Genomic DNA, 54,219 nt, shown 5'->3' on the forward strand with positions numbered 1-54,219 from the left:
CGTCGCCTCCCCAAAGGACAACGTGAATCACGAACCAGCCCAGCCGTCACCACTGAAGCGACTCCGAGTTCAAAAAACCTGCTCTAGGTTCGCGGGAGAACCCTTCTCCATCGCCGGACGATCCACGTCTCTCGGCAAACACGGCGATGGTCGTCGCGTCCTCCGCGATCTCGCTCGAGGCCGCGCGCGACCTCGCGATCCGCCAGGGATTTCCAGCTTTCATCCTCTCCGATTGCATCGAGGGCGAAGCGCGCGACGTCGGGAACGTACTCGCGGCGATCGCCCGCGAGATCCGCAGTCGGAATCGTCCTTTCAAGGCGCCAGTCATCCTCCTTTCGGGCGGCGAGACGACGGTGACCGTCCGAGGCTCGGGCAAGGGTGGGCGCAGCACCGAGTTCTTGCTTGCATTTGCCCTAGCGATCGACGGACTGAAGGGGATCTACGCCCTGGCGGCCGATACGGACGGGATAGACGGGTCCGAGGACAACGCGGGCGCTTATGCAGATGGTACGTCGGCCGCCCGGATGCGCGCTCGCGGGTTGGATCCGCTGCGGCTGCTGGCCGAAAATGACGCTTGGAGCGCGTTCTCGACGATTGGCGACCTTATCGTCACCGGACCGACTGGAACCAACGTCAACGACTTCAGGGCGATTCTAATCGAGGCCTGACGCAACGAAGCGAGCGGGCCGCTGGAAACGACACCTGCCCGCATCTCCTGCGAGTTCCGTAAAGACCCTTTTTGGAGGTATCGAGTATAGGTGAGGGATCTGTTCCGTGAGGTTTCCAGCTTCGGATACCACTATGGCTATTCCAGCTGCGGGCCGATAGCTAACCGTCCGCTTCAGGCGAAAGAAGGCCAATTAGCAGACGTTCAGTTGTCGACGCTTTCAAGACGTTGAACGATGCTGCGCGCGACACCGAAAGCGGACGTTCAAGCGAGTTCGGGCGGTTGGCGACTATATCACGCCATACGGACGGGCCCAACGCGGCAGGCACTCAGCACCATTTGCAATTTCGAGACCATCTTGGTTTCAACTCGAGCCCGGTTGCTCGGTCCGTGCCCAAATATCCAATGCGATGTCTCGCATTTGCATTGACTCCGCCCAGCGCTCTGTCGTGTCCTCACCATCTCGATTGGTGATCGCGTAGGGTCGTGGACCGAGTTCGCAGGTAAAGCTCATGATGTCGCCAGTTTCAGCCCGGCGGCGCCAGCTCCGAAAGCCGTAATCCCACCAGCCGCGGAACAATTCGATCCAGGGAGCGTGGTGCGGAAAGGAGATTTCGATCTGGACCTGCTCGCAGGTGCCGACGCGACCATGGAAGGCCCAGGAGTGCTCGAGAATCCGCTCGATCATGGCTTGGTTCTCGTCGGACACAGGAAGCTCGATCTCACGTCCCACCAGATAATGCGAGAGATCGGCGAGCAGGGGCATATCCGGGATCTCATCCAGAAGGTCGAGGGTAAACAAAAGGTCGTTCGTAAGGCGGCCGCGATGCGTCTCGATATAGACTGGGAAGTCCACCTCCTCGGCGAGCCGCATCCAGCCCTCGACAAGACCGACGGCCTCGTTGAGCCGGCGCGGCCGCACGTCCGGCTGAATGTTTAGATGATGAACGGGAAAGAGCGAAGCCGTCTCCAACGCCGGTTTCAAAGACTCGACACTCGTCGGGAAGCACATGCCCTCCACGGCCGTGATCCCCGATTGGCGCATGGCGTCCACAATGGGACGTACCGCTGCGTCGTCGTACCAATGCGCGCTCAGACCGTCGAAGCCTGCTCTCGCAATTCGCTCGACGCTCTCCTCCAACGGCGGCTCGAAGCCATCCGGGTGGCGACGTTCCATGGACCAGAGCGACTGAAGGACGATCATCGACTGCATCGGGAAAAGCTCCGGAACGTCAGGAGGCACGGCGAGTGTCACGCGGCCGTCGCTAGAGCAGGCGATGAGGTGGCAAGCAGCGTCTTCAGCTTAGCGCCCGGGTCGGCCAAGGCTGCGGGATCCGGTGCGAGGCGCCGCGCGATCATCATCTCTGCCAGTTTGACGTCACGCGCGACGACATTGCCGAGGCCGATCGCGCTGAGAGCGACGAGCCGTCCCGCGTCGTCCAAGTGAAAGAAGAAGGACGCCTCGGCACTCTCGCGTCGCACGATCCGATTTCCGGCATCGGCGAGGCCCGCGACCTGTAGGCCGAGATCGTACTGATCCGACCAGAACCACGGCACGGCCGCGTAGCACTCCTCTTGCCCCAACATGTTGCGAGCGGCCAGCGCCCCCTGATTCTGGGCGTTGCGCCAAGCCTCGAGGCGCAGTCGCCGGTCGCCATAAAGCGGATGCGGAAAGGCACAGCAGTCGCCGGCCGCAAAGACATGGGCATCGCTCGTGCGAAGCGTGCCATCAACCCGCACGCCGTTCTCGACAGCAAGGCCGCTCGCCTGGGCAAGCGCCGTCTCGGGCACTGCACCGATGCCGGCAACGATGAGATCGCAGTCAACCGCCGTGCCGTCCGCGAGTCTGACCGCCCAGCCATCGCCCTGTCGCTCGATCCGGTCGATCGCAACCCCGGTCAGGATACGCACGCCCGCCGTCTCGTGCCGTGCCTGCACGATCTCCGCGACCTCCGCCGGAACGCCGCGCATAAGGATACGTGGTGCCATCTCGATGAGCGCGACCCCACAACCGCGCTCGACGGCGCCGGCCGCGATCTCGAGACCGATGAAACCACCGCCGATCACCGCCAACTGGCTGCCAGGCTTCAGGCGCTCGCGCAGCGCCAGCGCGTCAGCAAAGGTACGAAGGTAAAGGACACCTCCGTCATCGGCGCCCGGAAGCTTCAGCCGGCGCGGACTTGCCCCCGTGGCGATCAGGAGTTTCGCGTAGGGAAAAGCGCTGCCGTCGTCGAGCAGCGCAAGGCGCCTCTCCAGATCGAGGCGGGACACGCGGCGGCCGGCGAGGTGATCGATACGAGCCTCGGCCAACCGGTCGGCGTCGAGAATCGAAGGGGGTCCGTCCAGGCTTTCCGCCGTCATCGCCGCCTTCGACAGCGGCGGACGCTCGTATGGAGCATGCGGCTCATCGCCGATCAGCGTAACTGGACCGTCGTAACCTGCCTCGCGGAGCGTCGAGGCGGCCCTCGCGGCGGCTTCTCCCGCGCCGACGATCACCATTCCCGATCTGGCCATCGCGCTCACCCGAGATCGACGAGGACGCGACCGCCCTCGACCCGTACCGGATAGGTCTTCAGATCGGCGCAGATCGGCGCACCTTTGCCCCGTCCCGTCTTGTAGCTGAACCGGCCGTTATGCTTCGGGCACTCGATCACGTCGCCCATCACCAGCCCGTCCGCGAGGTGGACGCGTTCATGCGTGCAAAGGCCATCCGTCGCGAAAAACTCGTCCTCCGGCGAGCGGAAGATCGCGAATGTGCGTCCCTCGTGGTCGAAGCGGATCACATCCTCCTCCTCGACGTCGTCCGCGGCGCAGGCCTCGACCCAGTTCGACATATCGTCCTCCCATGCAAGGAATTGTCCTCGATCCGGGCTGCCGTGCCCCGGACCTGTTCGGGCTTACTCGGCCGGCACGGCCAGCGGGTCGATGTGGAATTCCTCCCGGTAGGGCTTGGCAGTCGGGGGAAGTTCGCGCTTCAGGAAGTAGTCCTCATTGCGCATCTGCCGGACGAAGGCCGGGATCATCTCGCGGAAGGCCGACAGCATCGAGGGGTTGGGTGCCGGTAGGTCGTGCTTGATTGCCTCGTGCAGCTTCGGCAGGGCATGGTAGGGCACCATGGGGAACATGTGATGTTCCACATGATAGTTCATGTTCCAGTAGACGAAGCGACTGACTGGGTTCATCAGCACCGAACGGCTGTTCAGCCGGTGGTCGATCACGTCGTCGGCGAGCCCACCATGTTGCATCAATCCGGTGAGGAGCTGATGCCAGCCGCCGTAGAGGCGCGGCAGGCCGACGAGCATCAGCGGCAACCAGGAGCCGAGCGCGACCGCAAGGCCGATGACGGCGGCATAGATCACCAGCCAGATGCGGGCGACGAGGATCATCTTCGATTGCTCGGATTCCGGCACGAAGATCCGCTCGTCTTCGCTGACGTTGCCGGCCGCGTTGCGGACCATGTCCGTCGCTGCATGCCACACATCGATCAGGCCGAAGAGGTTCAGAAGAACGCGGAGGAAGTCTGGCGGCCGCATGATGTTGATCTCGGGATCGCGGCCGACGATCACCGTATCGGTGTGGTGCCGGGCGTGACTCCAACGCCAAGTCACGGGGTTGCGCATGATCAGGAATGAAGCAATCTGATAGACTATGTCGTTCAGCCAAGCCGTCTTGAAGGCGGTGCCATGGCCGCATTCATGCCAGCGGGAATCCGAGGCCGACCCATAGAAGACGCCATAGGCGAGGAAGAACGGAACGCACCACCAGGTACCCCACAGCAGAGCGCCGGCGGTGCCCAGTACCAACATGGCGCCGAACCAGATGGCGGTATCCCGGATGGCGGGTCCGTCGGAACGTTTCATCAGCTCCTTCATCTGCTTGCGTGGCAGATCGGTGTGGTACCACTCCGCCGCCGCCAGACCGCTTTCCACGGCGCGGGACGCATTCGCGCCGCGCAGGCTGTAATCGCGTGATGATCTCATCAAAGGGGCATCGATCGACACGTGGGTCATGGGCTCTTTCCGAGCTTGGCACTGGAGACGGTGGTATGGGCTGGATGTGCGGGAACCTTCCCGCATTGCGCATTCTTTCGCAATATGTTTGACGCATTTTCTATCATAACTTATCATTCTCTTGGCATCGTCTGATGCTCGGAGGACGTGATGGTGAAGCGGGCGACGGTCGCGGACGTGGCCAAGGCGGCGGGCGTGAGCGTCGCGACGGTCGACCGGGCGCTGACGGGGCGCTCGGCGGTGCGGCCTGATACGGCGGAGCGGATCGCGGCGGCGGCAAGGGACCTGAACTTCCATGCCGCGCCGCTGCTCGCCGGCCGCGTGGAGCGGAGGATCGCGCGCTGCCGCATCGGCATCCTCCTTCAGAGTCCCGAAATCCCCTTTTACAGTCTACTGGGCGAGGCGCTCCGCGACGCCGTCACCGCGACAGACCGCTTCGCCGGCGCCGTGACGCTGACGCACTGGGGCGAGCAGGACCCCGGCGAAATCGCCGCAGCCGTCCGGCGCCTCGCAACGCGCTGCGATGCCCTGGCCATGGTCAGTCCGGACCACCCGACGGTGACCGCGGCGGTCGGCGAGATCGTCGCCAGCGGCAAACCCGTGTTCTCTCTGCTTTCCGACTTCGCCGTATCCGCTCGTACTGCCTATATCGGCGTCGACAGCCGCAAGGCGGGTCGGACCGCCGCCTGGATGATCGCCCGCGCGGCTCCCCGGGCTGGCAGAGTGGCCGTCTTCATCGGCAGTCACGGCTTCCATGGTCACGAACTGCGTGAGGTCGGCTTCCGCTCCTACTTCCGCGAACACGCGCCGGAGTTCACAGTGATCGACACCCCAGCCAACATGGAGTCTAACGTCCGGTCTCGCGAGATCACCCGGGAGGTTCTCGCCGCCTATCCCGATCTCGTCGGCTGCTACGTGGCGGGCGGCGGTATGGAAGGCATCATCGCCGCCCTTCGCGAAGCGCCTGCCGGTCCGCGGCCTGTAACAGTATGCTCTTCACTGACGAGCGAGAGTCGCGCGGCCCTGCTGGACGGCACAGTAGCGTTGGTCGTCGCCGAGCCTCTCGACAGAATCTGCGATGACCTAATCTCCCACGTCGCGGCTAGCCTGGAGGGCAAGGTGACCGAATTCAATCCATCACCGATCGAGTTGGTCTGCCCGGAGAATCTTTGAGATTGGAGGAGCTCCGCAGTTCGTCAGCCACTATCCATCAAAGAAGCAGATGTCTTCGAACTCATATGCACCTTCAATCAGGAGTATTGCTCTCATAGATCTTTTAGAAGCAGCCAGACGTCACTGAAATGCAGGTCCGCTTGCCCGGAAAACACTCCGCGAAGCAGTCGGTCGCCTTTCGACCCGTTGTCGTCGTTCCGCGCGGTAAATAGCCTAACTTGAAAACCGACGATCGTCAGACGTCCCAACCCGCGCATTGGAGTACGACCCTATACCCATCGGGGCCCTCAAATGTGCGGCCGAGCCGATCCCAGTACGGATTAAACGCCGGAACGGCTGGAAAGCCGGCCCCCTCCATCCGTTCGACCGCCGCTCGCCACACCGTTGGATCGGGAAGGTAGAAGACCAAGAGGTTTTCTCGGGTTGGCGCGCGGCCAGCCACATGTCCATGCGCTCTAGTGAACTCGAAATGGTAAGGCGCTCTCGGGGAGCCGAGCATGACGCCATCAAATCCTTCATGGTCTTCGAATTGAAAGAGGATACTAAGTCCAAGTCCATCGCAATAGAAACGAATCAACGCCGTAAGGCCATCGGTCGGGCGTGCTACGCGAAGCTGGGGTATGGTCACGGGAACTGCTTTTTCCAAATCAACAATGGCAGCTAACTTGACCTGCTAGCTCCAAAGCGGCCTGACAGCAATCCACCCTGCCCGTCTATTCGAAACGAGTTCCGGCTCGGGCCGAAAGCGGTCCGTCTGCTAGCAGCGAAAGCAAGCCGAAAAGCTGTCATGCCGCTGTTAACGCTCTGAATACTTCCCGAGAACGGGGGCGACTACGCGATGCCGTCGATGGAACTGCGCCTCGAGGCGGCCTCCACCGACCTTTCGGTCCTCGGTGCCTATCGCACGATGGATCGTGCGTTCTTTCTTCGGAGCGCCTAGCCGAAGTCAATCAGCCCCTAAACGCCCAACGCTCACTCTCGCGGTGGGGATGATGCATCCGCCTCCCTCGCCCAACCGTTTGTCGAGGGTTTAAGGCTGGCTAGAAAATCGGCCGCGCTTTCCCTGTATTCGGCCTTCTTGGAGCCGCTGAAACGGTTCCAGGTGGCATACATGTTCCGCATGCGGGGGTTGCCGACGAAGCGCTTCTCATGCCGCGCCAGAAAGTCCCAGTACAGCGCGTTGAAGGGGCACGCATCCGGACCGGTCTTCTTCTTCACGTCGAAGCGGCACTCGCCGCAGTAATCGGACATGCGATCGATATAGGCGCCGCTCGCCGCGTAGGGTTTCGAGGCGATCGCACCGTCGTCGGCGAACTGGCTCATGCCAACGACGTTCGGCAGCTCGACCCATTCGTAGGCGTCAAAATAGACGACCAGGAACCAGTCCGAGAGAGCTTGCGGATCGACGCCGGCGATCAGTGCGAAGTTGCCGAGCACCATCAGCCGCTGGATGTGGTGAGCATAGGCCTCGCGCTTCGTCTGCCCAACACTTTCGGCCAGGCAGCGCATGTCGGTATCGCCGGTCCAGTAGAAGTCCGGCAGCGGTCGTGTGGCGGCAAGCGCCTTGCGCGTCGCAAAAGCCGGCATGTCGCGCCAGTACATGCCGCGCATGTATTCCCGCCAACCGATGATCTGGCGGACGAAACCTTGCACCGAATTGATCGGTGCGTCGCCCTTTTCGTACGCCTCGACGGCCGCCTGGCACACCTCGAGCGGGTCGAGGAGACCGAGGTTGATCAGAAGCGACAGGCTGCTGTGGTATAGATAGTCCTGCCCGGCGACCATCGCGTCCTCGTAGCGGCCGAAGTCCGGTAGCGCCGCAGTGATGAACTGCTTGAGCGCTCGCAAGGCCTGCTCGCGCGTCACTGGCAGGGCGAACGGCTCCAAGTCGCCGAAATGCTGGCCAAAACGCGCGGCGACGAGCTTCAAGACCTCGGTCGTGATCGCGTCCGGGGCGAAACGCTCTGGCGCCGGATAGTTCAGGCCGCGCGGCGGCGTTCTGCGGTTGTCGTGATCGAAGTTCCACTGCCCGCCGACTGGCATGCCGCTGTCGGTCATCAGCAGGCCAGTCTTGCGCCGCATATCGCGGTAGAAATATTCCATCCGCAACTCGCGGCGCCCTCTTGCCCAGGTGAGGAAGGCAGGAATGGTGCAGATGAAGCGGTCGTCTTCCAGGATCTCGACCGGCAGACCGGTGCGCTCGGCCCAGGACTCCTGTTCCTGTCGGACACGATATTCGGCACCCTCGACGACGCGCACGAAGGTCGCGCCATGCCGCCGAGCGGCTCGCTCCACCTCGCCGCTAAAGCTCTGCGTGTTGCCCTTCGCGTCGAGCTCGATGTAGTCGACCGTCCAGCCGTCGGAGCGCAGGGTCTCGGCGAAATGGCGCATCGCCGAGAAGATCAGGGCGATCTTTTTCTTATGATGCCGAACGTAGGTCGCCTCGTCCCACACCTCCATCATCAGGACCACCACATTGCTTCGATCGACGCCAGCCAAACTGGCGAGCTGCAACGACAGTTGGTCGCCCAGCACCGGGATCAGCAGCGCGCCCTGCTGAGCCGCAGGCCTTGGCTGACCGAGTTTGGTTCGGGGCAAGGGAATGCTCACGCCTGCACGAGTGTCGGTTTGCGTCATACTGCGGAACCATGCCGGGTCGCGAAGCCACGTGTAAACGGTCCGCACCGTCGCAGTGAACGTTTCGTCGATGTCAGGTGGATGAAACCCGACTTTCCTTTGATCGACGAGGCCGATGCGGAGCGAGGATAGCGCGAGATGCTCTTTTCTTCGATCGCACGCTACGCCGAGGCTACGAGCCTAGAACCGCTGGAGGAAGTAGCCCCCATCCAACTCGCGCGGACAACCATGTCAGTTTCGGAGATTCTGGGCCCAGAACCGGACCGACCGCCAACCACTTAATCGGACCGCAAAGCGGAGGCGTGACAGGGCCGAAAGTGGCCTTTCCGCTTTCAAGACGCTCTTGCGGAGGTTTTCCATTTCCACGTTGGATAACGACTCAATGTTTGGCGAGGACTGAAGCCACCCGTTCTCGGCATGATATGAGCGTACAACCCAAGAGGCATGACGCCCCCCCGATCGCTGTGGCCGGTGTTCCGGGCAAGACATTCGCAAAGCGATTCGGCGGGCGGAAGTCCGGGTAATACAATCCCCAAAATCGATGGGATGCGCCGTCCCTCCAGCTTTACGCCAGCTTAACTTCCGACAACTGCGTTCGAGCAGTTTTCAGGAAAGGTAAAGTCATGTCCTCGACCGTTCTCGAAGCCACTCGGACTGACGACGCTGAGAAGGAAGCCTTGGCGGCCTCGATGATCGAGGTTTCGAAGCTGACCCGTGATTTGCTCGCGATGCATCTGGCAACCATCGCCCTATCGCCGGGTGAAGACGACTACCTGCTTGCCTTAAGCACCCGCGAGCCTACCGACCTCCTTGATGCGGCTGAGGAACTCGGTGTCCGTCGGCTCGCCGCCGCAAAGGCCTATGAAAGGCTGTCTGTCCGGAACTTGGTCCAGATCGATGGCAGCAAGATCACCCTGACAGACTCCGGCAACGCAAGCCGCTCGCTGATCTCGACCGTCTACCGCATGGTTGGCGAGGACATCGCCGGTAAGTTGAGCACCAATACGATCGAAGTCGTGAAGGGTGCGCTCGCCGAAGCCAAACGCAACATGACGCGCGCGCTGAGGCAGAAGAGGCAGGGTCACTAGCAGGCCGCGAAGAGGTCGAGCCAGACTGTGTCTCCAATGCGACTAGAGGCCGATAGCGGAAAGTCCGCTTCGGGGACGCCGCTGCGGAGAGCTACGTTCGGCACTCGAACGATTATGGACGATAGTCACTTCGTCAGGCCGCAGCTGACACCGGACGCGGGACGAGCCAATTGCGCGTCCGGCCAAAGTCCTCTCAAGCCAGCTACGCTCGCAGGCGACGGTCCGGCTGACGACCGCCGCCTGCGGGTGAGAAACCCTAGGGGCGAGCTTCGACCGTCACGTGCGGCGGCGTCTCCAGTTGATCTGCGACGTTCTGCCAAATGTCGGCGAAGCGACCGTACGCGGTCTTGATGTCGACGCCGACGGGGAGTTCCGGGCATTCGTTCTCACCGTTCGAGCCCCAGTTCACCCAGCCGGATTGCCGGCGCTGGACGATCTGAAAGGCGCCGGAGGGCGCAGAGGTCCACCAGACCATCGCCCGGCCGGAAGCCTCGTGGAATTCGACCGTCTTCGAGGCCGGTCCCGGAAAGATCGTCTCGTGCGGAACCGCCGAGACGTCGACGGGCCTGTCTGTCAGGATCCAGGGGCGTTGGTCCGGGTGGTCGGCCAGAACATGCGAAGCAGCACGCACCCGCGCCAGGCGATCGCGGATCTCGTCCTCGCTGAGTACCTTTTCCCAGGCGCAGAAGAGGCGCCAGTAGAGGTCCCAATGCGCCGACTCGATGTCGGCGAGCTGCGCGCGGAACTCCTCGAATTTCGGGTTCTGGTTCTGCGAGTGAGCCACCGTGTCGCCGACCATCGCCACGAGTTCGCCGGCATAGGGATCGCCCGAGCGGTAGCGCGTACCGCCATAGGCCTCGAAGCGATCGAAGACCAGCTCGCCGACACCGCCCTCGAACTCGTCGCCCACGGTGATCTTGTTCGTAACCGCCCGGCCGTTGATGACTGTCTGGAAGTCGTCCACCACGTAGCGGCGCTGGAAGAAGGGCGTGCCATGGGTGAAGCGCCAGTCGATCGTGAAGCTCTTGCCCTTCAGTTCGTCGAGGAGTCCGTCCGGGATCGTGCCGTGCATGCGGTAGTGGTGCAGCACAGGTCCACGCTCGATCGTCTCGATCCTGACCACCGTGTGCTCCGGCGGATTGATCAGGCCGTTCTCCGGCGTGAAGAACGGGCCGTAGAAACCGCCGATGGCATTGTTGCCCGATGGCAGGAGCTCGAACCCGTCCCCCAGCGAGCGAAAATGGCGCAACCCCCACTTGGACGAGCCGAGGCCGCCCGCCGTCCCGGAGCACATCTCGAGGTCGAAGGCGCCCGTGTCCAGTCGTACGAAGCAGTCCTCCTCTCGTCCCTTCATTTCGCGAATGCCGGCGAGCGTTGCGACACCTTCCTCGACCGGCGCCTCCAGCGTCAGAGCGACGCTGCCCTCGAAGCTCAGGCAGGCGACGAGGCGCGTCTTGCCGGGTTCGCTCCCCTCGCTCAATCGCTGGCAGAGGACGCGCTCCCCCCTGTCGGTCCGCGCCCACCAAAAGGACGCGCCGAGGTCTTCGTCGACGGAAAAGACGATCGGCTCGTTGCGGCGGATGCCGGCGATGGGATCAAAGATGCGGATGGCCTGGGTCATGACGGCTCGCAAGGGAGAAGGGAGCGGGGCGCGCAAACCCGGAGAGGCCTGCACGAAGTTCATGCGGGAGGTTTCGGTCGATCAGGCCTTGCCGGGGCCGGTGCGGCGGCCGAAGCGGAACGAGCGCTGCTTTAAGCTGTCGATCGCGACCGCCAGGATGATCACCACGCCCTTGATGAGGAGTTGGGTGAAGAAGGGCACGTTCATGAGAATGAGACCGGTCGAGAGGACGCCGAGGATGACGGCGCCGATCAACGTGCCGACGATCCGGCCGCGCCCGCCGGCAAGGCTCGTTCCCCCAAGGACGACCGCGGCGATCGCGTCGAGCTCGTAGCCGGTGCCCGCAGTGGGCTGGGCCGAGATCAGGCGGGCGGCGAGGATCACGCCGGCCAGACCCGCCGCGATACCGGCAAGGACATAGACCGATGTCACGATGCGGCTCACCCGCACGCCCGCCAGGCGCGCCGCCTCGGGATTGCCGCCGACGGCATAGACATGCCGACCGTAAAGCGTGCGCTCGAGCAGGAACCAGGCCGCGGCGAAGACGAGAACCATGACAATCACCGGGATCGGCAGGCCGAGGAGATAGCCGTTTCCGAGATCCCGGAAGTTGAGGTCGCTTGCCACGATCGGCTGGCCTGCCGTCATCGTATAGGACAGCCCCCGCAGGAACGTCATGGTGCCGAGCGTGACGATGAACGGCGCCAAGCCGAGATAGGCGGTCAGCGCGCCGTTGATCAGCCCGCAGATGCCGCCTGCCGCCATGCCGGCGGCGATCGCCGCAGGCGCCGGCAGGCCGGCCATCGCGCCGAGCACCGAGACGACGCCAGAGACGGCGACGATGGAGCCGACCGACAGATCGATGCCGCCCGTCAGGATCACGAAGGTGAGGCCCGCGGCAAGGATCGCGTTGACCGAGATGGAGCGGGCGATGTTGAGGAGATTGTCGACGCGCGCGAAGTTCGGCGCGATGACGGCCATCAGCACGACAAGGGCGACGAGCACGACCAGGATCCCGACGCGGTCCCACCATTTGGCGAAGTCGAAGGGCTCCGGGGCCAAAGCTTCGGCGGCCGGACCCGCCTTCGGGGGGTTGGGGGCGATCACGGCGTTGCTCCTTGCGTGGTGGCGTTGGCTTGCGGCGCCGCGCCCGTGGCGTGCAGCATGACCTCTTCCTCGGTGGTATCGGCGGAACTGAGTTCCTTCACGATCCGCCCACCACGCATCACGAGGAGGCGGTCGCTGATCCCGATGGCTTCGGGCAGGTCGGAGGAGACGACGAGGACGGCCTTTCCGGCACGCGCGAGCCCGTCGATGACTTCGTAGATCTCGCGCTTGGCACCGATGTCGACGCCGCGGGTCGGCTCGTCGAGGATTAGGATAGCGGAATCGCGCAAGAGCCAACGTGCCAGAGCCGCCTTCTGCTGGTTGCCCCCCGACAGCGCGCGCACCGGCAGGGCGAGCGCGTTGAGGCGCAGGCGGAGGCGTCGCATCTGGTCAAGAACGGCCTCCCGGGCCTTGCGCGCCCGAACGACGCCGCCCGGCGCGAAGCGGCCGAGGGTGGAGATCACGACGTTCGCCTCGACGGAATGGTTGAGGAAGAGGCCCTGCGCCTTACGGTCCTCGGGCACGAAGCCGAAACCGTCGTGGATCGCGGCATGGGGATCGGCGGGCCGGCTCGAACGGCCGGAAACGCGGACCTCGCCTCCGCTGCGGCGGTCTGCGCCGAACAGGAGGCGAGCGACCTCGGTGCGTCCGGACCCGATGAGGCCTGCCATGCACACGACCTCGCCCGCATGGACGCGGAAGCTCACTGGGCCGATACCTTCCCCCGAGAGGTTCTCGACATCGAGGACGGGGTCGCCGGGGCGGCGGGGCTCGTGCCGATAGAGGTCGGCCACGGGTCGGCCGACCATCATGCGCACGACGTCGCCGGGCGCGAGGTCGGCCATCGCGCCGGTGCCGACATGGGTTCCATCGCGGAACACGGTGACGCGGTCGGCGAGCTGCCAGACCTCCTCCATGCGGTGCGAGATGTAGACCATCCCGACGCCCGCAGCGCGCATCTGCCGGATCAGCGCGTAGAGCGCCTGGGCCTCGGCCCGCGACAGCGCGGCGGTCGGCTCGTCGAGGACGAGGATGCGGGCGTTCTCGCTGACGGCACGGGCGATCTCCACCATCTGCTGCATGCCGATGGAGAGGGAGCCGAGCGGTCGGCGCGGATCGATCGCCGCGCCGATGCGGGCCAGCTTCTCCCGTGCCTCGCGAAGGACGCGGGCGCGGTCGAGCGTTCCAAGCCGGGTCCGCGGTTCGGCGCCGAGCGACAGGTTCTCGGCGACGGTCATGCCGGGAACGGTGTTGAGCTCCTGATGGATGATCGCGATCCCGTGAGCGCGGGCGTCGCGTGGCGAGCGGATGTCGACCTCGCGGCCGTCCACCAGGATCCGGCCGCTGTCACGCTCGACATTGCCGGCGAGGATCTTCATCAGCGTCGACTTGCCGGCGCCGTTCTCGCCCATCAGGGCGTGGACCTCGCCGGCGCGGAGGTCGAGATGGACGTCGTTCAGCGCCAGCGTGGCGCCGTAGCGCTTGCTCACGCCCTCGAGACGCAGGAGGGGCGCCGCCAAGGTGTTCATGGCTCGGCCTGCCTTTCCGGGACGCGGGAGGCGGGCTTGCCGCCTCCCGTCTTGAGGATGGATCGGACTGCGCGGCGACTTACCAGCCGGGGTACTGGCCGACATTGTCGCGGGTGACGAGAACGCTTTCGATCAGCACCGTGCGCTCCGTCGGAGCCTTGCCGGCTGCCATGCCTTGCGCGATGCGGATCGCCTCCTGGACCATGCCGCCGGGATTCTGCGTCGCCGTGCCGATGAAGGGCGAGCCCGCGCGCTTGAGCTCGGCGACCGCCTCGGGGCTGCCGTCGACGCCCGTGACCTTGATCTGGGAGGATTTTCCCGCCTGCTCGACCGCAAGAACGGCACCCAGCGCGGACGGATCGTTCATGCCGAAGATGCCCGTCACGTCGGGGTTGGCCGTCAGCATGTCCGTGGTGACGGCTAGGCCCGAGGCGCGGTCGTTCTTCGAAGCCTGCTGGCCGACGATCTTGATGTCCGGGAACTTGGCGGCGACGTTTCGGCAGCCCTGAATGCGGTCGATGATGGTCTGGATCGGCGTACCGTCGACGAGCAGCACCTCGCCCTTGCCGCCCATCTGCGTGAAGAGATACTCGCAGGAGCGCTCGCCCGCCTGGACCGCGTTGGTCATGACCACGGCATCGGCACCCTTGGCGGGCGTGTCGACGGCGATCACGATGATGCCCGCCTCCTTGGCGCGCTGGATCGCCGGCTCGAGGCCAACCTCGTTGACCGCCGAGACGACGATCAGGTTGACGCCCTGCTGGATGAACGTGTCGATCTGGTTGTTCTGGGTGGCCAGATCGAGCTGCGCGTCCTGCGTGTTCACGCTCGCGCCGATCTCGGCCGCAGCCTTCTGGGCTCCCTTGTCCATGGCCGAGAAGAACGGGTTCGACATGTCCTGCACCAACAGGCCGATCTTCTCGATCTTCTTCGGGGCAGTGCTCTGCGCCATCGCCGGCAGCGCGATCACCAGCGACGCGAGCGCGATGGTCGATGTAAGTATCATATGGATCTTCATGGGGTTTCCTCCTCCCGTTGCCGTCGGCCGACTGCGGCGACGGATTGTCAGATGTGCCGCGGACCCACCCGCAGCCTCTCCTTCGGAGCCCGAAACCGGGCATCCAAAACGTTTATGTTGACGGACACAGAAAGACCCCGCCGCCCGCCCCTCCCGCCGTCAGCAGCCGCAGGAGCGGCGGATGACGAGTTCGGCCTCGACCTGTTGAACGTCCTCATCGCGATAGGTCGGCTGAGCGGGAGCCCCGCGCCGTTCGGCCTCGCTCTGGCCGTCGATGATCCGAGCGAGCATCGAGGCGGCGCGGTGGCCGATCTCCTCGCTTCGCTCGTTGAGAACGGTCAGCGGCGGATCGATCAGCCCCGACCAGGCGAACTCGTCGAAGCCGATCACCGCGATGTCCTCGGGAATGCGCAGAGCCTTCTCGCGCAGAAGACGCAAGGCACCGAGCAGCAAGGGGTTGTTGCCTGCGACGAGGGCGCGGGGCAGCGAACGTCCCTCGCCGAGCCGCTCCGCCATGACGGCATGAGCGGAGTCCGGGTCGTTGCCGCTTTCCAAAACCTCCAGCCGCACGCCATGGATCTCGGCGGCTTCACGGATGCCGCGCTCGCGCTCGAAGCGCGTCGACCAGCGCGAAGGATAGATGAGGAAGAGCCAATCCTCGTAGCCATGCTCGGCCAGATGACGCCCGACCTCACGGCTCGCCTTGTAATTGTCCGTGGTAACACTTGGAAAGGCGGCCTTTCCCTTCGGCGGCGCCGAGTCGACGAAGACCAGCGGTATGTCCCAGCGCGCCAGCAGCGCCGCATTGGCAGGCTTGAGCGCAAGCGTCGAGATAACCCCGGCGGTACGGGTCTCGATCAGGCGCCGGACCGTGCGCTCTTCGAGATCGGGATCGTAGACGCCATCAACCGCCACGTCCGCCATGACGACCGTCCAGTTCGCCGGACGGAGGGCCTTCTGGATCCCGGACATCAGATCGAGATAGTAGCTATTCGAGGTACTGGCGGTGATGACCGCGACGGAATCGCGGCTGACCTTCCGGAGATCCTGGGCTGCCCGGTTCGGGATGTAACCAAGTTCGTCGGCAACGCGCCGAACCTGCATACGGCTCTCGTCCGACACGCCGTCCGCACCGCTGAGCGCGCGCGACACGGTGAACATGGACAGGCCGGTGACGCGGCTGACGTCGCGCATCGTCGACTTCTTCAAGCGCAGACCTCCCTTCCGCACCTTCGCCCTAGCGGACGACCTAAACGATTATTCTTCGGTCATAAACGATTAGGTCCGGGTGGGCAAGGGCAATTCGCTCGCCTCATATGTGGGTGTCTATAGCTCAGCCCTTGAGTTCTCGCTTCGGCAGTTTTGATTGTCGGCCTGACGTCAATCGTGTTCGTAAGTTCTTCGTCTGGAGCCCCCTCCCCGGTCGTTGAAGTTACTTCTCGAACGGGCCGATTGCGGAACGTCGGGGGCGGCGTCCGCTTCGACGAGGCGGGTCGCGAGATTGATGGTGATGCCGGGATGGCGCGCCAGGAAATCCGGCAGGCGCGGCGCCAGCCAGCGCGTGCCGAAGGTCGGCAGGATGGCGAGGTTGAGCGTGCCGCCGAAGGGATTGGCGCGCAGGTTGAGCGAGGCGGCGGAGATGCGCCGCAGCGCCTCGCGGATGTCGCGGGCATAGGCCTCGCCCGCCGGCGTCAGCCGCACGGTCTGGCGCTCGCGCAGGAAGAGCTCGACGCCGAGTTGCTCCTCCAGCGCCCGGATCTGCCGGCTGATGGCGCTCTGCGTGAGATTCAGCTCGCGCGCCGCCGCCGTGAAGCTCCCCGTCCGCGCCGAGGCCTCGAACGCGCTGAGAAGGCCGATGGAGGGAAGAAGCCGACGCGGCGTCTGCATCGAGCCATTCCAGAATGGAATGGGGGCGTTGGCAACCGGTTTCGGCGCGGGCGCGGGGAGCGCCGTTACATGAAGCCCTCATAGCGGCGCCGGCGCACCGCCGCCTGCACCTGGTCGATCATGGTGATGAAGTCGAAGACCGGTCGCCCGGTCGCCGCCTGCACCGCATGGGCATAGGGCGGCAGGTCGCTGCATTCGAGGAGGATCGAGCCGATATCGGGATGGTCCGCGACGAGCCGGGCCGCGACCTCCACCACTTCCCGCTCGATGCCGGCCGAATCGAGCGTGCCCTTCTCCTCCAGGATCGCCTCGCGGAACTCCGTCATTTCCTGCATGCCGGCGATGGCGACCGGGATCTCGTCGGAAATGCGGCTCGCCCGCATGTGGCGCGGCGTGAGAACGGCAGAATTGGCGGTGACGATCCCGACCCGCCGGCCGGTGATCGCATGCATGAAGGGGATCTGCATCAGGCTCGACAGGAAGACGGGTACGTCGACGGCGTCCGCGACCTCCTCCTGGAAATAGGCCATGAAGCCGCAGGCGCCGGTGATCGCCTTCACGCCGCGATCGCGCAGTTCCACCGCCGCCTCGACGAAGGCGTCGCGCAGCGCCGGGTCGCGTTGGTTCAGCAGCCGGTCGATCGAGGCGCCGCGCACTTCCTGGAAACGCACCGGATAGGCATAGGTCGTGGCGTTGCCGACATTGCCGGGAATGCAGGGATAGGCGGCGTCGAGGATCAGGATGCCGATCGCCTCGCCATACCACGACTGCGACTTGCGGGAGATCGAATAGAGCGTCATGCGGCGGCACTGGGCTGACAGGCGGGCGGAACGGCGGAAGAGCCGGGGCGTCCCGCCGATCCCGGCTGGGCCCCGGCGGGAGGTCCGGCCTTGGCTATTCGACGAGACGCGGCTCGCCGACTTCGGCGGCGGAAGCGTCGAGCTTGTGCTTCTTCAGGATCGAGGCGATCGTCCCGTCCTTGTGAAGCGTCGCGATATCGGCGTCGAGCGCCTTACCGAGGGCCGCGTTGCCCTTGGTATAGGGCAGGCCCGCCTGGGCCGCCTTCACGGTGGCGCGCACACGCTCGTCCGGGGCGCTGACCTCGATCTTCAACCCTTTGAAACCGCCCTCGGTCCGCGCATAGGCGCCGCTCGCATAGCCGTCGACGCCGACTTCGAGGCGGCCCGCCTCCAGATCCTTCGAGAGGCCGGAGGAATTCGGATAGAGCTTCAGCTTGGCGCCGAGCACCTTCTGAAGGTCGGCCACCCAGAGATAACCCTGCACGGTGCCGACGGACTTGCCCTCGATCTCCTTGACGCTCTTGTAGCCATCCTTGGAATAGATGCCCATCTGGTCGGTATAGAGCGGGCCGGACAGGCCGACGACCTTGGCGCGCTCGGCGGTGCGGTACCAGTCGCCGGTCGAGAGATCGGAGCGGCCGGTGAGGATGTATTGAATGGCGGCGCTCGGATCCGTCGCCACCGCCTTCACCTTCAGGCATTCGAGCTTGGCGATCGCCTCCACGATGTCGCCGTCGACGCCGCCGACGGAGCCGTCCTTGTCGACATAGGAGAAGGGCGCGTAGGTCGTGGTGGAAACGGTGAGAAAGCCCTTCTCCACCGTCTCGAAGGCATGGGCGGGCTTGCAGTCCTGCGCACTCGCGGCGGTGCCAAGGCAGCAGGCCGCAAGGGCGCCCGCGGTCATGGCCAGGATATTGCGCTTCATCGTCCGTCACTCCTTCGGCGGGTGGGGTTCATGCGTATTGCGGGATGCGCGCCGTTTCAGCGGCTGTGGCGGTCGAGCCGGTGTTCGAGGCGCGAGACGAGAAGCGTCGCCGGGATGCAGATCGCGGCGAAGAGCAGGCCGGCCAGAATCAGGATCGGCATGTAGCGGAAGGTGTTGGAGCCCACCGCATAGGCTTGGCTCATCAGCTCGGGCAGCGCGATGGCGTAGCAGAGCGAGGTGCCCTGGAAGATGAGGATCGAGAAGCCGAGCAACGGCGGCACGGCGATGCGCAGGCCCTGGGGCAGGATCACGTAGCGCAGTTGGTCGAGCCGGCTGAAGCCGATCGCGACGGCGGCCTCGCGCTGGCCCTCGGCCACCGCCTCCAGCCCCGCGCGGATGATCTCGCTCGTATAGGCGCCGGTGCAGGCCGCGAGCGCGACGACAGCGGCGCCGTAGGAATCCAGCGTCAGCCCGGCGGAGGGCAGGCCGTAATAGGCGAATTGCAGCAGGATCAGCGCCGGCGTGCCGCGCCCAATCTCGACGAGGACGAGCGCCACGCTGCGCAGTGCGGCGGATCTCGCCTGCACCGCGAGGGCGAGGGCGAGGCCGAGCGGAATGCCGAGCGCCAGGCTCGCCGCCGTCACCTCCAGGCTGACGACGAGGCCGTCGAGGAGCGTCGGCAGCCATTCGCGCCAGAAGTCCAGGATCTCGCTCATCGGGCGACCCTCGCGCGCAGGCTGAGATCGGTCCAGCGCGCGAGCGAGGCGATGGGCAGGCTCAGCGCGATATAAAGAAGGGCGGCGACGGCGAAGGTGCCGATGCCGGAAAAGCTGCGCTGCGCCAGCGCGTTCACCTCGAAGGCGACGTCCTGCACGCCGATCAGCGAGGCGACGGCCGTGTCCTTCAGAAGACCGATGCCGAAGGTCGCCGCGCTCGGCAGGGCGATGCGGATCATCTGCGGCCCGACGATGTCCTGGAAGCGGTGGCGCGGCGAGAAGCCGAGCGCGACCGCCGCCTCGCGCTGCCCGGCATGAACGCCGGCGAAGGCGCCGCGATAGATCTCCGCCATGTTGGCGGCGGTGATGAGCGACAGGCCGATCGTCGCCGCGACGAAGGGCGAGAGCTGCACGTAGCCGAAGCCGATGCCGAAGAAGATGATGAAGAGCCAGAGGACCGGCGGCACCGAGCGGAGCGTCAGGATGGCCGCGGTCGCGGCGGCGCGCGCCAGCGGCGCCGGCGAGAGCCGGAGGGCGCAGAGCCAGAGACCGCCGAGCGCGCCGAGGAGGAAGGACAGGGCCGTGAGGGCGATGGTCCAGGGCACGCCGCGCGCGAGATCGGAGAAGGCCTCCATCTTCAGCGATCCCGCACCGCGTGGAGGAAGCGGTTGGTGCGTTCGGCCTGCGGATTGCGCATCACCTCGGCGCTCGGCCCCGTCTCGATGATCTTGCCGTCCGCCATGACCACGACACGGTCGGAGACGTTCTCGGCGAAGCGCATCTCGTGAGTCACGACGATCATAGTCATGCCGGATTCGGCCAGCTCGCGCATCACGGCGAGGACTTCGAGCCCGAGTTCGGGATCGAGCGCCGAGGTCGGCTCGTCGAACAGCATCAGTTGGGGATCGAGCGCCAGCGCCCGGGCGATTGCGATGCGCTGCTGCTGCCCGCCGGAACAGCGGGACGGATATTGGTTCGCCTTCTCCGCCAGGCCGACGCGAGCGAGCAGCTGCATCGAGCGCTCGTCGGCCTCCTTGCGGCTGCGCCCGGCGACGCGCTCCTGCGCGATGCTGACATTGCGCAGGACGGTGAGATGCGGAAACAGGTTGAACGACTGGAACACCATGCCGACCGTCCGCCGCAGTTTGTCGAGTTCGGCGCGCGGGTGGTCGCGGCCGCCCTCGAAGCGCTGGCCGCCCACCGTGATGCAGCCGCCATCGGGGCGTTCGAGCTGGTTGACGCAGCGCAGCAGGGTGGACTTGCCCGACCCGCTCGGACCGATGATGGCAACGACCTCGCCGCTGTCGAGATCGAAGCCGACATCGTCGAGCACCACATGGTTGCCGTAGCGCTTGACGAGATGCTCGATGCGCACGAGCGGCGGGGCCGGAAGCCGCGCGCCGGGCACCGTCTCAGCGCCCTGCCAGAAACCCTGCTCCATCTGTCGGCTCATCCGCATCAAAGGCTGGCTCCTGCGGCCATGGGCTGGGAAAGGCGGGGCGCGTCGGCGTCGGCGTCGTTGCCGGCGTCGAGCGACCAGACGGTCTCGGCCGCGTCGCGCACGGCAGCCGTCACGTCGCGCGGCAGCTTCGCGTCGCCGATGCGCCGGACGTCGACGCCCTTCGCCCTCAGCTCCGCCAGGAGCGGCGTGTGGCTGACCGCGCCGATGAGCGAGACCACGGCCTCGACGCCCTCGGCCGCCGGACGGTTCTCCTCGAAGACGCCCTTCAGGACGGCCCGGCCCGCCTCGACCCGCACCAGCTTCGCCCGGTCGACGATCTCGACGCCGAGCCGCCCCAGAGCGCGGACCAGCGTATAGGCGGTGGTGATGCCCTCCCCCTCGCCCGGATGCATGGCGGAGGTGACGAGCGTCACCTTCTTCCAGGTCGCCGCGAGACGCTCGGCGGTCAGCATCGCGGCGAGCCGGCCCATCTCGTCGCGGACCAGGACATGGCCGCCGCCCTCCGGCACGTCGTAGGGGCCGTAGGTGGGCGTGCCGCCGAAGGCGATCTCGCGATCGGCGATCGGCGCCGAGCCGGTCGCAAGCAGCACGACCGAGGGCCGGCGTCGCAGGATGTCACCCGCCTCGGCGGGCGCGCCGAGCTCGAGCCCGACACCGAGCCGGGCGAGCTCGTCCTCCCACCAGCGCAGGATCTTGCGGAATTCCTGGCGGGAGGCGGTGCGCGACCAGCGGTCCATCTGCCCACCGAGCCGGTCGTCCGCCTCGACGAGCGTGGTGCCGAAGCCGCGCAGGGCGAGCCGCCGCGCCGCTTCGAGCCCGGCCGGGCCGGCGCCGACGACCACGGCCGAGCGCGCCGCGCCGATCGGCCGGTCGATCGTCGACGGCGGCCGTCCCACTTCCGGATTGACCATGCAGGTCAGCGGTTTGTGGTCGAGCAGGGAATTGATGCAGACATTGGCGCCGATGCAGGGCCGGATGGTCTTCGGCGCCGCCGCCAACGCTTTCGGCAGGAGGCGCGGATCGGCGACATTCGCCCGCACCATGCCGACGAGATCGGCGTCGCCGGCGGCGAGGATCTCCTCGGCGAGATCCAGCGTCGTCACCCGCCCGACGGTCGCCACCGGCACTTCGACCGCTTCGCGCACGGCGCGCGACAGGTGGCGGAAGGCGCCGAAGGGCGCCGGCGTCGGCGGCCAGTGATCGACGCGGGCCAGCTTGCGCGTGTTGTTGCCGGCGGTGACGCTGACATAGTCGACCATGCCGGTCGCGACGAGGCGGCGGGCGATCGACGCGGCCTCGGCGGGACCGATGCCGTCCGCCAGCATCTCGTCGCCCGGAATGCGGATGCCGACGATCGCCCCCTCGCCCATCGCCTCGCGCACCGCCGCCAGAACCTCGCGGGGGAAGCGGGTGCGGCCTTCGAGACCGCCGCCATAGCCGTCCTCGCGCCGGTTCATCAGCGGCGACAGGAAGCTCGCGAGGAGCATGCCATGCGCCATCGTGACCTCGACGCCGTCGAGATCGCCCTCGCGGCAGCGGCGCGCCGCGGCGCGGTAGAGACCGGCGATCTCCGCCAGCTCCTCCGCCGTCGCCTCGCGCGACATCTGATGCGTCAGTTCGGACCGCTCCCAGGAGGCGGAGACGATGGCGTCGCCCGTCGTTTCCATCGCGCCGACATGGGCGAGCTGCGCGAGCATCAGCCCGCCTTCGTCATGGACGGCCCGGGCGAGCTCGCGATAGCCGGGAATGATCCGGTCGTCGATATTGACCAGCGTCAGTCCGTCGGCCCAGACTTCGGACCAGAGGACCGGCGTCGCGCCGGTGATCTGCATGCCGAGACCGGCCTTCGCCCGCTGGCGATGATAGTCGATATAGCGTTCACCCGGCAGGCCCCCATCGGCGAGGCCGGGCTGGTGAGCCGGCAGGTAGACCCGCGCTCGCAGGGCCTTGCCCCGTAAGGCGATCGGGGTTGTGACATTCGGGAATGAGGTGTTCGACGCTGGCGTCATGGAACCTCCGCCGCGCAGTGACTAAACTCTACGCGCTGCTCTCGATTGCCAAGATAATGACCAGTTTCGAACGGTTGGAAATCGACTTTAGCTCATGACATCATGAGTTCACGGAATGGGTTCCGCGTCAATTTGGCGAATTCGATGGTTTTCAGGGCTCATCGCGCGGCGTCCCGTCCAGCGGATCGGCGCGTCGGTCGGATCAACGGGAACCGGCCCCTTTACGCGGTCGCTGGTGCGACGGATGCTGTGCGGCGCGTGAGGCTGCGTCCTTCCGCGGCCGAGCCCTTTTTTATCCCGACGGCTGGCCCCGTCCGGCACGACAACCTTCTGAGCCCGCGATGATCCTGATCGACGCCGACGCCCTTTCCGCCACCCTGGACCCGCGCATTCTGGTCGAGGCCCTGCGCGCGGGCCATCTCGGGGAGGTGCCGGCGGTGGAGCGGCTTTACCTGCCCGAGCCCGGCGCCGAGAACGATCTCCTCGTCTGGAGCGGCTGGCGCCGGCGGGAGGGCGTCGTGGTGAAGGCGGCCACGGTCTTTCCAGGCAATGCCGCGACGGGGCGCCAGAACATCCATTCGGTGGCGCTGCTCTTCGACGGCGAGGCGGGCGCGCCGCTGGCGGTGATCCATGGCGAAGCCTTCACGCGCATGAAGACCGCCGCCGATTCGGCCCTGGCGGCCGATCTCCTGGCCCGGCCGGACTGCGAGACGCTGACCCTGATCGGCGCAGGCGGGCAAGCGGAGACCCATGCCCGCTTCCTTCTGGCCATGCGCCCGACGATCCGCCGGGTGACGATCTGCAACCGCACCCCGGCCCGCGCCGAAGCCGTGGCGGCGCGGCTCGGCGTGCTCGGCATCGAGGCGGAAACCAGCGCGGATGTCGAGACTGCGGTGCGACGGGCGGACATCCTGTCCTGCCTCACCGCTTCCGCCGTCCCGGTCTTCGAGGGAGATTGGCTCGCGCCCGGTGCCCATGTCGATCTCGTCGGCGGTTTCACGCCGCAGATGCGCGAGGCCGACGACACCGCGATCCGTCGCGCCCGGCTCTTCGCCGATACGCGGCGCTTTACGCTCGACACCTGCGGGGATTTCGCACAAGCCATCGCGGCAGGCGCGATGACGCGGGACGGCGTCGCCGCCGACCTCTTCGAACTGGCAGAGGACCCGGCACGCGGCCGGCGCGGCGCCGAGGAGATCACGCTCTTCAAGAATGGCGGCGGCGGCCATCTCGATCTGATGGCCGCCCGCGCCCTCTTCGACCTCGCCGCCTCCTCTGCCGGCAGATGAGGGACGCAGGACTGTGCGGCGGCTTCGTCTTCTGCCAAGTCGGAGAGGCCCAATCTGAAACCGGCCGCGGTCCGTCCGCTATTGGAGACAGATGCCGAAAAGCCGACCGTCCGTTGTCGACCGATCACCGCCGTCCACTGCCGCGGCGAGGTGCCCTCGGAAGCGGACGTAGCCGTGCGACATGGGCCGGGTGATGATCGGTTCGGCGCAGGGCGATCGTGAGCCTACCTACTGCAAGAACACCGCGCGCAGACAGCCGTCTTCCTTATGCTTGAACATATGATAGCCGGTCGGGCTGTCTTCGAGAGAGAAGCGGTGCGTTGCCAGAGAGGCGGGCGTCAGTTCCCCCCGCTGGGCGTATTCGAGCAGGCGGGGAACATAGGCTTGGCCATGCTGCTGAGCGGTTCTGACGGTGACGCCCTTGTTCATCAGCAATCCCAGCGGAAACTTATCCATCACCCCGTAGACGCCGAGGATCGACAGCGTGCCGCCCTTGCGGACCGCCAGCATCGCCTGCCGTAATGCGGCCCCGCGATCCGTTTCGAGGTAGAGGGCCTGCTTCACCCGGTCATAGGCCTGTTGAAGACCCGTGCCGCCAGCTTCCATACCGACGGCATCGATACAGGAATCGGGGCCACGTCCGCCGGTCATCTCCTTCAGCGCCTCGATCACATCGACGTCGGTATAGTCGAGCGGAATGGCCCCAAACGCCTCGGCCTTCGCAAGCCGCTCGGGGTACCGGTCGATGGCGATGACCCGTTCGGCGCCGAGGATCATCGCGCTCTGCTGCGCCATCAGGCCGACGCCGCCGCAGCCCCAGACGGCGACGACGTCGCCGCGATGGATGTTGCAGAAGTCCGCCCCCATGAAGCCGGTCGGCGCGGCGTCCGAGATGAAAAGGGCGGCCTCGTCGGAAACGCCGTCCGGGACCTTGAAGCAGTCGGTATCGGCGAAGGGCACGCGAACATATTCCGCGTGGGCGCCGGCATAGCCGCCGAAGGCGTGCGAATAAGCGTAGATGCCGGCTGTCGGATAGCCGAGCAGCGGCTCCTGCAACTCGGGTTTCGGATGGGTCGTATCGCAGAGCGAGTATAGGTCGTGCTGGCAGTACCAGCACTTGCCGCAGGAGATGAAGGAGGGCACGACGACGCGGTCGCCCTTCGTCACCTTGGTGACGTCGCGCCCGACATCGACGATCTCGCCCATGAACTCATGTCCGAGCACGTCGCCCTCCCGCATGGTCGGGATGAGGCCGTCGATCAGGTGGAGATCGGAGCCGCATGTGGTCGAGAGCCGGACCTTGAGGATCACGTCGTTCGGGTTCAGGATTTCGGGATCGGCGACGGTTTCGACGCGAAGATCGTTCACGCCGTTCCAGCAGAGCGCGCGCATGGGCCTGTCTCCTAGCGGTCCGCACCGCCCTTGCGGGCGGCGGGCTGGGGGTCGGTGGTCGGGATTTCGCCAGTGAGGGCGATCGCGCGGAACCGATAGAGCGCCGTCCGCACGATCTCGTGCGGCGCAATGTGGAATAGCTTGCTCAAGGCCTGCCCGATCGCGCCTCCCGGCGGATCGAACCGGACGTCGAGATGCAGCTCCGTGCCGCGGTCGCCCGGAGCGGGCTGAAAGGATAAAACGCCGACATTCGGCACGTCGGCGCCGTCCTCCGTGGTCCAGCGCACCGCATCCGGCTCCCCATCGCCCGTCGCCGTCCGCCAGCGATACTCGCCGCCCGCGGGACCCCGCGCGACCCATTCGGCCGTTCGATCGCTCATCGGCGTGACCTTGGCGAAATGCGCCCATATCCGCGACTGGATATCCGGTTGCAGCCAAAGCGCTCGGAGTTCTGAAGCGGGCTTGCCGATCGTTATGGAAGCGGCGGTGGCCGCATCGGCCTCGGATTCGGCGGCGCTCATGGTTCACCTCCATTTCTTGTTCGACATCTTGCCGGTTCAAGTGCGCAAGATCTGCGGATCTCGCTCGTACGCAGCGGCGGCCATGCCCGCGCCAGCCATCCCCGACAGCGGAACGCCCGGACGTTTGAAGCCCTGCGAAAGGTCGTCGACCATGCGTTCAGGTAACCGCGCGGCGCCCCGTCGGGCACCCGTAGGATCCCTAGGTAGACTTCCGCTTCGCCCAGTTCTCATCGGCGGACGGCGCCACTCCGGCCGCAAGGGCGATCTGAAGTAGCTCGGTCAGGCTTGCCGCGTTCAACCGGTTCATCACCTGGGCACGATGAAGCTCGACGGTGCGCGGGCTGATGCCGAGCTTCTGTCCGATGACCTTGTTCGTTCCCCCGTCGACCAGGCCGATCAGGACTTCGCGCTCGCGTGGCGTCAGACGGGCGATACGTGCGCCGGCATTCTCGTCGCGTGTCGTCGGACGCACCGAACCCTGACATTCGGCAATGGCGCCTGCGAGCGACGCGGCGAGTGAGGCGTCGTCTTTCACAATGACGTAGTCCAAGGCGCCGGCCTTCATGGCCGCGACCGCCGTGTCGACGTCCGCTCCCGCCCTGTCGAGCGCCAGGATCGGCAAGGTGATCGACCGTGCCTTCAGCTCGCGAGGGACTGTCAGCACCTCGTCTTTATGGATGCGCAGATCGAGAACGACGCAGCCTGGCGCCAGCACCGAGGCGATGTCGATCAAAGCGGCGGCGTTTTCGAAGGTCCGGGCACGGTAGCCCAGTCCCCGGATCACGTTGGCCAGCTTCCGCGCCTCCGCTGCCCTGCCGCTGACGATATAGACGTGATGCACATCCTCCTGCGTCAGGTCCTCGACGATCCCGCCGATCTGGGCAACGCTTCCGCTATCGTCGAGGATTGGGAAGCTCGTATCGCGGAGCCAACGGATCGATCCGTCGCTCGGCCGGATGAGCCGATACTCGAACTGCGCGACGTCTCCGGCCGCCACGGTCGCCAAAGCGTGCTCGACATGCGCACGGTCGTCGGGATGGACATCCTTGATCCATTGCGAGAGTTCGTTCGCCCCCTCCTCGATCGCGATGCCCCAGATCCTCTCGAAGGCGGCGCTCCGGTAGGTAATCGTGCCCGCCGCCGGATCGCCGATCCAGATCAGGTTGCTGGTGTTGGCGGCGAAACTTCGGAACTGGGCTTCGCTCGCCCGGATGGCCGCTTCGGCCCGACGCTGCGTCGTCACCTCAATGGCCGCCCCGACGAAGCCGATCGCGCGTCCTTGCGCGAAGGTGGTTCGCCCGGCGGTCGCGATATGGCGCAACACGCCGTCGCGCCCGATAACCCGGTATTCCAGATTGTAGAGGCCGCTGCCGGCCGGATCGATGCAGGCGGCGATCGCCTGGCGGACAAGCGGCAGATCGTCCGGATGGATTCCCGCCTCGTAGACCTCCATATCGACCGGGGCGTCGATGGGAAGCCCCCACATGGCGCGGAGCCGCTCGTCCCAGTCGAGCGCGCCGGTGACCGGATCCCAGGCATAGATGCCGATGCCGACCAAGTCCGTCGCGGCCCGGAGCCGCGCCTCGCTTTTGCGCAGGGCTTCCTCCATCGCGCGGCGCTCGCTGGTATCCCGAGAGACGCCGACCACGAGATCGATCGTCCCGTCCTCACCCCGGACCGGTCCCCAGAGATAGGCGAAATAGGCGGCGTGCCCGGTCGGACTGCGAAAGAAGACCTCGTCCTCGATGGTGACGCCTTCGGCGAAGATCCGGTCGATATGGCCGTTCATAAGGTCGGCGAGATCGAGCGGATAATCGAGATCTTCGAACGTCCGCCCTAGCATCTGCGGCGCGGAAAGGCCGAACAGGGCGAGCATCGCGGGGTTCGCATAGGCGAAGCGCCGCTGCCGGTCGAACGCATAGACATAATCCGGGATCGAGGAGAGGTTCGCCTCCAGAAATCGAGCCCGGCTCACCTGCGCCGCGTCGGCAATCTCATTCCTGTCGGTAAGGTTCGAAGTGGCCATCGGCGTTGGCGCCTCCGTCATGTCGTCGGCTCTCCCCAAGAACCCCAGACGGCGGTCGGCCACCCCCTCGGGATGTCCCCTAGGAATAGTCCGAGTGCGCTCTTTGGCGACCGGAACTTAGGTAGACGCTCCACAACTGAGGGAGATCGGCATGAGAGCGCTCGTCTGGCACGGCAAGGAGGACATCCGTTGCGATACGGTGTCCGATCCGGAGATCGAGCATCCGCGAGATGCGATCATCAAGGTCACGAGCTGCGCAATCTGCGGCTCGGATCTCCACCTCTTCCACAATCTCGTGCCTGCCATGCTGCCCGGCGACATCATGGGCCATGAGGCAATGGGCGAAGTCGTGGAGGTGGGAAGCGCGGCCAAGAACAAGCTGAAGAAGGGCGACCGCGTCGTCATCCCCTTCACCATCCAATGCGGCGAATGCGACCAGTGCCGGCGAGGAAACTTTTCGGTCTGCCAGCGAACGAACCGCAAGGGCGATCTCGGCGACAAGGCCTTCGGTCATCGGACCGCGGGCCTCTTCGGATATACGCATCTCACCGGCGGCTATCCGGGGGGGCAGGCCGAATACCTGCGAGTGCCCTTCGCCGATACGACGCATGTGAAGGTGCCGGAGGGGATCGACGACGAGAAGCTTCTGTTCCTGTCCGACATCCTGCCGACCGGCTGGCAGGCGGCGGTCCAGACGGACGTCCAGCCGGGCGACACCGTCGCGATCTGGGGCTGCGGACCGGTCGGCCAGATGGCGATCCGCTCCGCCATCCTCCTCGGCGCCGAACAGGTAATCGCCATCGACTGCCTGCCCGAACGCCTGTCGATGGCCGCCGCGGCCGGCGCCATCACCATCGATTTCGAGAAGGAGAGCGTGGTCGGTCGGCTCAACGAGCTGACCAGCGGCGAGGGCCCGCACAGGTGCATCGACGCAGTCGGCACCGAAAGCCATGTCAGTTTCGGCCAGCCCGACACGCTGGTCGATCGCGCCAAGCAGATGATGATGCTGGAAAACGATCGGCCGCACGTTCTGCGAGAGATGATCTATGTCTGTCGGCCGGCCGGCGTCATCTCGATCATCGGGGTCTATCTCGGCCTCGTCGATAAGATCCCGATGGGGCAGGCCATGAACAAGGGTCTCACCTTCCGCATGGCGCAGGCCCATGTTCCGCGCTGGACGGGCGACCTTCTACGCCGGATCGAAGACGGCCAGATCGATCCGTCCTTCGTGATCACGCACAAGGCGGACCTGTCGAAAGGCCCCGAGATGTACGCCAAGTTCCGCGACAAGGCGGACGGCTGCATCAAAGTCATGCTCCAGCCCTGACGGAGGCATTCCATGCTCTCGACCAATCTTTCCGGCATCGCTCGCTCCAAGGGTGATCCCCGTGTTCAACGCAAAGGTCCGAGTTCCCTGTCGGGGGCCGACAAGCTGGCACGCGCCCTCGGTTGGTTGTCGATCGGGCTCGGCATCGTCGAACTGGTGGCCCCGGGACGCCTCGCCCGAACGCTGGGCCTCGATGGCAAGGAGGGTCTGATCCGCGCCTATGGCGCTCGTGAACTCGCGAGCGCGATTCCGACCCTTTCCGTGGACCAACCCGTGGGCTTGGCAGCGCGGATCGCCGGCGACGCGCTCGACATCGGCACGCTTGCCACGGGGTTCCATCGCGAGAACCCAAAACGGGACAACACTGCGATTGCGCTCGCCCTCGTCATCGGGATCACCCTTCTGGACCTGACCGCCTACAAGGCTGTCAAGATCGTGCACCGTCGCAGTCGAGGGACCAACCGCGACTATTCGGACCGGAGCGGCTTGCCGAAGGGCGCCGAGGCGTCTCGAGGCCTCGCCCGGAAGGACTTCGAGATTCCACCGGACTACAGGGCCGAGGGCACAGTCGCCGACGCGCTGCCGATGCAACCGTCCTGAAGCGAACGGCGAGGAACGAGGCGCCGTCCATGACGATCGAACAAGCCATCGGGGCAGCGCTGATCCTTCTGTTCCTCGCCGACATATTCCTGACCGTACTCTATGCCCGCGCCGGCACGGGGCTCTTGGCGCCCTATTGGAACCGCATGGTGTGGGCCTGCTTCCGGACGGCCGCGCGCTCGTCGGGCAAGTGGCGCGGGACAATCCTGTCGATTGGCGGTCCCTTCATCGTCGTCTCGCTCATCGGCTTCTGGGCGCTGGGCCTGACGATCGGCGCGGCGCTCGTAATAAGGCCGGAGCTCGGCACGACGATCCGACCTTCAAGCGGAGGCACGCCAACCGATTTCGTCACGGCCTTGCTTGTCGCCGGCAATAGCCTGTCGATCGTCGGTGGCGGGGACTATGCACCGCATTCCACCGGCACCCGCATCCTCTTCCTCGCCAACTCGCTCATCGGTGCGTCCGTCCTGTCGCTGGTGCTGAGCTACCTCGTGCAGGTCTATGCGGCGCTGCGAGAGCGGAACGCGCTGGCGCTCGCCATCGATCTCATGACCGACGGCACCGGGGACGCGGCGGTGATGCTGGCGAGACTCATCCCCGGGGGCGATCCCGGCAACGCCTCCAGCCAGTTGAGCAACCTCGCAGGGTCGCTCGCCGCGACCAAGGAGGCGCACCACTTCTCCCACTTCTATACTACTTCCGCTTCGAGGAGCCCGTATACGCGGTCTCGCGCTTCTGCTTCGTTCTCCTGGATCTGGTCTCGCTGATCGAGACCGCGCTCGATCGCGAGCGCTATGAAGGCCTGATCGCGTCCGCGCCCGTGGCCTCGCTGAAACGCGGAACGAGACTGCTCCTCGAAACAACCGACCGGAGCTTTGCATTTGCGACCGCCGATGGGGGATCGGATCGCCGATCGAGGCGGAGCTGTGCCGCCGCCATGGTGACGCTGGAAAGCGCCGGCATATCGGTGCTGCCGGACTGTGCCGAACGCTACGTCCCTGCGCGTCGAGAGTGGGAGCCGCTCGCCCTCCGTACCGCCCCAGCCTTTGGCTACGACATGACGGAAGTCGATCGGAGAACGCCGTCAGCGGTCGGGTAACTCGAAGTTCCGGTGCCCACTGGATGGTCAAGCTCAGTCCAGAAGACCTTTCCTCGCGGCGCCGCTCAGCAAGGTGATTGCCCCTCCAGGGAACCCGCCGGAAGGAGTCCCTCCTTCTTTCACGGCAAGCCGTTCTGCTTCCGACACGAGCGTTCGCCGCCCCACGAAACGAGCGCGTCGGTCAACGTCGGAATATCGCCGGCACGATGGATAGGGCTCACCGCCGTTCACGAGGCAGTGGGCCGCTCGACGAGAAGACGCGGTCGGTCGAAGCCAATGCGCTCGGGATTGGCGACCCGCGCATGCAGCAGCCGCAGCCGGCGGGATGGGCCGCCTTCACGGATTCTCGGCTGTTCGTACGAGCTTCACTCGCAGCGAAGGCGCTGCGCTGGATCGGGTTCAGGCCGGCAATGGCAGGTGCACTGAGGATGGCTCGCGGCACCATGCCGCCGCAGGTCGGGCAGGCGCATGGCTCATGGAATTCTGCCATAGGCCGCATCGCGGTGAACGGCCCGCAGGTCGGGCAAGCGTAGTCGTAGTTTGGCATTGAGGTCTCGATGCACGGGGAGGAGGACGGCGGAGTGGCAACGGAAGCTGCCGCCCCGCTTCGATCCGTCACGCGGCGGTCTTGAGAACCACCTTAGTCCAGCCATCATCGCGCGTGTCGAAATGGTGATAGGCTTTCGGAGCCTCACCCAATGGCAGCTCGTGCGACACGATAAAGGAAGGCTTCGCCCGGCCGGTCGAGATCAGGTCGCGCAATTGGCGATTATAGGCCTTCACGTTGCACTGTCCGGTGCCGATATGCTGACCCTTGAACCAGAACAAGCCGTGGTCGAAGACGATCTCGCCTTGCTCGTAGAGTTGGTCTTGGGGCGCGGGATCCTGCGGAACGAAGACACCGACGACGCCGATGCCACCTGTGAACTTCACCGACTTCACCAAGTCGTTCATGGTCATGTTCGGGCGCTCTTCGCCCCCCGGGTCGTGCACTTGGTAGCCGACGCATTCGCAGCCACGATCGGCGCCGACGCCATTCGTAAGCTCCATCACCTGGTCCACTGGAGAACCCTTGGAGTCGTCGATGGTCAGAGCGCCTATCGAGGCCGCCAGCCGTAGGCGATCGGGATGCCGATCGACGACCATGACCATGCCGGCGCCCTTGATCATCGCGGAATAGGCCGCCATGAGACCGACCGGCCCGGCGCCGTAGATGACGACGGACTCGCCGGGGCGCAGTCCCGCGAGTTCGGTGCAATGCCAGCCGGTGGGGAAGATGTCCGCCAGCATCACGTAGTCGTTCTGCCGCTCTTCCGCATCCGGCGGCAGCTTCAGGCAATTGTAATCGCCATAGGGAACGCGCAGAAGATCGGCCTGTCCTCCCCGATATGGCCCCATATCGGCAAAGCCATAGGCGGCGCCGGCCATGTTCGGCATGACGCTTCGATCCGCGGTGGTGAGGCAGAAGGCGCTGAGGCCGCGCTCGCAGTTCTTGCAGAACCCGCAGCCGATGTTGAAAGGGATGGCGACCCAGTCCCCGACCTTTACACGGTCGACGCCGCTGCCCACCTCGACCACCTGCCCAAGGTTCTCATGGCCAAAGACGCCACCCTGCGGGAAGTCGGTCCGGCCCTCGTACATGTGCAGGTCGGAGCCGCAGATATTGGTGCTCGTAATCCGGACCAAGACGTCGGTCGGCCTCTCGATCGTCGCGTCCGGGACGTTCTGCACCGCAACGTCACGCGGTCCGTTGTACACTACCGCTCTCATGTCACTCTCCCACTAAAATCTTCTTGGCGGGACCGAGGAGTGGCATGCTCGTTGGTTTCGGCGGATACGGGCGCTTCCTAAGGGGTATTCCCAGGATCGCGTGCTCGGTATTTCGGCGATGAGCTGGGATCGCCGCTGACGAGATCGAAGCGAGTAGCAATGGCATCGGCGAAAGGGGTCGAGACCTTCTCAATCTCCTCCCAACCCGGCCAGGCCGAGCAATAGTGTCCGAATTTGCAAGTTTTTCCGTTGGAGCTGGACTGACCGCTTTCCGCTCCATCCGGTTTCAGGGGCAGTGATAGTCGACGCCCGGAAGCGGTCGGATGAATTTTGACTTCGTTCGTCACGCCGATCGTGCACACCGCTTCAGCAACGGGGCGACCTTGCGGCAACAGAACATCGACCTGTCGCAGCTTGGCGACGATCTCTTCCGGGCTCGGCTTCTTCCTCGGTATTCTCTGCATCCTCCAAAGGCGCAAAAAACCTATTCCGGGGAGGGTCACTCTTCAGGGGGCAGACCAATAGTCATCGTCATGGCCGCGTTCGGCGCCCTTCTCGCCGGGCACTTCTCGGTGAAACAGCCGGGCAACGAAACTCGGGCGGAACATCGTTCAGGCTTCGTCGTATCGCCTTTATGGCCTTTCCTCGCTCCGACGAGCAATCCATGTCCTTTGCATCGACGCAACCGACTCTTCGCACGAGAGACGGAGGACATGGCGTTCACGCCTTCCTCGCATCCTTTCCGGTCGTCTGCTTTACGCTGGCGCTCTTCACCGACATCGCCTTCTGGCAGTCGGGGAATATCATGTGGCAGAACTTTTCGGCTTGGCTGCTCTTTGCCGGGCTGGTCGGCGGCGGACTCGCAGTGATTGCCGGCCTTGTCGATCTTGTCATTCGGCGGCGAGGCAGCGGACGGCGGAGATCCTGGCTGCATTCGGTTGGCTCGTTTCTCGTCCTCGTTCTCGCCTTCATCAATAGCTTGGTCCATGCCGGCGACGGATGGACGGCCGTTGTCCCCTATGGTCTCGCCCTTTCCGCCGTGACCGCCGTTCTGATGCTGCTGACCGCCTGGATCGGACATTCGCTGACGAAGATCGAGGAGGGCCGCCGCAATGTCTGACTCCCGCCCCTTACCCTTCGCCCTCCGGGCAAGCGCCGTCACGGTGCTCCTGGCTCTTGGTGCCTGCAACGGCTCCAACGAATTCGATGCTTCCCAGCAGATCGGCACCGACCCGGTCCTGCCCGAGCCCGAACAATCTCTCCTCCCCGATCTCAAGGTCGCGGAGGTCGTCGGCTGGAGCGGCGACGCCAAGCCGAGCGTGCCGGACGGCCTCGCCGTTTCCGCCTATGCTACCGATCTTGCCAATCCGCGCACGGTCTACACTCTGCCGAACGGGGACGTCCTCGTCGTCCAGTCGCGCGGTCCTGGGGGAGAACCGGTCTCCCGGCCGAAGGATCTCATTCGCGGCTGGATCATGTCCATCGCGCATGGCGGGGGAGACAAACCGCAGAAAGAAAGCAACCTCGTCACGCTCTTGCGCGATACCAATCGCGATGGGAAGGTGGATGAACGCCACGATATCCTCACCAAGCTGTCGTCGCCCTTCGGCCTCGCCTGGTTCGATGACACGCTCTACGTCGCGGCGACGGATGGTGTGCTCGCCTATCCCTATCGGTTAGGTGAGACGGCGATCACTGCCGCGCCTCGCCTGCTGACGCCGCTTCCCGGCGGCCCGATCGACCATCACTGGACCAAGGATCTTGCGCTCAGCCCCGATGGTCGTTTCCTCTATGCCTCGGTCGGCTCGAACTCCAACATCGTCGAGAACGGCCTCGAGGCCGAAAAGGGTCGGGCGGCGATTTGGCAGATCGACCGGCAGACGGGCGCCGCCCGCGTCTACGCCTCGGGCCTCCGCAACCCCAACGGGCTGACATTCCGGCCGGGGACCAACACGCTCTACGCCGTCGTCAACGAGCGCGACGAACTCGGGCCGAACCTTGTGCCGGACTACATGACCTCGGTGAAGGACGGCGCCTTCTACGGTTGGCCCTGGAGCTATTACGGCACACATGTCGATGCGCGAGTACATCCGTCTCGGCCGGATATGGTGGAGCGGGCGATCGCGCCCGACTATGCCCTGTCGAGTCATGTCGCGGCGCTCGGCCTCGCCTTCTCGCAGGGTTCGGCACTGCCGGAGCCCTTTGCAGACGGCGCGTTTATCGGCGAGCACGGAAGCTGGAACCGCAATACCTATAACGGCTACAAGGTCGTCTTCGTGCCGTTCCAGGACGGCAAGCCCTCCGGCAAGGCCGAGGATGTCGTGACCGGTTTCATCGACGGCGACAAGGCCCATGGGCGACCGGTCGGCGTCGGCATCGACGGCACCGGCGCGCTGCTCGTCGCGGATGATGCAGGCAATACGGTCTGGCGCGTCGCCTCTGCGGATGGTCGCGTCTCACCTCGGCCCATTGGCTCGGATCCGGTGCAGGGCACCCATGCCGCCGCCACTATCACGTCGCCGGCACCAGCGACGCCGGCATCTTCGAGCCCGAGGACGGAGGGGAGCAATGCTGTTCCGTCGCCCTCCGTCGATGAGCAGTTGACGGGGCAGGAGCCGAGCACCCCATCCTCGACATCGACGAGTTCAGAGCCCGGACAGGGCGATATTGCGCCGGCCGTTTCGTCTCCGGCAGTCCAGCCGCCCGCCAGTCCGTAAACCGACCAACGCCGCCGCGCGATTGGGCAAGGAACTTCGTGCCCTTGAAGCCTCGCTTATCGCCCCGGGGCTTATTCGGCGCGACGCTGACGGCCTGCGTTGATGACGGTCCTTGCCGCCGTGGCTTCGTCTTTCTCGACTGTAACCGCAAGTATCGCCTTCGGCCGCCGGAGCTTCGGGCCTGGCGCAGCCGTCATGAAGGCCCGACAAGATCGACTTGAGTTCCTACGCGCTTGGATCGTTGGCGAGAGCAAGACCTTTGGCGCTCCCGTTCTACGCAACGAGCGATCGCCAAACGGCGACGAAATGGATCGCAGCGGCCGTGAGCACGAAGCTGTGCCAGATGGCGTTTTGAAACCGCAGCCGTTCCCAGACATGAAATAAGACGCCGAGTGAGTACACGACGCCGCCAGCAAGGATCAGAACGATCACGGTCGAGGAGAGCGTCTCGGTGATCCGGGTGAACATGAAGATGCCGCTCCAGCCGAGGGCGAGGTAGAGGCCGATTGCCGACCGGTCGAACCGCCCTGGGCAAAGCAGTTTCAGGGTGACACCGGCGAGCGAGATCGCCCACACGCAGGACAGCATCGCGTAGGCCTTCATCTCGATCATGAACGGCGTATAGGTGCCGGCGATCAGCAGGTAGATCGCCGAATGGTCCAGGCGACGAAGAAGCCATTTGGTTCGGGAGACTGGCCAAATATTGTAAGCGGCCGATACGCCGATCGAGAGCATCAGCGTCGCGAGGTACACCACTGCCCCTGCGGTCTGAACCCTGGTCATGTGACCGACGGCGAAGGTCAGAAGAGCCATAGAGCCGGTGATCGTCAGGATAACGCCGAGCGCGTGGACCACACCATCCGCCCACAGTTCAGCTATCGAATAAGACCATCGGAACTCGTCAGGTCGGTCGGTCTGCATCCGTGTTCCGTCCCAGTCCGCATGATTACGCGGTAGCGAAGGTAGGAGGGAACCGGTGGCGATGCGAGGACGGAGTGGCCGAACTCGTCGATCGTCGCGACACCGACCCCTCAGCCCATCGGTAGATAATGCCGTGCCTCCGCCAGCGCCGGGTCGTGCTTTCCGAACGCTCGATGCGAGATCACATTTCCTGTGGCGTGTTTACGTGAGCGTCGCGCATCAGAAACGGGAGAAGACTGGCCGTTTGTGTTGGCTGCCCTGCTGAGCCGCGCTCGAGCGAACATCCCACGCAGATCGCCGTCCAAGCGATTCTTCCCCAAGGGAATATCTCTGCTATTGTCCAAACGGCCCGACGGGCCAAAGAGGGAGGATCGACAATGCGGAGGATTCACGTACTTCTACCAGTGCTCTTGTTCGCTCCGCCAATCCTGATGACGGGATGTATGCAATCCACCAGGATGGCGAGCTCCGATACCGTCGTGTCGACACGCCCCACGCTTGAATCCATGGAGGGAATGGGCGGGAAGTCGGTTCTGTATGACGACGGGAAGTGCCCGTCCGGCGAGATCGCTCAATTCACCAAGCGTGGTGGACGGACGCAGATCAATCGCGTCTGCGTCGCACGCCCCACCTGACGGCCGGAACGATCGACTGACATTTCTCGATCTCGATTTCGCGACAACGCGGCGCAACCCCTTCCATGAGGCTCCGCGTTGCAGCATCGCTCGTGGATACGAAGCCGCGCCACGCCCTCTCCTCTTCTTCAGGTATGAACGTCCAGAAGGGTCTTCTCAGGCGGATATCGACGCGACGTCCCGAATTTGATCCAGCCCGGCGCGACGTCTTGGACAGAGATCACCCTTGCGACCTATGCCGAGGCTCCGCTCATCGTAAAAGAGCGGATCGGTGAGGCGGAAGCCGTCTGATGAGGCAGAGTTGTCGTAGACTCGCGACTTCAGCCTTCGGCGAATGCCGGTCAGCGCGGTCCGACCATCCTGGAAGCTCCGACTCGTCGCCGCCCTTCGGCGCTGACGATGACCGCGCCGGCATTCCGCTCGACGAGCCCCAAGCGTTCGAGATGCGTCATGAAGTTCGGCGCCATGAAGCGAGCGATGGAATGGTCGCTGCACATAGCCGCCAGAGCGCGATGCTCGTCGGGCGACAAATGGCTCTCGGTCATCTGCGCAATCTCGGTCTGGCCTCGGCGCATACTGAAGCGGAGGTATCAGGAACGAAGGTCGCCCGAACACGGCGATCGGCATAAGAGACGAACTGCAGGCTGCCAGACGAGCCTGACACCAGACTTGAGCATCGCGCCGGCCGGACGGTTCAACGCAGCGTTTTGCCGAACCCCGCGGGTCAGGCTACGCTGCCGCCATGATGACACCTGCCGAATGCCGAGCCGCCCGTGCCCTTCTCGAATGGTCACAGCTTCAACTCGCCGAGGCATCCGGTGCCGATGTCGCCGCGATCCGAGACTTCGAAACGGGTCGTCTGCCGCCTGCCGAAGCCAATGTCGCGGCGCTCAAGGGCACTCTTCAGAATGCCGGCGTCGAGTTCGTTTCCGAGATCGGCGGCGGGTCCGGCGTGAGGCTTCGGTAGGAGCGGTTAGGAATGAGCGACGATACGGTCGCGATCCGTCATATCCGCGAAGAGATGCGGTTCGAGGTCGATGTTCTCAATTCGCGCATCAATGCGCTCATCAGTGCCGAGGCATTCCTGACGATCGCTTTCACCATGGCTTTGGGGGAACAAGGATGCCGGTGGAGTTGCCCTGATCCTGGCTGTGCTCGGCTTCGTGCTCGCTGTCCTGTCCTGGTCGGGAGTGAACACGGGCGTCAGGATCGCCAACGAATGGAATACTCTCTTGATCGCAGCGCTTGCAGCCGCTCCGGAGGCAACCCGTGCGATGTGGCGCCCATCGATCTTCAGCGAAGCCAGGGGGCGTTCGGATCGGGCGCACCGGAGAGGAATGGTGTTCGCGCGTTCCATGCCGATCCTGTTCGCGGCTGCATGGACACTGCTTTTCGGCATCGCTGTTGGCAAGCTGTGATCGACCGCCCGCTTGCCCACATCAGCCAGTGATGTCCGCTCTTGGTTTCGTCTGCGATAACTCATCGCGTGCCCGCTCGGCTTCGCCGGGAGCCAGGCCGGCCGATCCGGCGAAGTCCATCAGATCGCCGTCGTTCGCCAGAAGGAAGTCGAACAGGCCGACGAAGAATGCCGGCTTGACGGCTTCAGTGCGGAGTTGTGCGACCTTGAGACCCGTCAGGTCCGGAAATCGACGCATGAGTTCGTCGCGGCCGGCGAACGACATCGCTCGACGTCGAGAGTTTGTTCCTCATATGCTCTTGTGAGCGTGGACAACCGGACGGCAGGACGATGGTGCAGCGGGTTCGAGATTTCGCGGAAGCGACGCGCAAGAACCTCGGTATCGGCGTGACCTGCGACTGCGGCAAGCGCTGCGTCTTTCCGGCTCGCAACTTCTCCGGCTTCATCGCGCCGGGCGCGGATATCGCAGCGCTTACCTGGCGCTGCACGTGGTGCCGCGGGGCGGCTACGGCGCGGTATGTTCTTCTGAATATCGTGGATCGGGAGAGCTTGGCGCAGTGGACGCCGCCGGCTGGGATGCGGCGGCGCCATTAGCAGATCGGATCAGGCGAAATCGTTGGCGACCGTGCCGCCTGGCGCGTCATCGCCTGGGACAGGATCGTTCAAGGGTTCAGGCAGATCGGACCCGATCCCGTCGTCGTCGCCCAAGGGTTCGCCGATCAGATCGTCATCGAACTCTTCATCCGGGAGAGGCTCCTGTGCGTCCGCGTCGGGCAGTGTCGGCAGGTTCGACATGACATTCTCCATGTTTGGTATGGAGACGTAAGCGATCGGGCGAGCGCCTGTTCCTATGCGGCGATGCCGCGGACGGAGACGCTGATCGAGCACGCCTGTCGCCATGCCACCGCGCGATCTCCGCAAGCGCCGGGTGAAAGCGGGGCGTGGTTTGCCGCCCTGAAAGGTCGGCCGCACGCGAGATTCCCTGCATATGCCTTTGAGCGCTATGCGAGAAGTCCTGTGCTGCATATGCTCGCGAAAAGCTTGGCGATCGGAGAAGCGAGACCGTGCACGAAACGCAGTTGATCGCCACGCTTGCCATCGGCTTCGCCCTCGCTTTTATGCTCGGTTATATTGCCAGTCGCCTTCGCCTCCCCCCACTCGTGGGCTATCTCGTCGCGGGCGTTTTCGCCGGCCCCTTCACACCCGGTCTCCAGGCCGACGCCTCGATGGCGAGCCAGCTTGCCGAGATCGGCGTAATCCTCCTGATGTTCGGGGTGGGCCTGCATTTCTCGATCCCCGACCTGATGGCCGTGCGCCGCATCGCCGTTCCGGGCGCGCTCGGTCAGATCGTGCTCGCGACCCTTTTCGGCATGCTTCTGGCAGCAGCTTTCGGCTGGGGAATCGGCGCCGGTCTCGTCTTCGGCTTGAGCCTGTCAGTGGCATCCACCGTGGTTCTGCTGAAGGCATTGGAAGACAGCAATCGGCTGGATACTCCAGCCGGGCGCGTCGCAGTCGGTTGGTTGATCGTCGAAGACCTCGCCATGGTGCTGGCGCTCGTTCTTCTGCCGGCGGCAGCTGAGGCGCTCGGCGGCCACGCGCTCGGCGCCGATGCAGCGCACCACGCGGCTGCAGCGGCAGGGAAGAGCGGCGGTCTCGTCGCGGAGCTCGCCCTGACGCTTGGCAAGGTCGCAGCCTTCGTCGCGCTTGCCATGCTGGTCGGCCCGCGCCTCTTGCCCTGGCTTCTCGGCGAGGTGGCGCGTACCGGTTCGCGCGAACTCTTCACCCTGTCCGTGCTCGCAATCGCCGTCGGCATCGCGGTAGGTTCGGCCGAAGTCTTCGGCGTCTCCTTCGCGCTCGGTGCCTTCTTCGCCGGTGTCGTTCTGTCGGAGTCGCATTTCGGGCACCGGGCCGCCGCCGAGTCGCTGCCCCTCCAGGACGCTTTCTCCGTCCTGTTCTTCGTCTCGGTCGGCATGTTGTTCGATCCGAGCATCATCCTGCGCGAGCCGTTGGCCGTCGTCGCGACGCTTCTCGTCATCATGTTCGGCAAGGCTGCGATCTCGCTTTTGATCGTCGCCGCGTTGCGCTACCCGCTCGAAATGGGCCTCCGGATCGCGGCAAGCTTGTCGCAGATCGGCGAATTCTCATTCATCCTCGCCGGTCTCGGCCTCAGTCTGGGCCTTCTCCCGGCGGAGGGGCGTGATCTGGTGCTGGCTGGCGCGCTTCTGTCGATCACGCTCAACAAAACCATGACGCTGGGGGCCGAGCGCCTCACCGCCCGCTGGACAAACAGAGGCGGGGCAATGGCCGGCGTTTTCGGGCACGAGAAACTGGCGCGGTTGGAGGCGGATCTCGATGCCGGCCGGCAGCGCGCCGAGACAAGGCGCGAACAGCGTACGCTGCGCATCGAAGCCTTGCTTGCGACCTTTCCGCTCCTCGCCAACGTGCCGGCCGAAGATCGGGACGCGCTACTGCTTCTGTTCCGGCCCCGCAACGCGACACCTGGAACGCGCGTCATCCGGCGAGGAGATCGGCCCGACGGCATGTATTTTCTAGCGTCCGGGCGCGTCGAGGTAGAAACGGAGTCCGGCAAGATCGATCTCAACGCCGGCGCGATCTTCGGCGAGATGGCGCTTCTCGACCATACGCGACGCACCGCTGACGTGACCGCGGTCGACTATTGCGAACTTCTCATCCTGGAACGGCGTGACTTCGACCTGTTCATGAGCCGTCAACCCACGATCGCGGCGCTGATCCGCCAGACAGCAGCCGAGCGCCAGTCGATGAATATCAAACAGGACGTCGCAACAGACTCATTGCGCGACTAAGGACGACTCCACATTCATTTCAGCCCCAGGTGGATTGGTCCTACTTCTTCGGCACGGGCTGTGCGGCTTGATCCTGCGCCTGCTTGCGAGCTTCGACCTTGGCACGGTGGTGACCGATGACGCATCCGACGGCCGCGCCCGCGACCGCATGGCCCTTGCCGACGAAATGACCGCCGACGCCGCCGACGGCGGCGCCCTTGAGGCAGCCGGCGGCATAAGATGGCCCGGCGGCGACCGTCAGAATGGCGACCAGGGCGATTGTGGCGGTCTTGCGCATCGAAGCCTCCGAATGCAACGCAATATCGATCTTGTCGATCGTCCTCTCGTCCTGAGCCGCACGGCTCGGCGCCTTTGCTTCAGGCCGAGCGTTGGTCAGGCGCGGGATTGGCGGCGTCATAACTCGCGCGGTACATGTCCCGTTCCCGGATCTGCCAGACCCCCTCATCAGGCCTTGTTGAAGGGTTTTGCTTTATGATGTCAGCCTCCGTCGAACCGGAAAACCGTTTCAACCGTCTCGCCAGGACGGGCATGCTCGAAAGCGGGTGGCCGGCCTCCACGATCTCCCTCAATCGATGCGGCGGCCGTCATTCGGGTCGAAGAGATGCGCATGTTCTTTTCGGCCGGCCACCGAAACGCGCTCTCCGACGCGGATCGTGCTGGTTCGAGGGAACTCCACCGTGATCGTCTGGTCCCGGCCGATGTCGAGATAGCCGAAGGTCTGGCTGCCCAAGTGCTCGACGACCGACAACTCGCCCGTGAACCAAGCCGCGTCGGGCGAACAGATGTCGAGATCTTCGGATCGAATGCCGAGCGTGAGGCGTGTCAGGTCGTGGGACGCCTCCGTCGACGGCAGATCGGCATCGCCTGCCGGCATCCGGAGCCGAACGCGACCTTCGCTTCTCTCCACGATGTCGCAGTCGAGGGTGTTCATCGTCGGGCTGCCGATGAACTTCGCGACGAAGAGCGTCTTCGGCCGCCGATAGAGTTCGAGCGGCGGCCCGACCTGTTCCATATTGCCGCCGTTCATGACGACGATCCGGTCGGCCAGTGTCATCGCTTCGACCTGGTCATGGGTGACATAGACGGTCGTCGCCTTGATGCGCCGATGAAGCTTGGCGATTTCGAGCCGCATCTCGACGCGCAGCGCGGCGTCGAGATTGGAGAGCGGTTCGTCGAAGAGAAACGCCTGCGGATCGCGCACGATCGCCCGGCCCATCGCCACGCGCTGTCGCTGACCGCCGGAGAGTTGGGCCGGCAGACGATCGAGGAACGGCTCCAGCTTGAGGATGCCCGAAGCGTTCCTCACCTTCCCGGCGATGTGGGCCGGCTCTTCGTTCCGCATCTTCAGACCGAAGGCCATGTTGTCCTCGACGCTCATATGCGGATAGAGCGCGTAATCCTGGAACACCATCGCGATATTGCGTTCGGCCGGAGGCAGATGGCCGACGCTGCGCCCACCCATAACGAGGTCGCCGCCGGAAATCTCCTCTAGCCCCGCGATCATGCGCAACAGCGTCGATTTTCCGCAGCCCGAAGGCCCGACGAGGACGACGAACTCGCCGCTCTCGATGTCCAGATCGATATGCCGAATGACCGTCACGCTGCCGTAATCCTTCCGGACGGCCTTCAACGAGATGGCTGACATGGGTCCTCCCGAACCGCTTGACTTTTGGCTATTATCAATAATGATATCGATAATGACAAGGCAGGAGCGCGAGATGAATGGGCTATCGGCTCGGGACGAGCATCGGCGGGGCGGAAGCGATCGCATGCCCTCGGGCAAGTCCGCCGCTGCCTTCGTTGCCCTGAAGCGCGAGATCATGCTCGGCGAACTTTCTCCCGGACAGCCGCTGGTCGAACTCGAACTCGCCACCCGTTTCGGATGCAGCCAGGGGACGGTCCGCGAGGCGCTTCTCCAGCTCCAGGACGAAGGCCTCGTCCTGCGCCAGGGCTATCGCGGAACCCAGGTCTCCGATTGCACGGTCGACGAGGCCGTCGAACTCTTCCGCATCCGCCAGTCCATCGAGTGCCGGGGTATCGTCCACGTCCTCAGCCATCCGAGCCGAACGCTGGTCGCCGACCTGAAAGCCCTTCTCCACGACATGACGGCGGCGGCCGAGCGAGGAGACGAACTCGAGCTGGCCTCGATCGACCGCGAGTTCCACGGGCGCATCTTCGCCGATGCCGGCCTTCCCGCGCTCGACCCGATCCTGCGCCGCTGCCTGATCCACAATCACCGCTTCAAGATCTCGCGCTCCATGGAATCGCGCGATCTGATGCAGACGGCCCAACGTCACCTGCCCATCGTCGCCGCCATCGAGGCGCGCGACCTCGGCGCCGCCTCCACCGCCCTCTTCCATCATATCGCGACGATCGTCGATTTCGGCCCGAACGTATTCCCGGATCAACTCCAGTGAACGTCTTGGCGCCGCTCTCCGATTTCTCCATCGAACTCGCGCCCGAAATGGCGGAACTCTCCGCCCGCGTCCTCGCCGAGGAGGGTCCGCAACCCGATCCGACGATGTTGCCGCCCGAAGAGGGACGCCGCGCGGCGGCGATCGGCAATCGGCGCTGGAACGTGTCCATGCCGGGAATGGAGCGCGTCGGATCGGCCTGCGTTCCGGCGGACGAGGCTCTCGGATCGAGCGACGTCCGGCTTCTCGTTCTCGTGCCGCCGAATGCGCGCGAGGGTGCTATTCTCTTCGTCCATGGCGGCGGCTTCGCCTTTTGCAGCCCGGAAACGCACGAGCGCTGCGCGCGGGTTCTGGCGGTCGAGACGGGCTTGCCCGTCATCCTGCCGGACTACCGCCTCGCGCCCGAGCACCCTTTCCCCGCCGGCCTTCTCGATGTCGTGGCGTCCTGGCGCGCAGCCTTCGAGGTCGCCGCAGACCTCGGCCTGCGCGAAGGCCCTCTGATCCTGGCCGGCGACAGTGCCGGCGCGGGGCTCTGCGTTTCAGCGATGCTGCACCAGCAAGGCGGTCTCCGGGCGGACGCGGCTCTGCTTTTCTACGGGGTCTACGATGCCGATTTCGACACTCCGTCCTACCGCACATTCGCCGACGGCCCCGGCCTGACGCGTGCGAAGATGCGGCGCTACTGGGACTTCTACGTCGCGGACGCGCCGGCCCGGCGCAACCCTCTCGTCGCTCCGCTTCTGGCGGACGACGCCGCTCTCGCGGCCCTGCCGCCGCTTCACCTGATGGCGGCCGGCATCGACCCGCTCCTCAGCGACACGCTGAACTTCGAGGCGCGGCTGGCCGAGATCGGCCGAACGGAACGCACGAGCGTCGTGCCGGGCGTCGTGCACGGGTTCCTGCAGATGAGCAACGAGTTGCCGCAAGCGCGGGAGGCGCTGCGGCAGGCCGCCGGCTTCGTGAAGAGCCGTCTCTAAACGATAGGATTGGGAGGGAACACCATGACACGTTCGAAGATGCTTGCCGCCGCGCTCGGTCTCTTCACCGCGCTCGGCGCCTCCGCGTCGCAGGCCGAGACCGTCCGCTTCTGGTACCATTTCGACAATCCGGAAAATCCGATGTCGGCGCTGGTCCAGAAGTTCGAGGCGGCCAATCCCGGCATCGAGATCGAGGCCGAGAACGTGCCGTGGAACAGCTATTACGACAATCTCTACACGGCGCTCGTCGGCGGCAACGCGCCGGATGCGGCGATGGTGAAGCTCTTCGCGCAGCCGCGCCTCCTCGAGATGGGTGCGCTGGAACCGCTGAAGGAGCGGATCGATGCCTGGCCCGGCAAGGCCGAGCTTCTGCCCGATCTGCTGAAGCTGAATGCCGGCCCGGACGGCGACAACTACTATCTGCCGATCCAGTACGTCGTTCTCTACCTCTATTACCGCACCGATCTCTTCAAGGCCGCCGGCCTGGAGCCGCCCAAGACCTGCGAGGAGTTCCGCGCCGACGCCAAAATCCTCACCAAGGCCCCCGACACCTACGGCTTCGGCTTTCGCGGCGGCAAGGGCGGCTGGGACCAGTGGGGAACCTTCGTCTTCTCGCGCGGTGCCGAGCTGAAGCCGGGCGGTCTCGACAACAGCCAGGCGATCGCGGCCAACGAATGGCTGGTCGACATGTTCACCAAGGACAAGTCGATCCCGCCCTCCTCGCCCAATGACGGGTTCCAGGAGATCATCGGCGCCTTCAAGTCCGGCAAGACGGCGATGACGATCCACCATATCGGCTCGTCGAAGGACCTCGTGGCGGCGCTGGGGGACAAGGTCTCGGCCGTGCCGGTGCCGAAATGCGACGGCAAGGCCTGGACCTCCTATGGCGACGAGTCGCTGGCGATCTTCGCGAATTCCCAGGTGAAGGATGCCGCCTGGAAATGGGTTTCCTTCCTGGCGGAGCCCGGGAACAACGTGGAGTTCGTAAAGGCCACGAACCAGCTCCCGGTGACGAAGACGGGATCGGCCGGCTGGACCGGCCATGAGAAGCGCTTCGTCGATGCGACGCTGGCATCCCTGCCCTTCGCGGCGGTGCTGCCGCAATCCTCGGCCACGGCCGATTTCGTCAACACCGAGTGGCAGGCCTCGATGCAACAGGCCATGACCGGCCAGATCACGCCGGCCGAGATGATGCAGAAGCTGCAGGGCCTCTTTGCGCAGTAAGCGTCTCAGACAGACCTCCGGGCGTCGGGAATCCGGCGCCCATTCCCTCGGCGAACCCGAAGGCGCGGTTTCCTCATGTCCACTCTCGAAGATCTCGCAGCGCTGGAAGGCATGCCGAAGCGGCGCCATTCGCGTGCCTGGCTCGTGCCCTACACGCTTCTGGCGCCGGCCGTCCTCGTCGTCGCCATCGTCGTCTTCCTGCCGATGGCGGAAGCGGTGGTCACGAGCTTCTACGAGCTGATCCTCTTCCGTCCCAACGCCAGCCGCTTCGTCGGCTTCGCCAATTACGTCAAACTCTTCGCCGATCCCGTCTTCTGGGAGGCGCTCGGACATACCGCCCTCTGGATCGGCCTCACGGTTCCCCTGCAGATGGGGCTCGGCCTCCTCACGGCGATTCTCCTCAACCGCGAATTCGCGTGGCGCGGCCTCGCCCGCGCGCTCGTCATCATCCCCTGGGCCTTGCCGAGCGTCGTGATCGCGCTGATGTGGCGCTGGATCTACGATCCGAACATCGGCGTCCTCAACGACCTCCTTCTCTATCTCTCGGTCATCACGACGGCGGTCCCCTGGCTCGCCGATCCCGGCATCGCGATCTACGCGATCATCGCAACCCTGACCTGGCAGGGCTTCCCCTTCTTCGCGGTCATGATCCTCGCCGCCCTTCAGGGCATCCCGAAGAGCCAGTACGAAGCGGCCTCGATCGACGGTGCCAGCGCCTGGCGCCAGTTCCGCCACATCACCCTGCCGGGGATCGCGCCGGTGCTCGCCACCGCCGGGCTCCTCCGCGTCATCTGGGTGGCCAATTCGATGGACGTGATCTTCGTCATGACCGGTGGCGGTCCGGGATATGCGACGACGACCCTGCCGCTCTACGCCTTCGTCAAAGCGCGGCAGAATCTCGATTTCGGCTACGGCTCGGCGATCGCCGTGACCTTCACTCTGATCCTTGGAAGCGTCGTCGCGATCTACATCGCGCGCACGATGCGGGAGGTCGAACGATGAGGCGGCAGAGCGTCCTGAAGCGTCTTCTCACCACGCATCTGCCGGTCGCGCTCGTCGTCCTCCTGGCGATCGGCCCCTTCGCCTGGATGATCCTGACCTCGCTCACCCCCTCGGCCGAGATCGTGGCTCAAGGCGTTTCGCTCGGGCCCTCCGGCTGGAGCACGGACAACTACACGCGCCTGCTGCGCCAGACGTCGTTCCTCGACAATATGGGCCACAGTTTCATCGTCGCGCTCGGGACGGTGGTCCTCGGCCTCCTCGTGTCGGTGACGGCGGCCTATGCCTTCTCCCGGTTCCGCTTTCCGGGCCGACGGGTGTTCATGTTGCAGTTCCTCCTCGTCAACATGTTCCCGATCGTTCTCCTGATCCTGCCGCTCTTCGTCATGATGCGCCGGCTCGGCATCCTGGACACGCATCTCGGCCTCATCATCGCCAATGCCACGACGGCGATCCCTTTCGCGGTCTGGATGCTGACGAGCTATGTCGGCGCGATCCCGAAGAGCCTCGACGAAGCGGCGATGATCGACGGCTGCTCGCGGCTCGGCGCCATGCGCCGCGTGGTCCTGCCGCTCGCTCTGCCGGGCATCATCTCCACCGGCATCTACATCTTCATCACCGCCTGGAACGAGTATCTCTACGCCCTGACGCTCGGCGGCCGGAACGTTCGCACCGTCACCGTCGCCATCCAGACCCTGATCGGCGAGTTCCAGATCGAATGGGGGCTGCTCGCGGCCGGTGGCGTCGTCGGCGCCCTCCCCGTCACCGTTCTGTTTCTTTTCGTCCAACGCCGGCTCGTCGGCGGCCTCACGCAAGGGGCGGTGAAGGGCTGACCAGCCCGGACCGTCCCGATCCCTCGTCACAGCGCCAAGGAACGTGTTTCCATGAACCCGGTCGGGTTGATCTCGATGCAATATGCCAGGCCCTTCACGGCCGAGCATTTTCCGCTCTTCCGCAAGATGAAGGCGCTCGGCTACGACTTCGTCGAGCTTCTGGTTCCCGAGCCCGGCGAACTCGATCCACACGAGACGGCCAGGGCGCTCGAAGATGCCGGCCTCGGCGTCGTCCTCGCCGCGCGCGTCAACCTGCAACGAAACCTCTCCTCGGCCGAACCCGTCGCCTGGCAGGGCGGAGTCGATTATCTGCGCTACGCCGTCGACTGCGCTGTCGCACTCGGAGCGACGATCGTCGGCGGTCCGCTCACCGGCAATCCCCTGGTTTTCGCTGGCCGGCCGCCGGCCCCGGTGGCCGAAGACGAGCGGCTCGCCCGCAAGGCGCGCTGCGTCGAGGGCCTGAAACTCGCCGGCGCCCATGCGCAAGGAACGGGTGTCACCCTTGCCGTCGAGCCGCTGAACCGCTTCGAAAGCGACGTTCTCTGCACCACGCGACAGGCGATCGAGCTTCTGGACGCCGTGGACCATCCGAGCGTCCGGCTGATGCTCGACACGTTCCATATGGCGATGGAGGAGGCGTCGATCGCGGAGGCCATCCTCCTCGGCGGCGCGCGCATCGCCCATTTCCAGGCCAACGAGAACCATCGCGGCTTTCCCGGAACCGGCTCGGTCGACTGGGTCTCGGCGTTTCGGGCGCTCCGCGCCGTCGATTATCGCGGCCCGGTCTCGCTGGAACCCTTCCGCCGCGACGACGATCGCTTCGGCGTTCCCTTCGCGCAATGGCGTCCGCCCCATGAGGACGAAAGCGAACGCCTCGCGGCCAGCGCCCGGTTCATCAAGTCCCACATCGCATTGACGGAGTTCAGACGATGACTCTTCGGATCGGCTGGATCGGCTGCGGCGTCCATGCGACGCAGATGCTGCTGCCGCAATTGCTGCGCCACGATGTCGAGATCGTCGCCCTCTGCGACATCGATGCCGATCGGCTGGCGCAGGCGGGCCGCCAATTCGGTGTCGCGCGTCTGACATCGGACGCGCACGAACTCATCGCATCGCGCGGCCTCGACGCGGTCGGAATGGCGGTGGGTCCGGACCAGCACCTCGCCTTCGGCAAGGCAGCACTGGAAAAGGGCCTGCCCGTCTTCATGGAGAAACCTCCCTCCGGCTCGGCGGCGGGGGCCCGAGAGCTCGCCGAGGCCTCGCGCCGCTCCGGCAAGCCGCTCCTCCTCGGCTTCATGAAACGCTATTCGGTCGGCAACAAGATCGCCCATAACGTCCTGAAATCCGGCCGCTTCGGCGACATTCTCGGCCTCACCGGATACTACATGACGGCGCCCGGCTACTTCGCCGGCAATGTCGATTATACCGGTTTCCTGCTGCATCACTGCGTGCACTACATGGATCTCGTCTCGCATCTCGTCTCTCCGGTGACGCGGATCTCCGCCCGCAAGGTCGAGAAGACGCCAGGCCGCATCCTCTTCCATGTCGGCTTCGACTTCGATTGCGGTGCGATCGGAACGATCGTCATGGGCACCGTCCAGTCGCGCGGGACGCCCGTCGAGCGCCTCGAGATCATGGGCGATCACCAGCGCCTCGAGATCGAGGACGTGGTCGAGGTGCGCTGGCACCGCAACCCGCCCTTCAAGGTCGCCGACCCGGCGGCGACGCTGTCGGATGCCGAGGACTCCCTCACCTGGAAGCCGAACTTCACGGCGGCCGCCAACGAGGACTACAAGGGCTATCACGCGCTTCTGGCGGACGTCGTGCCGGCTCTGCGCGGCGATCCAACACCGGCTCCCACCATCCAGGACGGCGTCATCGCGATGGAGCGTCTGGAGGAGATGCGGCGACAACTCGCGATCTGACATCCGAGCTCATAACAATCGATCCTCGGCCCGAACTGCCGTCGGCCGCGACGCGGGCGTTCCGTTTCGCGACTTACACCGGCGTCCTCCCCGCCACCGATCGGCGCGCCTATCGGTCGGCCGCGATCGTCGCCATTTCGGCTGGTGGTCTGCCCCCTGAAAAGTGGCCCTCCCTGAAGTAGGCTTTTGAGCCGATGGAGGATGTCGAGAATGCCGCAGAAGAAGCACAAGCCTGAAGAGATCGTCGCGAAGTTCCGGCAGGTCGACGTTCTGCTGTCGCAAGGTCGACCCGTTGCCGAAGCGATCCGTGCGATCGGGGTGACGGCGTTCACGTATTATCGCTGGCGCAAGGAGTTCGGCGGGCTGAAGTCGGATCAGGTGAAGCGTCTGAAGGACCTCGAGAAGGAGAACGAGCGCCTTCGCAAGGCGGTCTCCGACCTGACGCTGGAGAAGCTGATCCTCAAGGAAGCTGCATCGGGAAACTGGTGAGCCCCTCCCGCCGTCGCCAATGCATCGACCACGTCGTGAAGAAGTTCGATGTGTCGGAGCGGTTGGCGTGCCGGGTTCTGGGGCAGCACCGATCGACGCAGCGCAAGGTGCCGAAGGGGCGAGTTGACGATGCGGCGTTGACGGCCGACATCATCGAGCTGGCGGCGCAGTATGGGCGCTACGGGTATCGCCGGATCACGGCCTTGCTTCGCGACGCTGGCTGGCTCGTCAACGTGAAGCGCGTCGAGCGCATCTGGCGCCAGGAAGGTCTGAAGGTGCCGGCCAGGCAGCCCAAGCGCGGGCGGCTCTGGCTGAACGACGGCTCGTGCGTTCGGCTTCGACCAGAGCGTCCCAACCACGTGTGGTCCTATGACTTCGTGGAGGACCGCACTCACAACGGCCGCAAGTTCCGCATGCTGAACGTCATCGACGAGTTCACCCGCGAGGGCTTGGCCATCCGGATCGACAGGAAGCTGCGGTCCACGGACGTCATCGATGTTCTGTCGGACCTGTTCATCCTGCGCGGCGTGCCGGGGCACATCCGCTCCGACAATGGCCCGGAGTTCATCGCCAAGGCGGTGCGCGAGTGGATCGCAGCGGTCGGAGCCAGGACTGCGTTCATCGAACCGGGCTCGCCTTGGGAGAACGGCTACTGCGAGAGCTTCAACTCGAAGCTCCGCGACGAGCTTGTGAACGGCGAGATCTTCTACAGCCTCGCCGAGGCTCGGATCGTCATCGAGTGCTGGCGGCACCACTACAACACCAAGCGTCCACACTCGAGCTTGGGCTATCGTCCACCCGCTCCAGCCGCAGTGCCATGGCCGGCTGCGCCACCCAAACCCGCTCCGCCGGCCACCTCAGACGTCGCCGACAAGCCAACCATGCATTAGATTTGCACCGGGCCACTTAACGGGGGCAGGCCATTGGGGAGGGGATGGGAGAGGCGAAGCTTTCTCCCTTCAGCGCGGTTGACCGGTCGAGCCGGTCAGTCGCGCTCGCTGGCGCCAAGGGAACCGCGAGCCGGCGGAGGAAGGCGCGGTCTCGCGGCGGGTCTTCATGTCGGCCATCATCTGACGGCGGACAGCGTCAATCGCCCTTGCGACCGTATCTGCGATCGAAGCGACGGGCTGCGATTTCGGCGGCGATGAGGCCGACCATCGCAACGACCAAACCGAACAGGCTGATAATGACAAGCGGGTCGACGCTCTGCATATCAATTCTCCGCCTTCATCTTTCCAACAATATAGATCGCAACGATTTCGAGGACAAAGCCTGCGGCTACGGCGAGCATGATGTGCTGCCCGTCAGGTTTAGCAGCGGCTGGATCGAACATATACTGAAGTCCTCCGACACTAAGGATGGCAAGCGCCAAGGCCTGATTGGACGAGGCGGAAAGTTTCAGGCGCTCGTTGAGACGCTTGGCTTTCAGTTTCCGCTTTTCGACCTCGCCTTTAATGAACGGCGGAAGACGTTTATTCGCGGTCATGGATAGCTTCGTTAGGAGGGCGTGAAATCGGAGCCTGCGCAGGGCCGCCTGCGGCGAGTTTTGTCTGGATGAGGCCGCCGTCAGGCGATGCCCGGTGATGCGAATGCTGGTCTGCTCGTGGAAGCGATCGAGGACCGCATAGAGCCCGTCCATGCCGGCGCCGGGGATGCGCGCCGCGACCAGCATGTCATCGTGGATCGAGAACCAGGTTCCGCCGCCCTTCGCTCCGGTGAAAGTCTCCTGACATTCACCGGAGCGAAGGGAGGGGGGGGCAGCCCCCCGAGAGGCCGCGGCCGGGACGCTCAAGGGGTTGGCGGCCGGGAAAAGCGGAAGGTTCGGCGCAAAGCGCTGAAAGCCGTTTTCCTCGGATGAGGCCGAAGGCCGATCCGACGCGGGCTCGCCCGCGCTTGCCCCTTGAACGGCACGTGCACGTGCGCTTGGGACGATCCGAAACAGCCAGAATGCTGGCCAGCGACAGCTCGTCGTCCCTGCCGACGTCGCGCGCCTGCGCGCGCCCTTCCCGAGGCCCCCGGCCCCGGCCCGGCGCCGCCCGAAGCCCCGCATCGCCCTGCCTTCGGGCCGTCCCGTGCCGAGGCATTCGCCCGCGTGAGCGATCGTCACCCGAAGGGCCGAGACCCGCACGGGGCTCGGGGAGCGAAGCGAGTAGAGCGCGATCCAAAAAGGCACGCCCGATTGCTCGCAATCGAATTCGGCCTGGCGGTCGTCACACAGCTTCCGAAGGAGCATTCCCCGTCGGGATCGGGATTGCCGCAAGGCCGATGCCCATAGCTTTCATGACCTTGAGAACCGTTGCGAACTCGGATTCCCGCTCTCTTCGAGAGATCGGTAGAGGCTTTCACGAGAGACTTTGGCCTCTTCGGCGACGGCCTTCATTCCGAGGGAACGCGCGACGGCTTGGAGTGCCTTTCGGATGATGACGGGATCACCGTCCTTTATAGCCGCCGAGACATAGCCTGCGCGATCCTCAGGCGTTTTAAGGAAGTCGGCAGCATCGTATTTCTCGAGTTCACTAATTTCGACCATACCTAATCCTCCAAGTCGGCGGCCAATTCCTTGGTCTTGCGGAAATAGCTCTGTTGGATGCTCTTGTCACCTCCACAAACCAGAATGACGACTACGTTGCCTCGCTGGCTATAGTAGACACGGTATCCGGGTCCGAGGTCGGAACGCAATTGTGAAACACCGTCCCCAATGCTTTTGTGATCGCCGAAGCGGCCGTCATCCATTCCCAATATCGCCGCGAGCCTGTCGTTCCTCAATCTCCATGCGATCGCGGATATCAGCCATGTCGCGGACATTGAGAACATGCTTCGGAACGCATTTCCCGATGATCTCGACATCATTCGCGATACGGTTGTGGCCGTTCATTCTATTCACGTCGGCATCATGCGTGAGCTCGACTTCCATTGATCCGATAAACGTGCTGCGGCATCGAAGAGTTGTGCGATGATTACCGTCGTGGAAGCGGAGACCGTCCGGCAACTCGATGATGCCGCAGCCCTGCGCTACAGCCCTGCGCTACTCGGCCTTCATTGACGGGGGGCCGAAGGCTGGCATTTTCAACCACGCAGCACGTGAAATCACCCCATTCGATCTGCTCGATCGCACCCGGAACCTCGTGGCCTATGCAGGCGGCAAACCGGTCGGGACGATGCGGATCGTCCTGCCGGACGCCAGGCAGTCGGCTCGTGAAGGCACACGCTTCAATCTCCCGATGGAACAATCGCTGCATTTTCGAGAAGTGCCGGAGGGCGCCCGCATCGCTGAAGTCGGCCGTCTGGCGATCCATGTAGATCACAGAGGCAGCGATGTTATCCGCCTGCTCTATAAGTCGGTGCATCGGATAATGTCGGAACACGACATCCGATACTACGCGGGCAGCTCGCTGACGGGCGCAAGTCGCATAGAAGAAGCGATATCCTATTATCGGACGTTACTCAGCCATGGCTTCGCGTCCAAGGATATCATCGCGGAGCCGAGGTCGTGCAGCGATACCGACGACCAGCATGAGCCGATTTTTAGAGCTTCCTCTCGGTGATACTGACCATGCAGAGGAGACGCGTGACATGGGGTCGCTGCCGGCCTTGATCAGATACTATGTCCGCATCGGACTGCTTACCTGTGGTAGACCGTTCTACGATCCTGAATTCGACGAATGCTTCCTGCCGTTGGTTGGAACGCCGGACACCCTGCTCACGGTCAAATTCTGCGGCAGGACGATCAAAGAATAGCATACGCCCATGCAGTCAACGGTCTTGGTTACCGATGAAGATCCACATACGGTCTTGCTGATTAAATTGGCTGTTCAGACCACCAGTCTACCTGTCGACTTTCGCAGTGTTACGAGAAGAGGCGACTACGTTGCCAGCCTGTCGCAGCCATCCCCGGACGTATTGATAACTGAGCTTTCCCTGCCGTGGGGCAATGGCTTTGGCGTTGCCGGCAGATATCGACAGGCGGGTTTTTCATGCCCGATCATCATGCTCACCGCCGTTGGCGACGAAGAGGTTGCCGTCAACGCGATCAAGCGGGGTTTTCACGACTATATTTACTTCGCATCCGATTGGGAGCGACTGCTGCCGCGCGCTATTGAGTCCGCTATCCAAGGTCTCCCAAGCCCATTTTCGTGATTCAATGCCCAGCGCTCCTCGGCCCATGACGCT

Annotated in this window: 58 protein-coding genes and 2 pseudogenes (1 of these 60 only partly in view); 24 read left to right on the forward strand and 36 right to left on the reverse strand. The window is 64.8% G+C overall.

The genetic code is table 11. From position 1 onward, the window contains the following. Nucleotides 1-104 precede the first annotated feature (104 nt). A pseudogene (locus tag IEY14_RS10130) lies at nt 105-668 on the forward strand (glycerate kinase type-2 family protein); the annotation flags it as partial. 363 nt (nt 669-1,031) lie between these two features. Here IEY14_RS10130 and IEY14_RS10135 read toward each other — a convergent pair. The 4 genes from IEY14_RS10135 to IEY14_RS10150 form a co-directional block, all read right to left on the reverse strand. Continuing rightward, the gene (locus tag IEY14_RS10135; RefSeq protein WP_188908139.1) at nt 1,032-1,880 is read right to left on the reverse strand and encodes an IolE/MocC family protein; all 849 of its coding nucleotides are present in this window, start codon (nt 1,878-1,880) and stop codon (nt 1,032-1,034) included. A 38-nt stretch (nt 1,881-1,918) separates the two neighbouring features. Beyond that, entirely contained in the window at nt 1,919-3,166 is a 1,248-nt protein-coding gene (locus tag IEY14_RS10140; RefSeq protein WP_188908140.1) for an NAD(P)/FAD-dependent oxidoreductase, read from the reverse strand. Between the two features lie 20 nt (nt 3,167-3,186). Further along, on the reverse strand, nt 3,187-3,501 hold the full coding sequence (locus IEY14_RS10145; protein ID WP_188908141.1) for a MocE family 2Fe-2S type ferredoxin: 315 nt from the start codon (nt 3,499-3,501) through the stop codon (nt 3,187-3,189). A gap of 63 nt (nt 3,502-3,564) precedes the next feature. Further along, nucleotides 3,565-4,677 carry a fatty acid desaturase family protein gene (locus IEY14_RS10150; RefSeq protein WP_244639427.1) on the reverse strand — a complete coding sequence of 371 codons (1,113 nt, stop codon included), beginning with the start codon at nt 4,675-4,677 and terminating at the stop codon, nt 3,565-3,567. Between the two features lie 150 nt (nt 4,678-4,827). Here IEY14_RS10150 and IEY14_RS10155 point away from each other — a divergent pair, with 150 nt between their 5' ends. Further along, nucleotides 4,828-5,850 carry a LacI family DNA-binding transcriptional regulator gene (locus IEY14_RS10155; protein WP_188908142.1) on the forward strand — a complete coding sequence of 341 codons (1,023 nt, stop codon included), beginning with the start codon at nt 4,828-4,830 and terminating at the stop codon, nt 5,848-5,850. Nucleotides 5,851-6,085: 235 nt separating this feature from the next. Here IEY14_RS10155 and IEY14_RS10160 read toward each other — a convergent pair whose 3' ends face one another. Together IEY14_RS10160 and IEY14_RS10165 are read right to left on the reverse strand one after the other, a co-directional pair. Continuing rightward, the gene (locus tag IEY14_RS10160; protein ID WP_188908143.1) at nt 6,086-6,478 is read right to left on the reverse strand and encodes a VOC family protein; all 393 of its coding nucleotides are present in this window, start codon (nt 6,476-6,478) and stop codon (nt 6,086-6,088) included. Between the two features lie 344 nt (nt 6,479-6,822). Next, the gene (locus tag IEY14_RS10165) at nt 6,823-8,487 is read right to left on the reverse strand and encodes a cryptochrome/photolyase family protein (protein WP_188908144.1); all 1,665 of its coding nucleotides are present in this window, start codon (nt 8,485-8,487) and stop codon (nt 6,823-6,825) included. A gap of 623 nt (nt 8,488-9,110) precedes the next feature. Here IEY14_RS10165 and IEY14_RS10170 point away from each other — a divergent pair. Beyond that, entirely contained in the window at nt 9,111-9,575 is a 465-nt protein-coding gene (locus tag IEY14_RS10170) for a helix-turn-helix domain-containing protein (protein ID WP_188908145.1), read from the forward strand. 256 nt (nt 9,576-9,831) lie between these two features. On the opposite strand, the gene IEY14_RS10175 is transcribed toward IEY14_RS10170, so the two are convergent. The 12 genes and pseudogenes from IEY14_RS10175 to IEY14_RS10230 form a co-directional block, all read right to left on the reverse strand. Further along, nucleotides 9,832-11,196: a hypothetical protein gene (locus IEY14_RS10175; protein ID WP_188908146.1), complete on the reverse strand. Its 1,365-nt coding sequence runs from the start codon at nt 11,194-11,196 to the stop codon at nt 9,832-9,834. An 81-nt stretch (nt 11,197-11,277) separates the two neighbouring features. Next, entirely contained in the window at nt 11,278-12,303 is a 1,026-nt protein-coding gene (locus tag IEY14_RS10180; protein WP_373288953.1) for an ABC transporter permease subunit, read from the reverse strand. Next, nucleotides 12,300-13,832 (reverse strand): sugar ABC transporter ATP-binding protein, encoded by a 1,533-nt coding sequence (locus IEY14_RS10185; protein WP_188908147.1) that lies wholly within the window; start codon nt 13,830-13,832, stop codon nt 12,300-12,302. The genes IEY14_RS10180 and IEY14_RS10185 overlap by 4 nt, the downstream gene beginning before the upstream one ends. Nucleotides 13,833-13,911: 79 nt before the next feature. Next, nucleotides 13,912-14,850 carry an ABC transporter substrate-binding protein gene (locus IEY14_RS10190; protein ID WP_188908148.1) on the reverse strand — a complete coding sequence of 313 codons (939 nt, stop codon included), beginning with the start codon at nt 14,848-14,850 and terminating at the stop codon, nt 13,912-13,914. Between the two features lie 159 nt (nt 14,851-15,009). Continuing rightward, a complete protein-coding gene (locus IEY14_RS10195) occupies nt 15,010-16,059 on the reverse strand; it encodes a LacI family DNA-binding transcriptional regulator (protein WP_188908149.1) in 1,050 nt (349 codons plus the stop codon). A gap of 264 nt (nt 16,060-16,323) precedes the next feature. Continuing rightward, a pseudogene (locus IEY14_RS10200) lies at nt 16,324-16,737 on the reverse strand (LysR family transcriptional regulator); the annotation flags it as partial. A 65-nt stretch (nt 16,738-16,802) separates the two neighbouring features. Further along, on the reverse strand, nt 16,803-17,537 hold the full coding sequence (locus IEY14_RS10205; RefSeq protein WP_188908150.1) for an aspartate/glutamate racemase family protein: 735 nt from the start codon (nt 17,535-17,537) through the stop codon (nt 16,803-16,805). A gap of 94 nt (nt 17,538-17,631) precedes the next feature. Next, on the reverse strand, nt 17,632-18,462 hold the full coding sequence (locus IEY14_RS10210) for a substrate-binding periplasmic protein (RefSeq protein ID WP_188908151.1): 831 nt from the start codon (nt 18,460-18,462) through the stop codon (nt 17,632-17,634). Between the two features lie 56 nt (nt 18,463-18,518). Next, complete coding sequence (locus tag IEY14_RS10215; protein ID WP_188908152.1) at nt 18,519-19,178, reverse strand: amino acid ABC transporter permease; 660 nt, start codon at nt 19,176-19,178, stop codon at nt 18,519-18,521. Next, complete coding sequence (locus IEY14_RS10220; RefSeq protein WP_188908153.1) at nt 19,175-19,813, reverse strand: ABC transporter permease subunit; 639 nt, start codon at nt 19,811-19,813, stop codon at nt 19,175-19,177. Before IEY14_RS10220 ends, IEY14_RS10215 begins: the two co-directional genes overlap by 4 nt. A gap of 2 nt (nt 19,814-19,815) precedes the next feature. After that, nucleotides 19,816-20,631: an amino acid ABC transporter ATP-binding protein gene (locus tag IEY14_RS10225; RefSeq protein WP_373288954.1), complete on the reverse strand. Its 816-nt coding sequence runs from the start codon at nt 20,629-20,631 to the stop codon at nt 19,816-19,818. Nucleotides 20,632-20,636: 5 nt separating this feature from the next. Beyond that, nucleotides 20,637-22,649, reverse strand: a complete 2,013-nt coding sequence (locus IEY14_RS10230; RefSeq protein ID WP_188908154.1) for an oxidoreductase — start codon at nt 22,647-22,649, stop codon at nt 20,637-20,639. 341 nt (nt 22,650-22,990) lie between these two features. On the opposite strand from IEY14_RS10230, the gene IEY14_RS10235 reads away from it, so the two are divergent. Further along, nucleotides 22,991-23,938, forward strand: coding sequence for an ornithine cyclodeaminase family protein (locus tag IEY14_RS10235; protein WP_188908155.1), 948 nt, complete (start codon nt 22,991-22,993; stop codon nt 23,936-23,938). Between the two features lie 228 nt (nt 23,939-24,166). On the opposite strand, the gene IEY14_RS10240 is transcribed toward IEY14_RS10235, so the two are convergent. The 3 genes from IEY14_RS10240 to IEY14_RS10250 form a co-directional block, all read right to left on the reverse strand. Further along, nucleotides 24,167-25,330 (reverse strand): zinc-dependent alcohol dehydrogenase, encoded by a 1,164-nt coding sequence (locus IEY14_RS10240; protein WP_188908156.1) that lies wholly within the window; start codon nt 25,328-25,330, stop codon nt 24,167-24,169. Between the two features lie 11 nt (nt 25,331-25,341). Further along, a complete protein-coding gene (locus tag IEY14_RS10245) occupies nt 25,342-25,851 on the reverse strand; it encodes an SRPBCC family protein (RefSeq protein ID WP_188908157.1) in 510 nt (169 codons plus the stop codon). A gap of 199 nt (nt 25,852-26,050) precedes the next feature. Continuing rightward, on the reverse strand, nt 26,051-27,898 hold the full coding sequence (locus IEY14_RS10250) for a PAS domain S-box protein (RefSeq protein ID WP_210318344.1): 1,848 nt from the start codon (nt 27,896-27,898) through the stop codon (nt 26,051-26,053). Between the two features lie 130 nt (nt 27,899-28,028). Between IEY14_RS10250 and IEY14_RS10255 the strand changes: the two genes are divergently transcribed. The 3 genes from IEY14_RS10255 to IEY14_RS10265 are packed head-to-tail and all read left to right on the forward strand — an operon-like array spanning nt 28,029 to nt 30,571. Further along, nucleotides 28,029-29,204 carry a zinc-dependent alcohol dehydrogenase gene (locus IEY14_RS10255; protein ID WP_188908159.1) on the forward strand — a complete coding sequence of 392 codons (1,176 nt, stop codon included), beginning with the start codon at nt 28,029-28,031 and terminating at the stop codon, nt 29,202-29,204. Between the two features lie 12 nt (nt 29,205-29,216). Further along, a complete protein-coding gene (locus IEY14_RS10260; RefSeq protein WP_188908160.1) occupies nt 29,217-29,804 on the forward strand; it encodes a hypothetical protein in 588 nt (195 codons plus the stop codon). 29 nt (nt 29,805-29,833) lie between these two features. Then, nucleotides 29,834-30,571, forward strand: coding sequence for an ion channel (locus IEY14_RS10265; RefSeq protein ID WP_244639428.1), 738 nt, complete (start codon nt 29,834-29,836; stop codon nt 30,569-30,571). A 549-nt stretch (nt 30,572-31,120) separates the two neighbouring features. Here IEY14_RS10265 and IEY14_RS10270 read toward each other — a convergent pair. The 3 genes from IEY14_RS10270 to IEY14_RS10280 form a co-directional block, all read right to left on the reverse strand. Beyond that, entirely contained in the window at nt 31,121-31,450 is a 330-nt protein-coding gene (locus IEY14_RS10270; RefSeq protein ID WP_188908161.1) for an FmdB family zinc ribbon protein, read from the reverse strand. 68 nt (nt 31,451-31,518) lie between these two features. Further along, nucleotides 31,519-32,673, reverse strand: a complete 1,155-nt coding sequence (locus IEY14_RS10275; RefSeq protein ID WP_188908163.1) for a glutathione-independent formaldehyde dehydrogenase — start codon at nt 32,671-32,673, stop codon at nt 31,519-31,521. Nucleotides 32,674-32,750: 77 nt separating this feature from the next. Continuing rightward, nucleotides 32,751-33,137, reverse strand: coding sequence for a hypothetical protein (locus tag IEY14_RS10280; protein ID WP_188909281.1), 387 nt, complete (start codon nt 33,135-33,137; stop codon nt 32,751-32,753). A 200-nt stretch (nt 33,138-33,337) separates the two neighbouring features. Between IEY14_RS10280 and IEY14_RS10285 the strand changes: the two genes are divergently transcribed. Both IEY14_RS10285 and IEY14_RS10290 read left to right on the forward strand, forming a co-directional pair. Next, a complete protein-coding gene (locus tag IEY14_RS10285) occupies nt 33,338-33,793 on the forward strand; it encodes a DUF2231 domain-containing protein (RefSeq protein ID WP_188908165.1) in 456 nt (151 codons plus the stop codon). Then, nucleotides 33,786-35,390 carry a PQQ-dependent sugar dehydrogenase gene (locus IEY14_RS10290; RefSeq protein WP_188908167.1) on the forward strand — a complete coding sequence of 535 codons (1,605 nt, stop codon included), beginning with the start codon at nt 33,786-33,788 and terminating at the stop codon, nt 35,388-35,390. The genes IEY14_RS10285 and IEY14_RS10290 overlap by 8 nt, the downstream gene beginning before the upstream one ends. 273 nt (nt 35,391-35,663) lie before the next feature. On the opposite strand, the gene trhA is transcribed toward IEY14_RS10290, so the two are convergent. After that, entirely contained in the window at nt 35,664-36,311 is a 648-nt protein-coding gene (gene trhA, locus IEY14_RS10295; protein ID WP_188908169.1) for a PAQR family membrane homeostasis protein TrhA, read from the reverse strand. A 458-nt stretch (nt 36,312-36,769) separates the two neighbouring features. On the opposite strand from trhA, the gene IEY14_RS26245 reads away from it, so the two are divergent. After that, nucleotides 36,770-36,946 carry a DUF6719 family protein gene (locus IEY14_RS26245; RefSeq protein ID WP_308422015.1) on the forward strand — a complete coding sequence of 59 codons (177 nt, stop codon included), beginning with the start codon at nt 36,770-36,772 and terminating at the stop codon, nt 36,944-36,946. Nucleotides 36,947-37,287: 341 nt separating this feature from the next. On the opposite strand, the gene IEY14_RS10300 is transcribed toward IEY14_RS26245, so the two are convergent. After that, entirely contained in the window at nt 37,288-37,491 is a 204-nt protein-coding gene (locus tag IEY14_RS10300; protein WP_188908171.1) for a hypothetical protein, read from the reverse strand. Between the two features lie 434 nt (nt 37,492-37,925). Here IEY14_RS10300 and IEY14_RS10305 point away from each other — a divergent pair, with 434 nt between their 5' ends. Then, the gene (locus IEY14_RS10305; protein WP_188908173.1) at nt 37,926-38,396 is read left to right on the forward strand and encodes a hypothetical protein; all 471 of its coding nucleotides are present in this window, start codon (nt 37,926-37,928) and stop codon (nt 38,394-38,396) included. Here IEY14_RS10305 and IEY14_RS10310 read toward each other — a convergent pair. Further along, nucleotides 38,386-38,628 (reverse strand): DUF3572 family protein, encoded by a 243-nt coding sequence (locus IEY14_RS10310; protein WP_188908175.1) that lies wholly within the window; start codon nt 38,626-38,628, stop codon nt 38,386-38,388. The genes IEY14_RS10305 and IEY14_RS10310 overlap by 11 nt on opposite strands. Before the next feature lie 65 nt (nt 38,629-38,693). On the opposite strand from IEY14_RS10310, the gene IEY14_RS10315 reads away from it, so the two are divergent. After that, a complete protein-coding gene (locus IEY14_RS10315) occupies nt 38,694-38,957 on the forward strand; it encodes a hypothetical protein (RefSeq protein ID WP_188908177.1) in 264 nt (87 codons plus the stop codon). 9 nt (nt 38,958-38,966) lie between these two features. On the opposite strand, the gene IEY14_RS10320 is transcribed toward IEY14_RS10315, so the two are convergent. Beyond that, nucleotides 38,967-39,158, reverse strand: coding sequence for a hypothetical protein (locus IEY14_RS10320; protein ID WP_188908179.1), 192 nt, complete (start codon nt 39,156-39,158; stop codon nt 38,967-38,969). Between the two features lie 269 nt (nt 39,159-39,427). Between IEY14_RS10320 and IEY14_RS10325 the strand changes: the two genes are divergently transcribed. Further along, on the forward strand, nt 39,428-41,188 hold the full coding sequence (locus IEY14_RS10325; RefSeq protein WP_188908181.1) for a cation:proton antiporter domain-containing protein: 1,761 nt from the start codon (nt 39,428-39,430) through the stop codon (nt 41,186-41,188). Nucleotides 41,189-41,228: 40 nt separating this feature from the next. Here the strand turns inward: IEY14_RS10325 and IEY14_RS10330 are convergent, their stop codons facing one another. Both IEY14_RS10330 and IEY14_RS10335 read right to left on the reverse strand, forming a co-directional pair. Then, the gene (locus IEY14_RS10330; protein WP_244639430.1) at nt 41,229-41,585 is read right to left on the reverse strand and encodes a hypothetical protein; all 357 of its coding nucleotides are present in this window, start codon (nt 41,583-41,585) and stop codon (nt 41,229-41,231) included. A gap of 168 nt (nt 41,586-41,753) precedes the next feature. After that, a complete protein-coding gene (locus IEY14_RS10335) occupies nt 41,754-42,833 on the reverse strand; it encodes an ABC transporter ATP-binding protein (RefSeq protein ID WP_188909200.1) in 1,080 nt (359 codons plus the stop codon). A gap of 175 nt (nt 42,834-43,008) precedes the next feature. Here IEY14_RS10335 and IEY14_RS10340 point away from each other — a divergent pair, with 175 nt between their 5' ends. The 8 genes from IEY14_RS10340 (at nt 43,009) to IEY14_RS10375 (ending at nt 50,939) form a co-directional block, all read left to right on the forward strand. Next, the gene (locus tag IEY14_RS10340) at nt 43,009-43,605 is read left to right on the forward strand and encodes a GntR family transcriptional regulator (protein WP_244639431.1); all 597 of its coding nucleotides are present in this window, start codon (nt 43,009-43,011) and stop codon (nt 43,603-43,605) included. Continuing rightward, on the forward strand, nt 43,602-44,579 hold the full coding sequence (locus IEY14_RS10345) for an alpha/beta hydrolase (RefSeq protein WP_244639432.1): 978 nt from the start codon (nt 43,602-43,604) through the stop codon (nt 44,577-44,579). The genes IEY14_RS10340 and IEY14_RS10345 overlap by 4 nt, the downstream gene beginning before the upstream one ends. Before the next feature lie 24 nt (nt 44,580-44,603). After that, nucleotides 44,604-45,803: an ABC transporter substrate-binding protein gene (locus tag IEY14_RS10350; protein ID WP_210318346.1), complete on the forward strand. Its 1,200-nt coding sequence runs from the start codon at nt 44,604-44,606 to the stop codon at nt 45,801-45,803. Between the two features lie 111 nt (nt 45,804-45,914). Then, nucleotides 45,915-46,805, forward strand: a complete 891-nt coding sequence (locus IEY14_RS10355; protein ID WP_308422032.1) for a carbohydrate ABC transporter permease — start codon at nt 45,915-45,917, stop codon at nt 46,803-46,805. After that, nucleotides 46,802-47,635, forward strand: coding sequence for a carbohydrate ABC transporter permease (locus IEY14_RS10360; protein WP_188908187.1), 834 nt, complete (start codon nt 46,802-46,804; stop codon nt 47,633-47,635). The genes IEY14_RS10355 and IEY14_RS10360 overlap by 4 nt, the downstream gene beginning before the upstream one ends. Before the next feature lie 51 nt (nt 47,636-47,686). After that, nucleotides 47,687-48,568, forward strand: a complete 882-nt coding sequence (locus tag IEY14_RS10365) for a sugar phosphate isomerase/epimerase family protein (protein WP_188908189.1) — start codon at nt 47,687-47,689, stop codon at nt 48,566-48,568. Next, nucleotides 48,565-49,560 (forward strand): Gfo/Idh/MocA family protein, encoded by a 996-nt coding sequence (locus IEY14_RS10370; protein WP_188908191.1) that lies wholly within the window; start codon nt 48,565-48,567, stop codon nt 49,558-49,560. The genes IEY14_RS10365 and IEY14_RS10370 overlap by 4 nt, the downstream gene beginning before the upstream one ends. 210 nt (nt 49,561-49,770) lie before the next feature. Further along, nucleotides 49,771-50,939 (forward strand): IS3 family transposase gene (locus tag IEY14_RS10375; RefSeq protein ID WP_188908193.1). Its coding sequence is split into 2 segments (ribosomal slippage): nt 49,771-50,035 and nt 50,035-50,939, totalling 1,170 coding nucleotides; the frame shifts between segments, so codons are not numbered across the junction. 196 nt (nt 50,940-51,135) lie between these two features. Here IEY14_RS10375 and IEY14_RS26130 read toward each other — a convergent pair. The 5 genes from IEY14_RS26130 to IEY14_RS10395 form a co-directional block, all read right to left on the reverse strand. After that, nucleotides 51,136-51,261, reverse strand: a complete 126-nt coding sequence (locus IEY14_RS26130) for a hypothetical protein (protein WP_280515035.1) — start codon at nt 51,259-51,261, stop codon at nt 51,136-51,138. Between the two features lies 1 nt (nt 51,262). After that, nucleotides 51,263-51,721 (reverse strand): hypothetical protein, encoded by a 459-nt coding sequence (locus tag IEY14_RS10380; RefSeq protein ID WP_188908195.1) that lies wholly within the window; start codon nt 51,719-51,721, stop codon nt 51,263-51,265. A gap of 606 nt (nt 51,722-52,327) precedes the next feature. Further along, nucleotides 52,328-52,579, reverse strand: a complete 252-nt coding sequence (locus tag IEY14_RS10385) for an addiction module antidote protein (RefSeq protein WP_244639433.1) — start codon at nt 52,577-52,579, stop codon at nt 52,328-52,330. 2 nt (nt 52,580-52,581) lie between these two features. Further along, complete coding sequence (locus IEY14_RS10390) at nt 52,582-52,863, reverse strand: type II toxin-antitoxin system RelE/ParE family toxin (protein WP_188908197.1); 282 nt, start codon at nt 52,861-52,863, stop codon at nt 52,582-52,584. Continuing rightward, a complete protein-coding gene (locus tag IEY14_RS10395) occupies nt 52,775-52,963 on the reverse strand; it encodes a hypothetical protein (RefSeq protein WP_188909283.1) in 189 nt (62 codons plus the stop codon). The genes IEY14_RS10390 and IEY14_RS10395 overlap by 89 nt, the downstream gene beginning before the upstream one ends. A gap of 79 nt (nt 52,964-53,042) precedes the next feature. On the opposite strand from IEY14_RS10395, the gene IEY14_RS10400 reads away from it, so the two are divergent. The 3 genes from IEY14_RS10400 to IEY14_RS10410 are packed head-to-tail and all read left to right on the forward strand — an operon-like array spanning nt 53,043 to nt 54,186. Then, entirely contained in the window at nt 53,043-53,594 is a 552-nt protein-coding gene (locus IEY14_RS10400) for an N-acyl amino acid synthase FeeM domain-containing protein (protein WP_188908199.1), read from the forward strand. A 28-nt stretch (nt 53,595-53,622) separates the two neighbouring features. Next, the gene (locus tag IEY14_RS10405; RefSeq protein WP_188908201.1) at nt 53,623-53,787 is read left to right on the forward strand and encodes a hypothetical protein; all 165 of its coding nucleotides are present in this window, start codon (nt 53,623-53,625) and stop codon (nt 53,785-53,787) included. A gap of 9 nt (nt 53,788-53,796) precedes the next feature. Then, entirely contained in the window at nt 53,797-54,186 is a 390-nt protein-coding gene (locus tag IEY14_RS10410; RefSeq protein ID WP_188908203.1) for a response regulator, read from the forward strand. Between the two features lie 32 nt (nt 54,187-54,218). Here IEY14_RS10410 and IEY14_RS10415 read toward each other — a convergent pair whose 3' ends face one another. After that, nucleotide 54,219 carries a 1-nt sliver of a helix-turn-helix domain-containing protein gene (locus tag IEY14_RS10415; RefSeq protein ID WP_188908204.1) on the reverse strand. 323 nt of this gene lie beyond the right edge of the window, so just 1 of its 324 coding nucleotides falls inside the window; the start codon falls outside the window, past its right edge — the gene reads right to left on this strand; its stop codon straddles the right edge of the window (only 1 of its three bases is visible, at nt 54,219).

Source organism: Aureimonas endophytica (genome assembly GCF_014642635.1).
Classification (GTDB): Bacteria; Pseudomonadota; Alphaproteobacteria; order Rhizobiales; family Rhizobiaceae; genus Plantimonas; species Plantimonas endophytica.

Excerpts from the sequence above, each read along its gene's own strand:
- IEY14_RS10135 (WP_188908139.1), bottom strand. The coding sequence starts at position 1,880 with ATGCAGTCGATGATCGTCCTTCAGTCGCTCTGGTCCATGGAACGTCGC.
- IEY14_RS10140 (WP_188908140.1), bottom strand. The coding sequence starts at position 3,166 with ATGGTGATCGTCGGCGCGGGAGAAGCCGCCGCGAGGGCCGCCTCGACG.
- IEY14_RS10145 (WP_188908141.1), bottom strand. The coding sequence starts at position 3,501 with ATGTCGAACTGGGTCGAGGCCTGCGCCGCGGACGACGTCGAGGAGGAG.
- IEY14_RS10150 (WP_244639427.1), bottom strand. The coding sequence starts at position 4,677 with ATGACCCACGTGTCGATCGATGCCCCTTTGATGAGATCATCACGCGAT.
- IEY14_RS10155 (WP_188908142.1), top strand. The coding sequence starts at position 4,828 with ATGGTGAAGCGGGCGACGGTCGCGGACGTGGCCAAGGCGGCGGGCGTG.
- IEY14_RS10165 (WP_188908144.1), bottom strand. The coding sequence starts at position 8,487 with ATGACGCAAACCGACACTCGTGCAGGCGTGAGCATTCCCTTGCCCCGA.
- IEY14_RS10170 (WP_188908145.1), top strand. The coding sequence starts at position 9,111 with ATGTCCTCGACCGTTCTCGAAGCCACTCGGACTGACGACGCTGAGAAG.
- IEY14_RS10175 (WP_188908146.1), bottom strand. The coding sequence starts at position 11,196 with ATGACCCAGGCCATCCGCATCTTTGATCCCATCGCCGGCATCCGCCGC.
- IEY14_RS10185 (WP_188908147.1), bottom strand. The coding sequence starts at position 13,832 with ATGAACACCTTGGCGGCGCCCCTCCTGCGTCTCGAGGGCGTGAGCAAG.
- IEY14_RS10190 (WP_188908148.1), bottom strand. The coding sequence starts at position 14,850 with ATGAAGATCCATATGATACTTACATCGACCATCGCGCTCGCGTCGCTG.
- IEY14_RS10205 (WP_188908150.1), bottom strand. The coding sequence starts at position 17,537 with ATGACGCTCTATTCGATCTCCCGCAAGTCGCAGTCGTGGTATGGCGAG.
- IEY14_RS10210 (WP_188908151.1), bottom strand. The coding sequence starts at position 18,462 with ATGAAGCGCAATATCCTGGCCATGACCGCGGGCGCCCTTGCGGCCTGC.
- IEY14_RS10215 (WP_188908152.1), bottom strand. The coding sequence starts at position 19,178 with ATGAGCGAGATCCTGGACTTCTGGCGCGAATGGCTGCCGACGCTCCTC.
- IEY14_RS10220 (WP_188908153.1), bottom strand. The coding sequence starts at position 19,813 with ATGGAGGCCTTCTCCGATCTCGCGCGCGGCGTGCCCTGGACCATCGCC.
- IEY14_RS10225 (WP_373288954.1), bottom strand. The coding sequence starts at position 20,631 with ATGAGCCGACAGATGGAGCAGGGTTTCTGGCAGGGCGCTGAGACGGTG.
- IEY14_RS10230 (WP_188908154.1), bottom strand. The coding sequence starts at position 22,649 with ATGACGCCAGCGTCGAACACCTCATTCCCGAATGTCACAACCCCGATC.
- IEY14_RS10235 (WP_188908155.1), top strand. The coding sequence starts at position 22,991 with ATGATCCTGATCGACGCCGACGCCCTTTCCGCCACCCTGGACCCGCGC.
- IEY14_RS10240 (WP_188908156.1), bottom strand. The coding sequence starts at position 25,330 with ATGCGCGCGCTCTGCTGGAACGGCGTGAACGATCTTCGCGTCGAAACC.
- IEY14_RS10245 (WP_188908157.1), bottom strand. The coding sequence starts at position 25,851 with ATGAGCGCCGCCGAATCCGAGGCCGATGCGGCCACCGCCGCTTCCATA.
- IEY14_RS10250 (WP_210318344.1), bottom strand. The coding sequence starts at position 27,898 with ATGACGGAGGCGCCAACGCCGATGGCCACTTCGAACCTTACCGACAGG.
- IEY14_RS10255 (WP_188908159.1), top strand. The coding sequence starts at position 28,029 with ATGAGAGCGCTCGTCTGGCACGGCAAGGAGGACATCCGTTGCGATACG.
- IEY14_RS10260 (WP_188908160.1), top strand. The coding sequence starts at position 29,217 with ATGCTCTCGACCAATCTTTCCGGCATCGCTCGCTCCAAGGGTGATCCC.
- IEY14_RS10265 (WP_244639428.1), top strand. The coding sequence starts at position 29,834 with ATGACGATCGAACAAGCCATCGGGGCAGCGCTGATCCTTCTGTTCCTC.
- IEY14_RS10270 (WP_188908161.1), bottom strand. The coding sequence starts at position 31,450 with ATGCCAAACTACGACTACGCTTGCCCGACCTGCGGGCCGTTCACCGCG.
- IEY14_RS10275 (WP_188908163.1), bottom strand. The coding sequence starts at position 32,673 with ATGAGAGCGGTAGTGTACAACGGACCGCGTGACGTTGCGGTGCAGAAC.
- IEY14_RS10280 (WP_188909281.1), bottom strand. The coding sequence starts at position 33,137 with ATGCAGAGAATACCGAGGAAGAAGCCGAGCCCGGAAGAGATCGTCGCC.
- IEY14_RS10285 (WP_188908165.1), top strand. The coding sequence starts at position 33,338 with ATGTCCTTTGCATCGACGCAACCGACTCTTCGCACGAGAGACGGAGGA.
- IEY14_RS10290 (WP_188908167.1), top strand. The coding sequence starts at position 33,786 with ATGTCTGACTCCCGCCCCTTACCCTTCGCCCTCCGGGCAAGCGCCGTC.
- trhA (WP_188908169.1), bottom strand. The coding sequence starts at position 36,311 with ATGCAGACCGACCGACCTGACGAGTTCCGATGGTCTTATTCGATAGCT.
- IEY14_RS26245 (WP_308422015.1), top strand. The coding sequence starts at position 36,770 with ATGGCGAGCTCCGATACCGTCGTGTCGACACGCCCCACGCTTGAATCC.
- IEY14_RS10300 (WP_188908171.1), bottom strand. The coding sequence starts at position 37,491 with ATGACCGAGAGCCATTTGTCGCCCGACGAGCATCGCGCTCTGGCGGCT.
- IEY14_RS10305 (WP_188908173.1), top strand. The coding sequence starts at position 37,926 with ATGAGCGACGATACGGTCGCGATCCGTCATATCCGCGAAGAGATGCGG.
- IEY14_RS10310 (WP_188908175.1), bottom strand. The coding sequence starts at position 38,628 with ATGTCGTTCGCCGGCCGCGACGAACTCATGCGTCGATTTCCGGACCTG.
- IEY14_RS10315 (WP_188908177.1), top strand. The coding sequence starts at position 38,694 with ATGGTGCAGCGGGTTCGAGATTTCGCGGAAGCGACGCGCAAGAACCTC.
- IEY14_RS10320 (WP_188908179.1), bottom strand. The coding sequence starts at position 39,158 with ATGTCGAACCTGCCGACACTGCCCGACGCGGACGCACAGGAGCCTCTC.
- IEY14_RS10330 (WP_244639430.1), bottom strand. The coding sequence starts at position 41,585 with ATGACGCCGCCAATCCCGCGCCTGACCAACGCTCGGCCTGAAGCAAAG.
- IEY14_RS10335 (WP_188909200.1), bottom strand. The coding sequence starts at position 42,833 with ATGTCAGCCATCTCGTTGAAGGCCGTCCGGAAGGATTACGGCAGCGTG.
- IEY14_RS10340 (WP_244639431.1), top strand. The coding sequence starts at position 43,009 with ATGCTCGGCGAACTTTCTCCCGGACAGCCGCTGGTCGAACTCGAACTC.
- IEY14_RS10350 (WP_210318346.1), top strand. The coding sequence starts at position 44,604 with ATGACACGTTCGAAGATGCTTGCCGCCGCGCTCGGTCTCTTCACCGCG.
- IEY14_RS10355 (WP_308422032.1), top strand. The coding sequence starts at position 45,915 with ATGCCGAAGCGGCGCCATTCGCGTGCCTGGCTCGTGCCCTACACGCTT.
- IEY14_RS10360 (WP_188908187.1), top strand. The coding sequence starts at position 46,802 with ATGAGGCGGCAGAGCGTCCTGAAGCGTCTTCTCACCACGCATCTGCCG.
- IEY14_RS10365 (WP_188908189.1), top strand. The coding sequence starts at position 47,687 with ATGAACCCGGTCGGGTTGATCTCGATGCAATATGCCAGGCCCTTCACG.
- IEY14_RS10370 (WP_188908191.1), top strand. The coding sequence starts at position 48,565 with ATGACTCTTCGGATCGGCTGGATCGGCTGCGGCGTCCATGCGACGCAG.
- IEY14_RS26130 (WP_280515035.1), bottom strand. The coding sequence starts at position 51,261 with ATGCAGAGCGTCGACCCGCTTGTCATTATCAGCCTGTTCGGTTTGGTC.
- IEY14_RS10380 (WP_188908195.1), bottom strand. The coding sequence starts at position 51,721 with ATGCTGGTCGCGGCGCGCATCCCCGGCGCCGGCATGGACGGGCTCTAT.
- IEY14_RS10385 (WP_244639433.1), bottom strand. The coding sequence starts at position 52,579 with ATGGTCGAAATTAGTGAACTCGAGAAATACGATGCTGCCGACTTCCTT.
- IEY14_RS10390 (WP_188908197.1), bottom strand. The coding sequence starts at position 52,863 with ATGTTCTCAATGTCCGCGACATGGCTGATATCCGCGATCGCATGGAGA.
- IEY14_RS10395 (WP_188909283.1), bottom strand. The coding sequence starts at position 52,963 with ATGGAAGTCGAGCTCACGCATGATGCCGACGTGAATAGAATGAACGGC.
- IEY14_RS10400 (WP_188908199.1), top strand. The coding sequence starts at position 53,043 with ATGATGCCGCAGCCCTGCGCTACAGCCCTGCGCTACTCGGCCTTCATT.
- IEY14_RS10405 (WP_188908201.1), top strand. The coding sequence starts at position 53,623 with ATGGGGTCGCTGCCGGCCTTGATCAGATACTATGTCCGCATCGGACTG.
- IEY14_RS10410 (WP_188908203.1), top strand. The coding sequence starts at position 53,797 with ATGCAGTCAACGGTCTTGGTTACCGATGAAGATCCACATACGGTCTTG.